Origin of the sequence: Burkholderia sp. BCC1638, from assembly GCF_902833195.1 — a bacterium.
Taxonomy (GTDB): domain Bacteria; phylum Pseudomonadota; class Gammaproteobacteria; order Burkholderiales; family Burkholderiaceae; genus Burkholderia; species Burkholderia diffusa.
The window spans coordinates 56379-112312 of record NZ_CADFEC010000008.1 but is presented as its reverse complement, the minus strand read 5'-3'; the positions used below and the strand labels follow the sequence as shown (position 1 = coordinate 112312).

54 protein-coding genes (2 of these 54 cut by a window edge) are annotated in these 55934 nt (G+C 68.0%); 17 read left to right on the top strand and 37 right to left on the bottom strand.

From position 1 onward, the window contains the following. The 9 genes from HWX22_RS12150 to HWX22_RS12110 form a co-directional block, all read right to left on the bottom strand. Window positions 1–356, bottom strand: partial view of a CopD family protein gene (locus HWX22_RS12150; protein ID WP_107938103.1) — the 5' portion only. Its footprint begins 67 nt before the window's first position; the window shows 356 of its 423 coding nt (coding positions 1–356); it begins with the start codon at window positions 354–356; its stop codon lies beyond the left edge, outside the window. A 17-nt stretch (window positions 357–373) separates the two neighbouring features. Beyond that, window positions 374–1645: a glutamate-5-semialdehyde dehydrogenase gene (locus HWX22_RS12145; protein WP_175909072.1), complete on the bottom strand. Its 1272-nt coding sequence runs from the start codon at window positions 1643–1645 to the stop codon at window positions 374–376. Window positions 1646–1782: 137 nt separating this feature from the next. Then, complete coding sequence (gene holA, locus HWX22_RS12140; protein ID WP_175909070.1) at window positions 1783–2877, bottom strand: DNA polymerase III subunit delta; 1095 nt, start codon at window positions 2875–2877, stop codon at window positions 1783–1785. An 18-nt stretch (window positions 2878–2895) separates the two neighbouring features. Beyond that, window positions 2896–3450 carry an LPS assembly lipoprotein LptE gene (lptE, locus tag HWX22_RS12135; protein WP_059820434.1) on the bottom strand — a complete coding sequence of 185 codons (555 nt, stop codon included), beginning with the start codon at window positions 3448–3450 and terminating at the stop codon, window positions 2896–2898. A 38-nt stretch (window positions 3451–3488) separates the two neighbouring features. Further along, entirely contained in the window at window positions 3489–6083 is a 2595-nt protein-coding gene (gene leuS, locus HWX22_RS12130) for a leucine--tRNA ligase (protein ID WP_059820433.1), read from the bottom strand. 279 nt (window positions 6084–6362) lie between these two features. Then, window positions 6363–6818 (bottom strand): biopolymer transporter ExbD, encoded by a 456-nt coding sequence (locus HWX22_RS12125; RefSeq protein ID WP_175915708.1) that lies wholly within the window; start codon window positions 6816–6818, stop codon window positions 6363–6365. A gap of 22 nt (window positions 6819–6840) precedes the next feature. Continuing rightward, window positions 6841–7509 (bottom strand): MotA/TolQ/ExbB proton channel family protein, encoded by a 669-nt coding sequence (locus HWX22_RS12120; protein WP_059535286.1) that lies wholly within the window; start codon window positions 7507–7509, stop codon window positions 6841–6843. A gap of 19 nt (window positions 7510–7528) precedes the next feature. Then, window positions 7529–8326 carry a 4-hydroxy-tetrahydrodipicolinate reductase gene (gene dapB, locus HWX22_RS12115; protein WP_175915707.1) on the bottom strand — a complete coding sequence of 266 codons (798 nt, stop codon included), beginning with the start codon at window positions 8324–8326 and terminating at the stop codon, window positions 7529–7531. A 65-nt stretch (window positions 8327–8391) separates the two neighbouring features. Next, the gene (locus tag HWX22_RS12110; RefSeq protein WP_059535282.1) at window positions 8392–9195 is read right to left on the bottom strand and encodes an outer membrane protein assembly factor BamE; all 804 of its coding nucleotides are present in this window, start codon (window positions 9193–9195) and stop codon (window positions 8392–8394) included. A 142-nt stretch (window positions 9196–9337) separates the two neighbouring features. Between HWX22_RS12110 and fur the strand changes: the two genes are divergently transcribed. Beyond that, complete coding sequence (gene fur / locus HWX22_RS12105) at window positions 9338–9766, top strand: ferric iron uptake transcriptional regulator (RefSeq protein ID WP_006753314.1); 429 nt, start codon at window positions 9338–9340, stop codon at window positions 9764–9766. Between the two features lie 193 nt (window positions 9767–9959). Here fur and HWX22_RS12100 read toward each other — a convergent pair whose 3' ends face one another. From HWX22_RS12100 to HWX22_RS12090, 3 genes are all read right to left on the bottom strand, one after another. Next, complete coding sequence (locus tag HWX22_RS12100; protein WP_175915706.1) at window positions 9960–10484, bottom strand: ureidoglycolate lyase; 525 nt, start codon at window positions 10482–10484, stop codon at window positions 9960–9962. Window positions 10485–10497: 13 nt separating this feature from the next. After that, window positions 10498–11505 (bottom strand): allantoicase, encoded by a 1008-nt coding sequence (gene alc, locus HWX22_RS12095; protein ID WP_059689080.1) that lies wholly within the window; start codon window positions 11503–11505, stop codon window positions 10498–10500. Window positions 11506–11606: 101 nt separating this feature from the next. Beyond that, a complete protein-coding gene (locus HWX22_RS12090) occupies window positions 11607–12926 on the bottom strand; it encodes a C4-dicarboxylate transporter DctA (RefSeq protein WP_175915705.1) in 1320 nt (439 codons plus the stop codon). Window positions 12927–13114: 188 nt separating this feature from the next. Between HWX22_RS12090 and HWX22_RS12085 the strand changes: the two genes are divergently transcribed. Next, window positions 13115–13837, top strand: a complete 723-nt coding sequence (locus HWX22_RS12085) for an FCD domain-containing protein (protein WP_175911119.1) — start codon at window positions 13115–13117, stop codon at window positions 13835–13837. Between the two features lie 57 nt (window positions 13838–13894). Here HWX22_RS12085 and cynR read toward each other — a convergent pair whose 3' ends face one another. Then, window positions 13895–14785 (bottom strand): transcriptional regulator CynR, encoded by an 891-nt coding sequence (cynR, locus tag HWX22_RS12080; protein ID WP_059689081.1) that lies wholly within the window; start codon window positions 14783–14785, stop codon window positions 13895–13897. Window positions 14786–15065: 280 nt separating this feature from the next. On the opposite strand from cynR, the gene HWX22_RS12075 reads away from it, so the two are divergent. Next, window positions 15066–16265: an MFS transporter gene (locus HWX22_RS12075; RefSeq protein ID WP_175915704.1), complete on the top strand. Its 1200-nt coding sequence runs from the start codon at window positions 15066–15068 to the stop codon at window positions 16263–16265. A 92-nt stretch (window positions 16266–16357) separates the two neighbouring features. On the opposite strand, the gene HWX22_RS12070 is transcribed toward HWX22_RS12075, so the two are convergent. Both HWX22_RS12070 and HWX22_RS12065 read right to left on the bottom strand, forming a co-directional pair. Beyond that, window positions 16358–17416, bottom strand: coding sequence for an L-idonate 5-dehydrogenase (locus tag HWX22_RS12070; protein WP_175915703.1), 1059 nt, complete (start codon window positions 17414–17416; stop codon window positions 16358–16360). Between the two features lie 9 nt (window positions 17417–17425). Then, the gene (locus tag HWX22_RS12065; protein ID WP_059820429.1) at window positions 17426–18199 is read right to left on the bottom strand and encodes an SDR family NAD(P)-dependent oxidoreductase; all 774 of its coding nucleotides are present in this window, start codon (window positions 18197–18199) and stop codon (window positions 17426–17428) included. Window positions 18200–18345: 146 nt separating this feature from the next. Here HWX22_RS12065 and HWX22_RS12060 point away from each other — a divergent pair, with 146 nt between their 5' ends. Next, complete coding sequence (locus tag HWX22_RS12060) at window positions 18346–19236, top strand: LysR family transcriptional regulator (RefSeq protein ID WP_059820428.1); 891 nt, start codon at window positions 18346–18348, stop codon at window positions 19234–19236. A 77-nt stretch (window positions 19237–19313) separates the two neighbouring features. On the opposite strand, the gene gap is transcribed toward HWX22_RS12060, so the two are convergent. Together gap and tkt are read right to left on the bottom strand one after the other, a co-directional pair. Continuing rightward, entirely contained in the window at window positions 19314–20324 is a 1011-nt protein-coding gene (gap, locus tag HWX22_RS12055) for a type I glyceraldehyde-3-phosphate dehydrogenase (protein WP_006485712.1), read from the bottom strand. A gap of 86 nt (window positions 20325–20410) precedes the next feature. Further along, window positions 20411–22483: a transketolase gene (gene tkt / locus HWX22_RS12050; protein ID WP_175915702.1), complete on the bottom strand. Its 2073-nt coding sequence runs from the start codon at window positions 22481–22483 to the stop codon at window positions 20411–20413. Window positions 22484–22699: 216 nt separating this feature from the next. Here tkt and speE point away from each other — a divergent pair, with 216 nt between their 5' ends. From speE to HWX22_RS12035, 3 genes are all read left to right on the top strand, one after another. Beyond that, window positions 22700–23557, top strand: coding sequence for a polyamine aminopropyltransferase (speE, locus tag HWX22_RS12045; RefSeq protein WP_059535267.1), 858 nt, complete (start codon window positions 22700–22702; stop codon window positions 23555–23557). Window positions 23558–23764: 207 nt separating this feature from the next. Next, window positions 23765–24181 carry a VOC family protein gene (locus tag HWX22_RS12040; protein WP_124903776.1) on the top strand — a complete coding sequence of 139 codons (417 nt, stop codon included), beginning with the start codon at window positions 23765–23767 and terminating at the stop codon, window positions 24179–24181. A 17-nt stretch (window positions 24182–24198) separates the two neighbouring features. After that, on the top strand, window positions 24199–24966 hold the full coding sequence (locus HWX22_RS12035; protein WP_175915701.1) for a 16S rRNA (uracil(1498)-N(3))-methyltransferase: 768 nt from the start codon (window positions 24199–24201) through the stop codon (window positions 24964–24966). 139 nt (window positions 24967–25105) lie between these two features. On the opposite strand, the gene HWX22_RS12030 is transcribed toward HWX22_RS12035, so the two are convergent. The 3 genes from HWX22_RS12030 to HWX22_RS12020 all read right to left on the bottom strand — a co-directional run bounded on the left by HWX22_RS12030 (window position 25106) and on the right by HWX22_RS12020 (window position 28839). Continuing rightward, the gene (locus tag HWX22_RS12030; RefSeq protein ID WP_059820729.1) at window positions 25106–25669 is read right to left on the bottom strand and encodes a barstar family protein; all 564 of its coding nucleotides are present in this window, start codon (window positions 25667–25669) and stop codon (window positions 25106–25108) included. Between the two features lie 16 nt (window positions 25670–25685). Next, a complete protein-coding gene (locus tag HWX22_RS12025; RefSeq protein ID WP_014898117.1) occupies window positions 25686–26117 on the bottom strand; it encodes a ribonuclease in 432 nt (143 codons plus the stop codon). 379 nt (window positions 26118–26496) lie between these two features. Next, window positions 26497–28839: an NADP-dependent malic enzyme gene (locus HWX22_RS12020; protein WP_269467394.1), complete on the bottom strand. Its 2343-nt coding sequence runs from the start codon at window positions 28837–28839 to the stop codon at window positions 26497–26499. 100 nt (window positions 28840–28939) lie between these two features. On the opposite strand from HWX22_RS12020, the gene thiL reads away from it, so the two are divergent. From thiL to HWX22_RS12005, 3 genes are read left to right on the top strand one after another with little or no spacing between them, the layout of a single operon-like run. Further along, a complete protein-coding gene (thiL, locus tag HWX22_RS12015; RefSeq protein ID WP_156441465.1) occupies window positions 28940–29974 on the top strand; it encodes a thiamine-phosphate kinase in 1035 nt (344 codons plus the stop codon). Continuing rightward, window positions 29964–30506 carry a phosphatidylglycerophosphatase A gene (locus HWX22_RS12010; RefSeq protein WP_059535259.1) on the top strand — a complete coding sequence of 181 codons (543 nt, stop codon included), beginning with the start codon at window positions 29964–29966 and terminating at the stop codon, window positions 30504–30506. Before thiL ends, HWX22_RS12010 begins: the two co-directional genes overlap by 11 nt. Before the next feature lie 31 nt (window positions 30507–30537). Then, on the top strand, window positions 30538–31038 hold the full coding sequence (locus tag HWX22_RS12005; protein ID WP_175915700.1) for a CinA family protein: 501 nt from the start codon (window positions 30538–30540) through the stop codon (window positions 31036–31038). A 186-nt stretch (window positions 31039–31224) separates the two neighbouring features. Here the strand turns inward: HWX22_RS12005 and pyrF are convergent, their stop codons facing one another. The 17 genes from pyrF to mpl form a co-directional block, all read right to left on the bottom strand. Beyond that, window positions 31225–32052 (bottom strand): orotidine-5'-phosphate decarboxylase, encoded by an 828-nt coding sequence (pyrF, locus tag HWX22_RS12000; protein WP_059535255.1) that lies wholly within the window; start codon window positions 32050–32052, stop codon window positions 31225–31227. Window positions 32053–32091: 39 nt separating this feature from the next. Beyond that, the gene (locus HWX22_RS11995) at window positions 32092–33156 is read right to left on the bottom strand and encodes an aldose 1-epimerase (RefSeq protein ID WP_175911100.1); all 1065 of its coding nucleotides are present in this window, start codon (window positions 33154–33156) and stop codon (window positions 32092–32094) included. Between the two features lie 74 nt (window positions 33157–33230). Further along, window positions 33231–34046: an SDR family oxidoreductase gene (locus HWX22_RS11990; RefSeq protein WP_175911098.1), complete on the bottom strand. Its 816-nt coding sequence runs from the start codon at window positions 34044–34046 to the stop codon at window positions 33231–33233. A 23-nt stretch (window positions 34047–34069) separates the two neighbouring features. Further along, a complete protein-coding gene (gene araH, locus HWX22_RS11985) occupies window positions 34070–35086 on the bottom strand; it encodes an L-arabinose ABC transporter permease AraH (protein ID WP_059465359.1) in 1017 nt (338 codons plus the stop codon). 80 nt (window positions 35087–35166) lie between these two features. After that, window positions 35167–36687 (bottom strand): L-arabinose ABC transporter ATP-binding protein AraG, encoded by a 1521-nt coding sequence (gene araG, locus HWX22_RS11980; RefSeq protein ID WP_175911096.1) that lies wholly within the window; start codon window positions 36685–36687, stop codon window positions 35167–35169. Between the two features lie 67 nt (window positions 36688–36754). Next, entirely contained in the window at window positions 36755–37750 is a 996-nt protein-coding gene (locus HWX22_RS11975) for an arabinose ABC transporter substrate-binding protein (protein ID WP_059535248.1), read from the bottom strand. A gap of 102 nt (window positions 37751–37852) precedes the next feature. After that, window positions 37853–38632 carry an SDR family oxidoreductase gene (locus HWX22_RS11970; protein WP_175911121.1) on the bottom strand — a complete coding sequence of 260 codons (780 nt, stop codon included), beginning with the start codon at window positions 38630–38632 and terminating at the stop codon, window positions 37853–37855. Next, on the bottom strand, window positions 38632–39309 hold the full coding sequence (locus tag HWX22_RS11965) for a 2-dehydro-3-deoxy-6-phosphogalactonate aldolase (RefSeq protein WP_175911094.1): 678 nt from the start codon (window positions 39307–39309) through the stop codon (window positions 38632–38634). The genes HWX22_RS11970 and HWX22_RS11965 overlap by 1 nt, the downstream gene beginning before the upstream one ends. A gap of 22 nt (window positions 39310–39331) precedes the next feature. After that, entirely contained in the window at window positions 39332–40357 is a 1026-nt protein-coding gene (locus tag HWX22_RS11960; RefSeq protein WP_175911092.1) for a 2-dehydro-3-deoxygalactonokinase, read from the bottom strand. Beyond that, window positions 40354–41253 (bottom strand): IclR family transcriptional regulator, encoded by a 900-nt coding sequence (locus HWX22_RS11955; protein ID WP_175911090.1) that lies wholly within the window; start codon window positions 41251–41253, stop codon window positions 40354–40356. The genes HWX22_RS11960 and HWX22_RS11955 overlap by 4 nt, the downstream gene beginning before the upstream one ends. Window positions 41254–41604: 351 nt before the next feature. Next, entirely contained in the window at window positions 41605–42009 is a 405-nt protein-coding gene (locus HWX22_RS11950) for an EF-hand domain-containing protein (RefSeq protein ID WP_175911088.1), read from the bottom strand. 84 nt (window positions 42010–42093) lie between these two features. Beyond that, a complete protein-coding gene (locus HWX22_RS11945; protein ID WP_175911086.1) occupies window positions 42094–43704 on the bottom strand; it encodes a peptidase S10 in 1611 nt (536 codons plus the stop codon). Window positions 43705–44130: 426 nt separating this feature from the next. Continuing rightward, window positions 44131–44868 (bottom strand): monofunctional biosynthetic peptidoglycan transglycosylase, encoded by a 738-nt coding sequence (gene mtgA, locus HWX22_RS11940; RefSeq protein ID WP_059681846.1) that lies wholly within the window; start codon window positions 44866–44868, stop codon window positions 44131–44133. Window positions 44869–44882: 14 nt separating this feature from the next. Then, entirely contained in the window at window positions 44883–45749 is an 867-nt protein-coding gene (gene aroE / locus HWX22_RS11935; protein ID WP_175911084.1) for a shikimate dehydrogenase, read from the bottom strand. Continuing rightward, the gene (locus tag HWX22_RS11930; RefSeq protein WP_059820712.1) at window positions 45746–47845 is read right to left on the bottom strand and encodes an RNB domain-containing ribonuclease; all 2100 of its coding nucleotides are present in this window, start codon (window positions 47843–47845) and stop codon (window positions 45746–45748) included. The genes aroE and HWX22_RS11930 overlap by 4 nt, the downstream gene beginning before the upstream one ends. 81 nt (window positions 47846–47926) lie before the next feature. Next, complete coding sequence (locus HWX22_RS11925) at window positions 47927–48496, bottom strand: YqiA/YcfP family alpha/beta fold hydrolase (RefSeq protein ID WP_175915699.1); 570 nt, start codon at window positions 48494–48496, stop codon at window positions 47927–47929. Further along, entirely contained in the window at window positions 48493–49878 is a 1386-nt protein-coding gene (gene mpl / locus HWX22_RS11920) for a UDP-N-acetylmuramate:L-alanyl-gamma-D-glutamyl-meso-diaminopimelate ligase (protein WP_175915698.1), read from the bottom strand. Before mpl ends, HWX22_RS11925 begins: the two co-directional genes overlap by 4 nt. A 234-nt stretch (window positions 49879–50112) precedes the next feature. On the opposite strand from mpl, the gene HWX22_RS11915 reads away from it, so the two are divergent. The 7 genes from HWX22_RS11915 to HWX22_RS11885 form a co-directional block, all read left to right on the top strand. After that, window positions 50113–50757, top strand: coding sequence for a hypothetical protein (locus tag HWX22_RS11915; RefSeq protein WP_059535498.1), 645 nt, complete (start codon window positions 50113–50115; stop codon window positions 50755–50757). Window positions 50758–50764: 7 nt separating this feature from the next. Then, a complete protein-coding gene (locus HWX22_RS11910; protein WP_175915697.1) occupies window positions 50765–51319 on the top strand; it encodes a TlpA disulfide reductase family protein in 555 nt (184 codons plus the stop codon). 194 nt (window positions 51320–51513) lie between these two features. Continuing rightward, window positions 51514–51966 carry a type II 3-dehydroquinate dehydratase gene (gene aroQ, locus HWX22_RS11905; protein ID WP_175915696.1) on the top strand — a complete coding sequence of 151 codons (453 nt, stop codon included), beginning with the start codon at window positions 51514–51516 and terminating at the stop codon, window positions 51964–51966. A gap of 64 nt (window positions 51967–52030) precedes the next feature. Then, window positions 52031–52507: an acetyl-CoA carboxylase biotin carboxyl carrier protein gene (accB, locus tag HWX22_RS11900; protein ID WP_059535226.1), complete on the top strand. Its 477-nt coding sequence runs from the start codon at window positions 52031–52033 to the stop codon at window positions 52505–52507. Window positions 52508–52592: 85 nt separating this feature from the next. Further along, on the top strand, window positions 52593–53960 hold the full coding sequence (gene accC, locus HWX22_RS11895; RefSeq protein ID WP_059535225.1) for an acetyl-CoA carboxylase biotin carboxylase subunit: 1368 nt from the start codon (window positions 52593–52595) through the stop codon (window positions 53958–53960). 2 nt (window positions 53961–53962) lie between these two features. Next, a complete protein-coding gene (gene prmA, locus HWX22_RS11890) occupies window positions 53963–54865 on the top strand; it encodes a 50S ribosomal protein L11 methyltransferase (RefSeq protein ID WP_059535223.1) in 903 nt (300 codons plus the stop codon). A gap of 45 nt (window positions 54866–54910) precedes the next feature. Further along, a protein-coding gene (locus HWX22_RS11885) for a DUF3426 domain-containing protein (protein WP_175911078.1) crosses the window boundary here: on the top strand, window positions 54911–55934 show its 5' portion. Its footprint extends 287 nt past the window's final position; 1024 of the gene's 1311 nt are visible here — the first part of the coding sequence; the start codon lies at window positions 54911–54913; its stop codon lies beyond the right edge, outside the window.

The following is a 55934-nucleotide window of genomic DNA, read 5'->3' as shown; positions in this document are numbered from 1 at the left end:
ACGCGATACCACTTGTCGGTGCGCTTGTTCTCTCCGCGCTCGAACACCTTCAGCAGGTGCCCGCAGTACGCGTGATAGATCACGAGCAGCAGCACGACCGTCACCTTCGCGTGGATCCAGCCCTGCCCCTGGCCGATTCCGATCACGAGCCAGAGCCACAGCCCGCATGCGAGCGCCGGCACGGCGATCATCGTCATGAAGCGAAACAGCTTGCGCGCCATCAGCAACAGGCGCCGCACCGCGGCCGGATCGGTTTCCATGGCCAGGTTCACGTAGATGCGCGGCAGGTAGAACAGGCCCGCGAACCACGCGGCGATCAGAACGATATGGAACGTCTTGACCCAGAGCATTGCCATCGGTTGTGCGCCTCGCTTTACTGACGGCCTTCGCCGTGCCCGAGCACGACGTACTTCAGCGACGTGAGCCCTTCCAGGCCGACGGGGCCGCGTGCGTGCAGCTTGTCGTTCGAGATGCCGATTTCCGCGCCGAGGCCGAATTCGAAGCCATCCGCGAAGCGCGTCGACGCATTGACCATCACGCTCGCCGAGTCGACTTCGCGCAGGAAGCGCATCGCACGGTCGTGATCCTCGGTGACGATCGCATCGGTGTGGTGCGATCCGTAGTGGTTGATGTGCTCGATCGCGGCGTCGAGGCCGTCGACGACCTTGATCGCGAGCACCGGTGCGAGATATTCGGTGTGCCAGTCTTCGTCGGTGGCGTCGACGAGCGGCCCGATACCGGCCTCGGCGAGCACCGCGCGCGCGGCAGCATCAACGCGCAGCTCGACCTGCTTGTCGCGATACAGCTTGCCGAGCGGCGGCAACAGCGTCGCCGCGATGCCGCTCGCAACGAGCAGCGTTTCCATCGTGTTGCAGGTGCCGTAGCGGTGCGTCTTCGCGTTGTCGCACACCGTCAGCGCCTTGGCGAGATCGGCACGATCGTCGACGTACACGTGGCAGATGCCGTCGAGGTGCTTGATCATCGGCACGCGCGCCTCGTTGATCAGGCGCTCGATCAGGCTCTTGCCGCCGCGCGGCACGATCACGTCGACGTATTCGGTCATCGTGATCAGCTTGCCGACCGCCGCGCGATCGGCTGTCGCGACGACCTGCACGGCATCCTGCGGCAGGCCGGCCGCCTCGAGCCCTTCGCCGATCAGCTTCGCGAGCGCCGCGTTCGATTCGAGCGCCTCGGAGCCGCCGCGCAGGATCGTCGCGTTGCCCGACTTCAGGCACAGCGCGGCCGCGTCGATCGTCACGTTCGGGCGCGACTCGTAAATGATGCCGATCACGCCGAGCGGCACGCGCATCTGGCCGACCTGGATCCCGCTCGGGCGGTACTTGAGATTGCTGATCTCGCCGATCGGATCGGCCAGCGACGCAACCTGACGCAGGCCTTCGACCATCGTCTTCAGCGCCTTGTCCGACAGCGTCAGGCGGTCGATGAACGCCGCATCGAGCCCCTTTTCACGGGCGCGGGCGACGTCGCGTGCATTCGCATCCTTCAGCGCCTGCGCGTCGCGCTCGATCGCGCGGGCCACGGCGTCGAGCGCGGCGTTCTTCGCGGCCGTGCTGGCGCGCGCCATCGCGCGGGAAGCGTGCCGGGCACGGCGGCCCAGGTCCGTCATGTACTGGTCGATATCCATCGTGTGACTCGAAAAGCGAGCCGCTTGGCGCGGCGTGAATTCGTGGGAAGCGTGGAGCGCGGCGGCAAGCGGGCCGCGCCAGCTATCGAAACATTGTAAGCGGGTTGCGATGCGTGCGCTGAAGGCCCGGACAGGGCTTAACGACGCACGCGACCCGCGGTCGGCGGTCGCTCGCCGCGGGCGCCTGCCACCGTCATCGCGAGCTGGAACAGGCCATCCCACGGATCGGGCGGCGGATCGTCCTGCGTGCGGCGGCCCGGCGTGACGGCCGACAGCCCCTTCACCTGCCGGTCGAGCTTCGCGGCGAACGCGAGCGCCTTCTCGAGAACCGCTTCCGACACGCGGTTCAGCGCGGGGCCGATCAGCCGTTCGCGCGGGCCCCACACGCGGTTCTCGCGCAGCAGCGTGGCGAGCGGCTTGCCGGCCGTCGCGCCGCGCTTGATCCGCAGCAGCGTGCGCAATTCCTCGACGACGGCCCACATCACGAGCACGATCGCCTCGCCCTCGCCCTTCAACCCGTCGATCATCCGCGCGAGCCGCGCTGCGTCGCCCGCGAGCATCGCCTCGTTCAGCTTGAAGACGTCGTAGCGCGCGACGTTCAACACCGCGTCGTGCACCTGCTCGAACGACAGCACGCCCTGCGGATAGAGCAGCCCGAGCTTCTGGATTTCCTGGTGCGCGGCGAGCAGGTTGCCCTCGACGCGCTCCGCGATGAACTGCAGCGCGCGCCGGCCATCGTCGCCCGGCGCGGCGCGCTGGCCCTGCATCGACAGACGCTGGCCGATCCAGTTCGGCAGCTGCGCACGGTCGACCGGGTCGATCTTCAGCGCGACGCCGCCGTTCTGCAGCGCGGTAAACCACGCGGATTTCTGCGTTGCCGCGTCGAGGCGCGGCAACGTGACGAGCAGCAGCGCGTCGGGATTGGGCGTCGCCGCGAGCGTCTTGAGCGCGTCGGCGCCTTCCTTGCCGGGCTTGCCCGACGGAATGCGCAGCTCGATCAGCTGACGCTCGCCGAACAGCGACATCGCCTGGGTCGCGCCGAGCAGCACGCTCCAGTCGAAGCCGCGCTCGACCGTATGCACCGAACGTTCGGTGAAGCCGGCCGCGCGCGCGGCCGCACGAATGCGGTCGCACGCTTCCTGCGCGAGCAGCGGCTCGTCGCCGTAGACGGTGTAGAGCCCGGCCATCCCCTTCGCGAGGTGCGGCTCCAGCGCATCAAGTCGCAATTGCATCGGTGCGTGCGCGGGCGATCAGAGCGGCGGCGGCGGCAGCGGCGCGCGCGGCGCAACGCCCGGCACCACGTCCTCCGGCGCCGGCGTCAGCGAGTGGACGATCGCAAGACGCCGCATCAGCTGGTCGACCGCATCGTTCTGCATGTCGCCGTACAGGATGTCGGCTTCCTGCGCCTTCGCGTTCGTGTACTGATCGCTGTACGTCATCGCGCGGTTCAGCGCGATCGCGCTCGGCGGGATCAGCACGGTGCCGTCCTTGCTCGTCAGCGTGTAATTCAGCGTATAGAACAACGCGTATTCCTGCGCCGAGCCGAACTTGTTGAGCGTCAACGTGTTCTGGCCACGCGACTCCCACATGCTCAGCACGGCGTCGGCGTCGTCCGCCGACTTGACGATCTTCGTGTCGCTGCCGGCCTCGACGAGGCGCGTGAGACGCGCCTCGACGGGCGCCGGCGCACCGGCCACCAGCAGGTGCTTGAACGCGTAGTCCTGCTGGCCGCGCAGCTGGAAGCCGCATGCCGACAGCGCGACCGCACTGCCGACGGCGAGCATCAAAAACGATCTGCGGATCACCTTCGCTCCTTCTGTGTACGCCCGACGGCCTGCGGCCGTCAGACGACGATGTTCACGAGGCGGCCCGGCACGACGACGATCTTCTTCGCCGGCTTGCCGTCGCTGAACTTCGCGAATGCTTCGTCGGCCACCGCCGCGGCTTCGATCGCCTCACGGCTCGCGTCCTTCGCCACCTTCAGCGCGCCGCGCACCTTGCCGTTCACCTGCAGCACGAGTTCGATCTCGGCCTGCTCAAGCGCGGCCTCGTCGACCTTCGGCCACGGGGCGTCCAGCAGCGGGCCGAATTCGTCCGCGTAGCCGAGCGCCTTCCACAGCTCGAACGTCACGTGCGGCACGACAGGGTACAGCACGCGCAGCAGCACACCGTACGTCTCGCGCAGCACGCCGGGCGTCGCGCCCTTCGCGCCGTCGATCGCGTTCAGCATCTTCATCGCGGCCGACACGACCGTGTTGTACTGCAAACGCTGGTAGTCGAAATCAGCCTGCTTCAGCACGCTGTAGATCTCGCGGCGCAGTGCCTTGTCGGCGTCGCCGAGCGCGGCCGCGTCGAAGCCCGCGCGCGCGGCGAGCGCTTCGCGGTTCGTCGCGCCGAAGCTCCACACGCGACGCAGGAAGCGGCTCGCGCCTTCGACGCCCGCGCCCGACCACTCGAGCTGCTGCTCGGGCGGTGCGGCGAACATCGTGAACAGGCGCGCGGTATCGGCGCCGTACTGGTCGATCAGCACCTGCGGATCGACGCCGTTGTTCTTCGACTTCGACATCTTCTCGATGCCGCCGAGCACCACCGGCTGGCCGTCGGTGTTCAGCGTCGCGCCGACCGGGCGACCCTTGTCGTCGTGCGTGACCGTCACGTCGGCCGGGTTGTACCAGGTCTTCTTGCCCGATGCATCCTCGCGGTAGAACGTCTCGTTCAGCACCATGCCCTGCGTCAGCAGGTTCTTCGCCGGCTCGCCGAACTTCACGAGGCCGAGGTCACGCATCACCTTGGTCCAGAAGCGCGAATACAGCAGGTGCAGGATCGCGTGCTCGATGCCGCCGATGTACTGATCCATCGGCATCCAGTAATCGGTGCGCGCGTCGACCATCGTCTCGGCGTCCGGTGCCGTGTAGCGCGAGAAGTACCACGACGAATCGACGAACGTGTCCATCGTGTCGGTTTCGCGCTTCGCGGCCGCGCCGCACTTCGGGCACGTGCAGTTCAGGAACGCTTCCGACTTCGCGAGCGGGTTGCCCGAGCCGTCCGGCACGAGGTCTTCCGGCAGCACGACCGGCAGGTCCTGCTCCGGCACCGGCACGTCGCCGCACGACGGGCAGTGGATGATCGGGATCGGCGTGCCCCAGTAGCGCTGGCGCGACACGCCCCAGTCACGCAGGCGCCACGTGACCTGCTTGTCGCCGAAGCCGCCGGCCTTCAGGTCGGCCGCGATCGCATCGACCGCCGCGCCGTATGCCATGCCGTCGTACTTGCCGCTGTTGACGCAGACCGCGACTTCCTTGTCGCCGTACCACTCCTGCCATGCGTCCAGCGAGTACGTCTGGCCTTCGGCCGCGATCACCTGCTTGATCGGCAGGTCGTATTTCTTCGCGAACGCGAAGTCGCGCTCGTCGTGCGCCGGCACGCCCATCACCGCGCCTTCGCCATAGCTCATCAGCACGTAGTTGCCGATCCACACCTCGACCGGCTCGCCCGTCAGCGGATGCGATACCGTGAAGCCCGTCGCGACGCCCTTCTTCTCCATCGTCGCGACATCGGCCTCGGCGACGCCGCCGCGCTTGCATTCGTCGATGAACGCCTGCAGTTCCGGCTTGCCCTGCGCAAGGCGCGTGGCGAGCGGGTGCTCGGCCGCGATCGCGCAGAACGTGACGCCCATGATCGTGTCGGCACGCGTCGTGAACACGCGCAGGAGCGCCTTCTCGCCGTCGAGTTCGTACGGGAAGCCGAAGTTCACGCCGAAGCTCTTGCCGATCCAGTTCTGCTGCATGATCTTCACGCGCTCGGGCCAGCCGAGGCCGTCGAGGTCGTTCAGCAGCTCGTCCGCGTACTGCGTGATGCGCAGGTAGTACATCGGGATCTCGCGCTTCTCGACGAGCGCGCCCGAGCGCCAGCCGCGGCCGTCGATCACCTGCTCGTTCGCGAGCACGGTCTGGTCGACCGGGTCCCAGTTCACGGTGCCCGTCTTCTTGTACGCGATGCCCTTCTCGAGCATCTTCAGGAACAGCCACTGGTTCCACTTGTAGTAGTCGGGCTTGCACGTCGCGATCTCGCGCGACCAGTCGATCGCGAGGCCCATCGACTGCATCTGGCCCTTCATGTAGTCGATGTTGTCGTAGGTCCACTTCGCGGGCGGCACGCCGTTGGCCATCGCGGCGTTCTCGGCCGGCATCCCGAACGCGTCCCAGCCCATCGGCATCAGCGTGTTGTAGCCGTTCATCCGCAGATAGCGGTACATCACGTCGTTGATCGTGTAGTTGCGCACGTGACCCATGTGCAGCTTGCCGGACGGGTACGGCAGCATCGACACGCAGTAGAACTTCGGCTTCTGCGAATCTTCCTTCGTCTTGTAGGCATCGGCTGCGCGCCAGTCGCCCTGAGCGGCGGCTTCGACGTCGGCGGGTACGTATCTCTCGTGCATGGTGTGGTTCGGACTAGGCTTTAAGCGGCGCGCCACGAGGCGGGCACGCGGAAGTGGACGAAATCGGGCAGCCCGGCGGCGGGAGCAGGCTCACGGTTCTCGGGCCTGCCTCATGGTTCCGGATATTCGCCGGGTAACCCGGAGGGTCTCCAGGTTACCCGGCGAAACCCTGCCAACCGGGCGGAAACGACGATTATACCGTCCGTGGCGGGCGGGACGGCCGGTCTCGCGGGCCGGCCATGCATTCTTGCCCGCCCGGGCGCGCGGGCGGCCGGCGCGTCAGCGTGCCGCGCCCGCGGCAGCCGGCGCGGCGGCGCCCGCCGGCGGCATGTCGGTGACGAAGCCGATCCGCGTGAGGCCCGCGGCCTGCGCGGCGCCCATCACCTGCGCGATCACGTCGTAGCGGGTCGCGCGCGATGCGCGCAGCCGCAGCTCGGGCGGCGCAGCGCCCGCAGCGGCGGCCCGGAAGCGCGCCGGCAGCGCATCGAGTGCGACGGGAACGTCGTCCCAGTAAAGTTTGCCGGCGTCGTCGATCGACAGCGTGACCGACTGCGGCGTGTCGCGCGCAACGCTGGCCGCGACCTTCGGCAGGTCGAGCCGGATCGCGTGCGTCATCAGCGGCGCGGTGATGATGAAGATGACGAGCAACACGAGCATCACGTCGATCAGCGGCGTCATGTTGATCTCCGCCATCGGCGCGGACGTCTTGTGGTGCTCCAGTCCGCCGAATGCCATGATCGTTCCTCCCGGCCGCGCGTCAGGCGCCCTGCGCGCACACGAATACGTGCAGGTCGCGCGCGAAGCCGTCGAGTTCCTCTGCGAGCTGGCGCACGAGCCGCCCGAGGATGTTGTAGGCGAGCACTGCGGGGATCGCGACGACGAGCCCGAACGCGGTCATGATCAGCGCCTCGCCGACCGGCCCCGCGACGTTCTCGATCTGCGCCTGCCCGCTCGCGGCGATGCTGCCGAGCGCGTGGTAGATGCCCCAGACGGTGCCGAGCAGCCCGACGAACGGCGCGGTGCTGCCGATCGATGCGAGCAGCACCTGACCGAACTCGAGACGCCGCTGCGAGCGCAGCATCGCGTGACGCAGCGCGCGCAGCACGCGTTCGCTGCGCTCGACACGCGCGGCGAGCGCGGCCGGATCGTGTTCGTCGGCCGCATCGCGCGCGGCTTCGGCGAGCGGCACGAACACGCGCTCGCGATCGGCATCGGCGAGCGCGGCGATGCCGGCGTCGAGCGACGCCGCCCGCCAGAACGAGGCGAGCGCCCGTGGCCCCTGCCGCTTCGCGCGGACCAGCAGCCAGGCTTTCATGAGGAGGAAGCACCAGCTGGCGACGGACATCGCCAGCAGCACATAGGCGACGGCGTGCGTGATCGCATCGCCGCTTTCGAGGTAGTGGACAACGCCGGTGGGAATCGCCATCGGAGTTTCCCCGTGAGGGTCAGCGCAGGCCGAGCACGTCCTGCATGTCGAACAGGCCGGCGCCGCGCGCCGACAGGAAGCGGACCGCACGCAGCGCGCCCTGCGCGTACGACACGCGGCTCGACGACTTGTGCGTGATCTCGATCCGTTCGCCGATCCCGGCGAACAGCACGGTGTGATCGCCGACGATGTCGCCGCCGCGCACGGCCGCAAAGCCGATCGTCGACGGATCGCGTTCGCCCGTCACGCCGTGGCGGCCGTACACCGCGCATTCGTCAAGCGAGCGCCCGAGCGCGCCGGCAACGGCCTCGCCCATCATCAGCGCGGTGCCCGACGGCGCGTCGACCTTGTGACGATGATGCGCCTCGATGATCTCGATGTCGTAGCCGTGCGAGAAATGCTTCGCCGCGAATTCGAGCAGCTTCAGCGTGACGTTCACGCCGACGCTCATGTTCGCCGCGAACACGATGCCGATCTTGCCTGCCGCGGCCTGCAGCTCCGCCTTCTGCTCGGCGGTGAAGCCGGTCGTGCCGATCACGAGCTTCACGTCGTGGCGCAGCGCGGCCGCGATGTGCGCGATCGTGCCTTCCGGCCGCGTGAAGTCGATCAGGTAGTCGGCCTGTGCGAACACGGCGTCGAGGTCGTCGGTCAGCTTGATCCCGGTTTCCTTGCCGAGGAACGCGCCTGCGTCCTGGCCGAGGAACGGCGAATCGGCGCGGTCGAGCGCGCCGACGAGCTGCGCGTCGGAATCGTTGAGAACGGCTTCGATCAGCATCCGGCCCATACGGCCCGATGCACCGGCAATCGCAATCTTCATGGCTTTCTACACGACAGGTCTAAAGGCGGGCGGCGCATGCCGCCCTGTTTCCGCTCGCCGGCCGCTTACTGCGACTGGGCCGGCGCGGTGAGCGGCTGATTCTGCAGGTTGTCCGAACCCCGCGGGCCGACCGGCGGCGACGCCTCGTTCGACACATTCGGCTGCGGCGGGCGATGGAACTGGAATTGCGGCTGGATCGCCGGCGCGGCGCCCGGCGGCTGGCCGCCCGGCACCGGCGCGCCACCCGAGGCCTGCGCGGACGGCGTGAAGCGGCGAGCGGTCGTGCCCTGCCCCGACACCTGGTTGGTCGCGCGGTTCGCCGCGCGCGCCGCCTGGGCGTTGGCATCCTGATCGACGACCGCGCCGGAAACCGGCTCGGCGGACGGGCTCGCGGCAGCGGCCGCCTGCGCGGCGCTCGCGGCAGCAGCGGCTTCGGACGCCTTCTTCGCCGCGGCTGCGGCCTTCGCCTTCTTGCCACCGCGATCGCCGTCGATATCGGCCAGCAGGTCGAGTTCGGAAGGCAGGTTCTCGGCGCCCGTCCAGCTCGCGAGGCGATCACCCGCGAACGTCAGCACGAGGTCGCGCTGCTGGACGACGGACGTCGAGCCGCGCTTGAAGTAAAAGAGGTAATCCCAGCGGTCGGCATGGAACATGTCCGACAGCAGCGGCGTGCCGAGCAGCGCGCGGACCTGCTCGCGCGTCATTCCGGCCTGCAACTGCGCGGCCTTCTCCTGCGACACGAAGTTGCCCTGCACGACAGTGATCCGATAGGGCGTGATGCTCTGCGCGATGCGCTGCGTCACGCTGTCGTACGACGAACAACCAGCCAGCGCGGCAACGGCGGCGGCAGCGATGATGGCACTCCGCATGCGACTCCTCTGAAGGTGCGAAAGAGATTCCGGGAACATTTCCGTCACCGTGCAGGCCCGCGTCGCAGGCCGCGCGTGTTTCTGGAACGGCGAAAAGCCGGTAACATTGAAGCCCTGCATTGTACTCTAGGGATGCCTAGCCATGACCAATCCGACGGATCTCAAGAATATCGGGCTAAAGGCCACCCTACCGCGCCTCAAGATTCTCGAGATCTTCCAGCAAAGCCCGGTGCGTCACCTGACGGCCGAAGACGTCTACCGCAACCTGCTCAACGAGCAGCTCGACATCGGGCTCGCCACCGTTTACCGCGTGCTGACGCAGTTCGAGCAGGCCGGTCTGCTTACGCGCAGCAACTTCGAATCCGGCAAGGCCGTGTTCGAACTGAACGAAGGCTCGCACCACGATCACCTCGTCTGCCTCGATTGCGGCCGCGTCGAGGAATTCTTCGATGCCGAGATCGAAAGCCGCCAGCAGGCGATCGCGAAGGAACGCGGCTTCCGGCTCCAGGAACACTCGCTCGCGATGTACGGCTCCTGCACGACCGAGAACTGCCCGCACCGCAAGCACTGATCCGCACGCTTCAGGCCTGCGTCACGGCCCGGCCGGCATCTCGCCGTCCGGGCCGTGTTGTTTTCGGGATCGGAATGGAAAAGGCCCGCACATTGCGTGCGGGCCGGTTCGGGAATGTTTCCGATCGTGAGCGGCGAGCCGTGCCGCCGCCGTGTGGCGCGCGATGCTCGACGCCCGACGCCTTCGTCGTGCGTCAGGCCGCGCTCGCGCACGCCGGCGCGAACTCGAGCGCCCACGCGTCGTCGAGCGGAATCTCGTCGCAGTTCGGCTGCGGGCCGCCACGATCGACGATCACGAAGTCGCTGACCGCGTCGAGCGCGAGCAGCGGATGGTGCCAGACGCCCTTCGCGTAGTTCACGCCCTGCCAGCCTTCGGCGAGAAACGCGCGCATCGCGTCGGGCCGGAACTCGCCGGCCGGCGCGACGACGATCGCGTAGCGCGACACGGCCGCGAGCGGAATGAACGCCTGGCTGCCGTGCGGATGGCGCTCCATCAGCGTGATCGCGACCGGCAGCGCGCGCGGCTGCGCGCGAAACACGCTGACGAGCGGCCGGCCGCCGTCCGCGCAGACGTCGATCGTCGCGAGATCGTGGAAGCGCTCGGTCGTGCCGCCGTTGATCGGGAAGTGCCGCGCGCCTTCGAGCGCGATCACGTCGCCGAACGGCGCGAACGCCTCGCGGGTCAGGCGCTCGACGCGCAGGATGTGTGTTCCGCTCATGCCGATTCCTCCCTCAAGCCGGCTCGCCCCACAGACGCAGGCGCGACACGCCGCCGTCCGGGAAGATGTTGAAGCGCACGTGCGTGACGGGGCCGAGCGCCGCGAGCTGGTCGAACGTATGCACGTGGTCCATCTGCAGCTTCTGCTCGCCGAGCAGTTCGGCCCAGAACATCGCCTGCGTGACGAGCGAATCGTCGGTGCCGCCCGCGACCCGCGCGGCCTGCAGCGAACAGCGATCGGGGAAGTTGCCCTTGAAGAACGCCGTGTCGACCTCGACGCGCCGGATGATGCCCGGCCGCGCCAGCGCGACGATCGCCCAGTCGTTGCCGGGCTCGCGGCGGCGCCGCGTTTCCCAGCCGTCGCCCATGTTCGCGCCGCGCCCCGGCATCAGCATCTGCGAGGCCGGACCGAAGTGCTGGTTGTTCGCGGCCACCAGGTAGCCGCCGTTCTCGATCGCCGCGAGATCGACGAGCTCGCCGGCCGGCACGTGGCGCCAGTCGCGCTGCGGCTGGCCGTATACGCGCAGCCGCGCGAGCCCGCCGTCCGGATACAGGTTGACGCGCAGGTGCGTGACCGGCTGCGCATCGTCGACGCTCACGTAGTGGTGCGAATTGCCCTGCAGCGTCGTCGCGGGCACGATCGTGCGCCATTCGGCGTCGTCCGGCGGCGTGTCGCCGTCCACCGCGCATGCCTCGATCGACGCGGCCGGCGGGAAGTTGCCGGTGAAGTGGCTCGTATCGAGATCGACGCCGTGAATCACGCCCGGCCGCGCGAGCCGGACCACGCAGAAGTCGTGGCCGGTGGTGCGCTTGCGGCGCGTTTCCCAGCCGTCCATCCACTTGCCGTGGTCGTCGTACTTGCCGGGAATGAAGACGGCCGGCTCGGGATTCAGCATGCGCTCCTTCGGCGCGAAGAATTCGTCGCTGGCGAAGAGCGCCTGCGCGCCCAGGCGCGGGTCGGCGAGGTTCATGTAGCGCCGCGTGAAGGCCGGCGCGTTCGGATCGAGGATGGGGGCTGCCATGTCGTCTCCATTATCTTGATGAGGGCCGGGGCATCGTGGCGCCGGCCGCAGGAAATTCGTTCGCGCGATGCGGTCGGGGAAGCCGCTTCGCGCGAGGAGGCTCAGAGCGCGTGGGCCTGGTCGCCGGCGACCGGTGCGGGGCCGCCCTGCTCGTCGGCCACGTAGCGCAGTTCGCGGTTCAGCACGCGCGTCGCGCGGGCCCGGTCGATGTCGTTCTCCCACACGGCGACGACCACCGTCGCGACGCAGTTGCCGATCAGGTTGGTCAGCGCGCGGGCGATGCCGACGAACCAGTCGACCGGCAGGATCAGCACGAGGCCGAGCACCGGAATCGCGGGAATCGCCGACAGCGTCGCCGCGAGGATCACGATCGCCGACCCCGGAATCCCGTGCGCGCCCTTCGACGTGACGAGCGATACCAGCAGCACGACGATCAGGTCATGCGTGGACAGCGGCGTGTTGGTGGCCTGCGCGATGAACAGCACGGCGAGCGTCAGGTAGATCGAAAAGCCGTCGAGGTTGAACGAATAGCCGGTCGGGATCACCAGGCCGACCGTCGAATCCTTGATGCCCATGTATTCGAGCTTGCTCATCACCTGCGGCAGCACCGCGTCCGACGACGCCGTGCCGAGCACGATCGACAGCTCCTCGCGCAGGTAGCGGATCAGCTTGAACACCGAGAAGCCCGCGATGCGCATCACGATGCCGAGCACGACCGTGACGAACACGATGCAGCTCAGGTAGAACACGGCGACGAGGTAGCCGAGCTGCTTGAGCGACGCGACGCCGTACTTGCCGGTCGTGAACGCGATCGCGCCGAGCACGCCGAGCGGCGCGAGCTTGATGATGAAGCCGATGATGCGGAAGAACACGTGCGACAGTTCCTCGATCAGGCTGTTCACGCGTTGCGCCTTGTCGCCGAGCAGCGACAGCGCGGAACCGAACAGCACCGCGAACACGAGGATCTGCAGGATGTCGCCCTTCGCGAACGCGTCGATCGCGGTCTCGGGGATGATCTTCATCAGGTAGCCGGCCGTGTCCTTCAGGCTTTCGGCATTCTTCGCATACGACGAGAGCGAGGCCGCGTCGAGCGAGCGCAGGTCGATGTTCATCCCGACGCCCGGGCGCGTCAGCCACGCGAGGACGAGCCCGATGCCGAGCGCGATCGTCGTCATCACCTCGAAGTAGACGACCGCCTTCAGGCCGACCCGGCCGACCTTCTTCAGGTCGCCCGCATTGGCCATCCCGCTGACCACGACGCAGAACACGATCGGGCCGATGACCATCTTGATGAGCTTCAGGAAGCCGTCGCCGAGCGGTCGCAGCGACTCGGCGAAATGCGGGAAGAACGCGCCGAGCGCGACCCCCAGGATTAATGCGACGACTACCCGGCCAAACAGCGAATTGAGGAATTTCGACACGGCGCTCTCCCGATCCAACGGTTGCAGTTTCGTCTGTTCATACTGGTAAGACCAGTGATGTTATGGTGGATAGTAGGAAGCCGATATAGTCGCGTCAAGGGCGAACAAAATAGGGATTTCCCGCGCATGCGGGGGCGGATCGTGGCTTTCCCGTAGGCCGGTCATGCATCGTGCGCGGGCGGATTACAATGCCGGTCAGACCGGCCATCGTTCACATCATGAAAAACGTTCCGCACACCGTGACCGACGCCGCCATCGCGACGATCCGCGACCGGATCGAGGCAGGCGTGTATCCGGTCGGCAGCCTGCTGCCGGCCCAGCGCCAGCTCTCCGAGGAGCTGGAAATCAGCCGCGCGTCGCTGCGCGAGGCGCTCTCCACGCTCGAGGCGCTCGGGATGCTGCGCATCCGCGCCGGCAAGGGCGTGTATGTCGAAAGCGCCCAGGCGACGGCCGCCCATCCGTGGCAGTTCGCCGAGCAATCGTCGCCGCCCGACACGTACCAGATGCGCTACGCGCTCGAAGGGTTCGCCGCGCGGATGGCCGCGCACGTCGTCACCGACGACGACATCGCATGGTTCGAGGACAACCTCGCCGACCTGCACGTCGCGCTGACCGAAAGCGCACTCGACGAAGCGTCGCGGCTCGACTTCGACTTCCACATGCGGATCATCCATCTCGCGGGCAACGCGGCGATCGAGTCGGTGCTGCGCAGCAGTGCGGACATCATGAAGGAAAGCCAGCGCATGCCGTTCTATCGGCGCGAGCTGCTGCTGTCGACGTGGCACGAGCACCGTGCGATCGTCGACGCGTTGATCGCCCGCGATGCGGCCGCGGCCGGCACGGCGATCGAGACGCACATCGCGAATGCCGCGCAACGCGCGGGCATCTTCTTCCCGACGCCGGGCGCCTGACGCCGCCGTCGGCCGGCGGTCCCGGCCGCCGCGGCCGCCCTTCTCCGGTCGTACCGGTCATCCCCCCGAAGGATCGCGATACGCAAGCGCACGCGCGATGAACGCGCGCGCCGCGACGCTGCGGTACGCGCCCTTGCGCGTGAGCAGCGCCGCCGTGCGCGACGGCAGCGGCGGATCGAGCGCCAGCGCGCACAGGTCGCCGCTCTCGCGCGCGACCGCGTCCGGCAGCACCGTCGCGAGCCGCCCGCGGCGTACGAGCTCCAGCACCGCGCTGACCGTGTTCGTCTCGATCGCGATCGTCGGCCGCGCGCCCTGTTCGATGAAGTACCGGTCGATGCTTTCCCGCGTCGCGAACGCGCGGCTCAGCAGCACCAGCGGCTCGCCGACGAGCTCGGCCGGGCTCAGCGCGCGCCGGCGGCGGGCAAGGCGGTGCGTGCGGCCCGTCACGAGCGCGAGCGGTTCGTCCCACAGCGGCAGCGCGTCGATGTCCGGCGCGCGCGGCGGCACGAACGCGAAACCCGCATCGAGCCGGTCGTCGGCGAGCAGCGCCTCGATGCGCTCCTGCGGCATCGCGTCGATCGTCAGCGCGACGTTCGGGAAATCCGCATGGAACGCGTCGATCAGCGAGCCGCTCAGGTAGGCCGCGAAGGTCGGCATCATCGCGAGCCGCAGCGAACCGCTGCCGAGATCGGCGACGTCGTGCAGCGCACGCTGCCCGGCATCGAGCTCGTGCAGCGCCGCGCGCGCGTGACGCGCGTAGACCTCGCCGAATTCGGTGAGCTGCACCGCGCGGCCCGAGCGGTCGAACAGCTGCACGCCGAGCATGTCTTCGAGCTGGCGGACCTGCTGCGACAGCGTCGGCTGCGACACGTGCAGCACATCGGCCGCGCGCGTGAAGCTGCGCTGCTCGGCGACGGCCAGGAAATAGCGAATGTGGCGGAGTAGCATCGTGGGCGATGTATTGGTAATGCCAATGGATACCATAAGAATCCAGTCTTGGACGCTATGGTTCGATTTCCGCATCATACGCACATCCGCTCCCGCCCACGGCGCCTGGCCACCGCACCGGAGCGGCCCACCCGGGCCCGCCCTCCCTTCGCCCGCCGCACGACGCGCCGCCCGGCGCGCATCGGCACATCGTCGATCCGTTGACGCCGGCCCCGATTTCCGCAACCCGCTTCGCCGACGACCCATGCCGCCGGCCGGCGCCGCTGTTTTTTTCGCGACCATGGAACCGCATCACGACAACCATCCTCCCCTGACCCGCGCGATGACGCTGCTGTTCGCCTGCGCGTGCGGCATCGTCATCGGCAACATCTATTACGCGCAGCCGCTGCTCGCAGCGATCGCGCACAGCTTCGGCCGCCCGCCCGCCGAACTCGGCTATCTCGTCACGCTGACCCAGCTCGGCTACGCGGCGAGCCTGCTGCTGATCGTGCCGCTCGGCGACGCGGTCAATCGCCATACGCTGATCGTGCGGCTGCTCGTGCTCAACGTGATCGCGCTGGTCGCCGTCGAGTTCAGCACGAACTTCACGATGTTCGTCGTCGCGAACGTCGCGCTCGGCTTCGTCACGTGCTCGACGCAGCTGCTCGTGCCGTTCGCCGCCTCGCTCGCCGATGCACGCACGCGCGGCCGCGCGGTCGGCACCGTGATGAGCGGGCTGCTGCTCGGCATCCTGCTCGCGCGCGTCGCGGCCGGCGCGATCGCCGACGGGTTCGGCTGGCGCGCGGTGTACGGAATCGCCGCGGCGATGATCCTCGCGCTGACCGGCGTGCTCGCGGCGAAGCTGCCGAAGGACCGCCGCCACGCGCGGCTCGATTACGCGGCGCTGATGAAGTCGCTCGTCGCACTGGTGCGCGCGCAGCCGCTGATCGCGCTGCGCTCGACCTACGGCGCGCTCGTGTTCGCATGCTTCAGCCTGCTGTGGACCGGCCTCACGTTCCTGTTGAGCCAGCCGCCGTACAGCTATTCCGAAGGGCAGATCGGCCTGTTCGGGATCGTCGGCGCGGTAGGCGCGCTCGCGGCGACGTCGGCCGGCCGCCTCGTTGATCGCGGCCACGGCAACGCGGCGACCGGCCTGTTCGCGGCGGCCGTGCTCGCCTCGTTCGCGCTGATCGCGGCCGGCGCGCATTCGCTCGTCGCGCTGATCGCGGGCATCCTGCTGCTCGACGTGGGCGTGCAGGGCATGCACATCTCGAACCAGAGCGTGATCTACGCGCTCGCCGGCCACGCGCGCAGCCGCGTGACGACGATCTACCTGACGAGCTACTTCGTCGGCGGCGCATTCGGGTCGTTCGCGACGAGCGTCGCGTACGGCATCGACGGCTGGCGTGGCGTGTGCATCGCGGGCGCGGCGCTCTCGGGCGTGCTGATCGCCCTGTGGCTCGTGTCGCAGCGCGTCGGCGCGCGGCAAGTCACGCAATAGCCCGCTTTCGCCCTCGCCAATGAAAAAGGCACGCTCCGCAAATCGCGGGCGTGCCTTTTCTGCATGCGCGCCGTCGCGCCATCAGCAGACGATCATGCCCCCTCGTGCGCGAAATCGATCAGCACCTTCATTGCGCGCTGCCGGTCACCGGCCAGTTCGAACGCGCGATTCGCGTCGCGCATCGGGAATACGCCCGTCACGGCCGGGCTCAGGTCGACGCGCCGCGCATTGATCAACTGCACCGCGAGCGCGAATTCCGCATGGAAGCGGAACGACCCGCAGATCGACAGCTCCTTGGCGACCACGACGTTCTGCGGCAGGCTGACGTCGCCGCCGAGCCCGAGCTGCACGACGACGCCGCGCGGCCGCATCACGTCGAGGCCGTCGCGCAATGCGCGCGCATTGCCCGAACACTCGATCATCACGTCGAACGTCCCCTTGTCGGCGCCGTAGCGCGCGACCCAGCCGGTGTCCGTCGACGCGTTGATCACGTGATCCGCGCCGAGCGCGCGGGCAACCTCGAGCGGCGCATCGACCACGTCGGTCGCGACGATCTCCGCCGCGCCGTGCACGCGCGCCGCCGCGACCGCCAGCACGCCGATGGGCCCGCACCCCGACACGAGCACGCGGCGGCCGATCAGCGGGCCGGCGCGCGAGACCGCATGCAGCCCGACCGCGAACGGCTCGGCGAGCGCCGCGAGCGACAGCGGCACATCGTCCGCCACCTTCACGCACTGCACGGCATCGCACACGAGCGCGTTGCGAAATGCGCCCTGCACGTGCGGCATGCGCATCGCGCTACCGTAGAAGCGCATGTCGAGACACTGGTTCGGGAGCCCTTCCAGGCAGTAGCGGCACGCGCCGCACGGGCGGCTCGGATTCACCGCGACGCGATCGCCGACCTTCACCGACGTCACGTCCGGCGCGACCGCCGCCACCGTGCCGGCCACTTCATGGCCCAGCACCATCGGCTGCTGCAGCCGGATCGCGCCGAAGCCGCCGTGGCGGAAATAATGGAGATCGGAGCCGCAGATGCCGCCCATCGCGACATCGACGCGCACCTGGCCCGTGCCGATCTCGCCCGCGTCCTGCTCTTCGAGCCGCAGGTCGTTCGGCCCGTGGATCACGAGACACATGCAACGCATACGCATGACGTTCTCCTATACCGCGCTGGTCAGGCCGCCGTCGACGAACAGCGTCTGGCCGTTCACGAAATCGGATGCGGCTGATGCGAGAAAGATCGCCGCGCCGCACAGCTCGTCGACGCGCCCCCAGCGGCCGGCCGGCGTGCGCTTGCACAGCCAGTCTGAGAACGCCGCGTCGTCGACCAGCGCGCGGTTCAGCTCCGTCTCGAAATAGCCTGGCGCGAGGGCGTTCGCCTGGATGCCGTGACGCGCCCAGTCGGCGCACATCCCTTTCGTCAGCATCCGCACCGCGCCCTTGGTCGCCGCATACGGCGCGATCGTCGGCCGCGCAAGCTCGCTCTGCACCGAGCAGATGTTGATGATCTTGCCGCGGCCGCGCGCGATCATGTGGCGCGCCACCGCCTGCGCGACGTTGAACACGCCATCGAGGTTCACGCGCATCAACGCGTGCCAGTCGTCCGGGTCGAATGCGTCGAGCGGCGCGCGGCGCTGGATGCCCGCGTTGTTCACGAGGATGTCGATCGCGCCGACGCGCGCCTCGAAATCGTCGATCGCCGCACGCACCTGCGCGTGCTCGGCGACGTCGAACACCGCGTGATCGGCCGCGAAACCTTCATCGCGGAAATGGTGCGCGAGCGTCGCGGCCTTCTCCTCATTGCGATCGTTGATCACGATCGCAGCACCGGCCTCCGCGAGCCCGCGGGCGAGCGTCAACCCGATCCCACGTCCGGAACCGGTGATCAGTGCGCGGCGGCCGTCCAGGCGGAACCGGTCAAGCGCGTTGCTCATGCGTGTCTCCTCGTGCCATCGAGCCGACCGCCGGTCGCGGCCGGTCTCGCGATGAGCGTATCTTCGGCGCTCCGCCGGAGTCGCGCCAATGGTCTTTTTTGATCCGGTTATCATGAAATCCGATCACCGTCCGCCGCCCGCCCACCATGGAACTCAAGCAATTGCGCGCCTTCGTCACGCTCGCGGAAGAGCTGCATTTCGGGCGCGCCGCGCAGCGCCTGTTCATCGTGCAATCCGCGCTGAGCATGCAGATCAAGGCGCTCGAGGAAGATCTGGGCGCACGCCTGTTCGAGCGCGACCGCCACAAGGTCGAGCTCAGCGATACCGGACGCGTGTTCCTGCCCGAGGCGCGGGCGACGCTGCAGCAGGCCACGCGTGCGGAGCAGATGGCGCGGCTGTCGAGCCGCGGCGAGATCGGCACCCTGCGCATCGCGTTCGTGTCGTCGGTGCTGCCGGCGTTGCTGCCGGCCGTGCTGCGCACGATGCGCGAGCGCTATCCGCTGATCGCGCTCGAACTGAAGGATCTGCCGACACCCGACCAGATTGCCGCGCTGCGCGACCGGCGCATCGATTTCGGAATGATCCGGCTGCCGGCCGCGTATGCGGGCATCGACACGCGCGTGGTGCTCGAGGAGGGCTTCGTCGTCGCGCTGCCGATCGACCATCCGCTCGCCGCGCACGAGACGATCGCACCGGCCGCGTTGCGCGGCCAGCCCGCGTTCGTGCTCGCACGCCGCTACGCGCCCGGCTTTCACGACGACATGCTGCTCGCGCTGAGCCGCGCGGGCACGACGCTCGAGATCGCGCAGGAATTCGGCGAATTCACGACGATGCTCGCGCTCGTCGCGGCCGGGATGGGGATCGGGCTGATCCCGGCGGAAGCCGCGAGCGCGCTGCCGCCGAACGTGCTCGCGCGGCCGCTCGACCTGGCCGGGCACCGGACCGGCATCGGCCTCGCGTGGACCGACCTCGACAGCCCGCTCAAGCGCGCGTTCGTCGACGCGCTCGAACACGTGACGGCGAACGCCGGGCAATAAAAAAGCCCGGCCGGAAAAACCGGGCCGGGCTCGTTCGCGACGCAGACCGCCTTGCGGCGGCCGCGCGACGTGCGGGATTACTTCGCGTTCGCGAATGCGACTGCCGTATCCAGCATGCGGTTCGAGAAACCCCACTCGTTGTCGTACCAGCTCGACACCTTGACGAGGCGGCCCGACACCTTGGTCAGCGTCGCGTCGAACGTCGACGAAGCCGGGTTGTGGTTGAAGTCGATCGACACCAGCGGTGCGTCGTTGTAGCCGAGGATGCCCTTCAGCGCGCCTTCCGATGCTTCCTTCATGATCGCGTTGACTTCCTCGACCGTCGTGTCGCGCTTCGCGATGAACGACAGGTCGACGATCGACACGTTGATCGTCGGGACGCGGATCGCGTAACCGTCGAGCTTGCCGTTCAGTTCCGGCAGCACGAGGCCGACGGCCGATGCAGCACCCGTCTTCGTCGGAATCTGGCTGTGGGTGGCCGAACGCGCGCGGCGCAGGTCTTCGTGGTAGACGTCCGTCAGCACCTGGTCGTTCGTGTACGCGTGGATCGTCGTCATCAGGCCGGTTTCGAGGCCGATCTTGTCGTTCAGCGGCTTGACGAGCGGCGCGAGGCAGTTCGTCGTGCACGATGCGTTCGAAATGACGGTGTGCTCGGCCTTCAGCACGTCGTGGTTCACGCCGTAGACGATCGTCGCGTCGACGTCCTTGCCGCCCGGCGCCGAGATGATCACCTTCTTCGCGCCGCCCTTCAGGTGCGCGCTCGCCTTTTCCTTCGTCGTGAAGAAGCCCGTGCATTCCATCACGACGTCGACGCCCAGCTCGCCCCACGGCAGTTCCGCCGGGTTGCGGTTGGCCAGCACGCGGATCTTGTCGCCGTTCACGACGAGGTAGTCGCCGTCGACCGACACTTCGCCCGGGAACTTGCCGTGCGCGGTGTCGTACTGGGTCAGGTGCGCGTTGGTCTTCGCATCGCCCAGGTCGTTGATCGCGACGATCTCGAGATCGTGCTTCTTGCCGTTTTCATAAAACGCGCGCAGCGTATTGCGGCCGATACGGCCGTAGCCGTTGATTGCGACGCGAATCGTCATGGTCTATCTCCTGATGGCTGAAAAAATTCGTTTCGTGCAGCTTCACGGTGCGACGCGCGCGGGGGTGACGCGCGTCGCGAATGCTTTTAGGCCAGCACGGCCTTCGCGGTCTCGACGACGTGCTCGACGGTGAAGCCGAAGTACTTGAACAGCACGCCGGCCGGGGCCGATTCGCCGAACGTGTCGATCCCGACGACGCCGCCTTCGAGGCCGACATACTTGTGCCAGAACGCGGTCACGCCCGCTTCGATCGCGACGCGGCGCACGCCGTGCGGCAGCACGCGTTCACGGTATTCGGCGTCCTGGCGGTCGAACACGTTGGTCGACGGCATCGACACGACGCGGGCCGCGATGCCCTGCTGCGCGAGCGGCTCGACGGCCTTCATCGCGAGTTCGACTTCCGAGCCCGTCGCGATCAGGATGATCTTGCGCGCGACGATCTCTTCGTCCCAGTCCTTCAGCACGTAGCCGCCCTTCTCGATGTTCGCGATCTGCGCGTCGGTGCGCGGGTTGAACGCGAGGTTCTGGCGGCTGAAGATCAGGCTCGACGGACGGTCTGCGGCAACCGCGTGGGTCCATGCGACGGCCGTCTCGACCGTGTCGGCCGGACGCCATACGTCGTGGTTCGGGATCAGGCGCAGGCTCGACACGTGCTCGATCGACTGGTGCGTCGGGCCGTCTTCGCCGAGGCCGATCGAATCGTGCGTGAACACGAAGATCGACGGGACCTTCATCAGCGACGCGACGCGCAGAGCGTTGCGGCTGTAGTCGGAGAACGTCAGGAACGTGCCGCCGAACGGCTTGTGGCCGCCGTGCAGCGCGAGGCCGTTGATCGCGGCGCTCATGCCGAATTCGCGCACGCCGTAGTTGATGTGGTTGCCGAGCAGCACGCCCGCGCCTTCCGGATTCGCGCGGACCGCCTTCGATGCCTTCCAGTTGGTCAGGTTCGAGCCGGTCAGGTCGGCCGAGCCGCCGAGCAGTTCCGGCAGTGCGGCAGCCAGCCCTTCGATCGCCTGCTGCGATGCCTTGCGGGTCGCGACCGTCTCGGCGCGCTCGTTCGCGCCGGCGATGATCGCCGCGGCCTTCTCGGCCCAGTCGGCCGGCAGCTTGTTGGCCATCCGGCGCTCGAATTCAGCGGCTTCTGCCGGGAACTTCGCGCGATATTGCGCGAACGATGCGTCCCATTCGGATTCGGCACGCTTGCCGGCTTCCTTCGCGTCCCACGCCGCATAGACTTCCTGCGGGATCACGAACGGTTCCCACTTCCAGCCGAGCGCTGCGCGCGTCTTCGCGATTTCTTCCGCGCCGAGCGCCGCGCCGTGCACGTCGTGGCCGCCGGCCTTGGTCGCCGCGCCCTTGCCGATCACCGTCTTGCAGCAGATCAGCGTCGGCTTGTCCGACAGCTTCGCCTTCGCGATCGCCGCGTCGACCGCGTCGACGTCATGGCCGTTCACGTTCGGAATCACGTTCCAGCCGTAGGCTTCGAAGCGCTTCGGGGTGTCGTCGTGGAACCAGTTGACGACGTCGCCGTCGATCGAGATGCCGTTGTCGTCGTACAGCGCGATCAGCTTGTTCAGCTTCAGCGTGCCCGCGAGCGAGCAGGCTTCGTGCGAGATGCCTTCCATCAGGCAGCCGTCGCCGAGGAACACGTACGTGTGGTGATCGACGATCTTCGCGCCGTCACGGTTGAACTCGTCGGCCATCAACGCTTCGCCGAGCGCCATGCCGACCGCGTTCGCCAGACCCTGGCCGAGCGGGCCGGTGGTCGTCTCGACGCCCGGCGTGATGCCGAATTCCGGGTGGCCCGGCGTCTTCGAGTGCAGTTGGCGGAAGTTCTTCAGCTCTTCCATCGGCAGGTCGTAGCCGGTCAGGTGCAGCAGCGAGTACAGCAGCATCGAGCCATGGCCGTTCGACAGCACGAAGCGGTCGCGGTCTGCCCAGTGCGGGTTCGTCGGGTTGTGCTTCAGGTGGCGCGACCAGAGCGCAACGCCGATTTCGGCCATGCCCATCGGCATGCCGGGGTGGCCGGAGTTCGCTTGCTGGACGGCGTCCATCGCGAGCGCACGGATCGCGTTGGCCATCAGGGTGGTGGAGGCGGGAGACGAAGTCGTCATGTCGAGTCCGGAGAACGAGTCGAGGAAACGGGGGCACGGCGGCATCCGGAAGCTCGAGCGTCAATCGTTCCCGGCGCGCGGTGCGGCGCCTGACGGACGCGAAGCGGACGGAGCCTACGGACGGGGCTGCAAAGCTCGACATTTTAACAGATGGGCTGACATTTCCCTTGTCGGCGCGCGGTGTTCCGGCACGCTTTTCCGCGGAACCGCATGCCTCCTATAATTCAGGCGTCGGAACTGCCCGCCCCGAGCGGCCCGCCCGTGAACACGACCCTTCTCTTCCATCCCACGCCCGACGCCGCGTACGGCTTCCCGAACGCACGCCGGCTCGCGCACGTCGCGTCGCCGCACCAGCACATCGAAGTCTGGGAAACCCCGCAGCTCGGCCGCCTGTTCACGCTGGACGGACGGCCGATGACGTCGGTCGGCGACGAATACGTGTACCACGAGTGCATGACGCACCCGGCCGCGCTCACGCATCCGTGCCCGCGCAAGGCGCTCGTGCTCGGCGGCGGCGACGGCGGCGCGGCGCGCCAGCTGCTCAAGCACGCGTGCATCGAGCGGATCGTCGTCGCCGAACTCGACGATGAAGTGGTCGGCATGGCGCGCCGCTATCTCGACGACGTGCACCAGGGCGCGCTCGACGACCCGCGCGTCGAGGTCGTGATCGGCGACGCCGCGCATTTCGTCACGTCGACCGTCGAGCATTTCGATCTCGTCGTGTTCGACCTCACGCCGCCGGATTCGCCGGCGGCCGGCCTCTATACGCGCGAGTTCTACGCGCGACTCAAGCGGATCCTCACGCCGTGCGGCGCGATCTCGCTGCATCTCGGCTCGCCGGTGTTCCACGCGGCGCGCATCGCCGCGCTGCTCGCCGACCTGCGCGCGAGCTTCGCGTTCGTCGATCCGTTGTCCGCGCACGTGCCGCTGTACGGATCCCAATGGCTGATGGCGATCGCGAGCGACACGCTCGATGCCGCCGCGCTGTTCGCGCACGACATCGACGAGCGTCTCTCCGCGCGCCGCGTGCAGGGCTTGCGCTACTACGATGCGCGGCTCCATGCGGCCCTCTTTGCCCTGCCGCGCGCGCTGCGCGATACACTGGGCGTTCGTCGCTGAGCGTCCCGGGCGGACGCATCGTTCTGCGGGTTGGTCGCGCGTTCTCCCGCGCTCGACCCGCGACGCCCACGCCCGGAACGATGCACGCGGCCCGCCGGCATGTCCGCGGAACCGCACCAGGCGCCCGCGCGCCAATATCCGTTGGACTGCCAAGCATGGGACCGGAGTAACAGCTCAAGCGCCAACACCGTTCGACAGGAGATTTTCATGACCGATCCACGTCCGGCCGACGTGCCTTGGTTGACGCCTTACCTGGCCGTGCGCAATGCGCATGCGGCCATCGAGTTCTTCCAGGCCGCGTTCGGCTTCGAGTTGCGCGACGTCCTCGACGAGGACGGCGCGATCATGCACGTCGAGATGACCTACCGCGGGCAACTGATCGTGATGTTCGCGCCAGAAGGCGCGTTCGGCTCCACCGCGCTCACGCCGAAGAGTGCGGGCGCAACCGCCCCGCAATCGTTCTATTTGTATGTCGACGACGTCGACGCGACCTGGCAGCGCGCGCTCGACGCGGGCGCAAAATCGCTGACCGCGCCGCAAGACCAGTTCTGGGGCGACCGCTTCGCGCAGATCGAGGATCTCGACGGCTACCGCTGGGCGCTCGCGCGCCGTCTGAGCGCATGAACGGAGCTGCGATACGCATGAGTGAAGCCACCACCACCGCGGCCGTGCCGCGCTTTTTCATCGAGGCGGCGCTGCGCGCCGACGCGACGCTCGCATTGCCGGCCGACGTCGCGCGTCACGCGCAAGTGCTGCGGCTGCAGCCCGGCGACGCGCTGGCGCTGTTCGACGGCAGCGGCGGCCAGTACCGCGCGCGGCTCGTCGAGATCGACAAGCGCAGCGCGCTCGCGCAGATCGAGGCGTTCGACCCGGCCGAGGCCGAGCCGCCTTATCGCGTGACGCTCGCGCAAGGCATCGCCGGCGGCGACAAGATGGATTGGGTGATCGAGAAGGCCGTCGAGCTCGGCGTCGCGGCGGTCGTGCCGCTGTCGACCGCGCGCGGCGTCGTGAAACTGTCCGGCGAGCGCGCGGACAAGCGCGTCGCGCACTGGCGCGGCGTCGTGCGCGCGTCGTGCGAACAATGCGGGCGCAACCGCGTGCCCGACGTCGCGCCGGTACGCGGCTTCGGCGCCTGGCTCGATGGGCTGCCGGCCGCGCCGGCTGACGGCGAGCTGCGGCTGCTGCTGTCGCCGCGCGCGAGCATCCCGTTCGCGTCGCTGCCCGACGCGCCGCCCGCGGCGGCCGTCACGCTGCTGATCGGCCCCGAAGGCGGGCTGTCGCCGGACGAGGAAAACGCGGCACGCGCACGCGGGTTCACCGCGTTGTCGCTCGGCCCGCGCGTGCTGCGCACGGAGACGGCCGGCGCGGCTGTGCTCGCGGCGCTGGCCGCGCGCTGGGGCGGCTGGTGACGAACCCGACGTGTCGCGACACGCGGCGCGCCGGCTCGCGGGGTCGCCGCGCGAATGCGACGCGCGGACGCAAAAAAGCCCGCGCGAGGCGGGCCTTTTGCCGGATCGGCCGCGTTCGGGCGGCCGACGGGTTCGCGCTTTACGCGAACGAATAGAACACGCGGAACGCGACCTTGCGCTCGGCCCAGAATTCGGCGGCTTCGCGGAACACGTCGAGCAGCGTTTCGCGCCCTTCCTTGTCGAATTTCTGCGCGATCGGCAGCCCTTCGAGGACGATCACGAAACCGGGCTGCGCGCCGGCCTTCGCGACCAGGTCGGTCAGGCAGTCGTACAGCGCATCGTAGTTCTTCCCGAAATGTTTCGGAAACAGGAACGACGTCGCGATCGTCTCCATCACTTCCTGCTTCGACTGCGCGGCGCCGCAATACGCGTACAGGAAATGCTGGCCGAGCCGGTTGGCTTCGTCGGCGAGATCCTGCACGCGGAACGCGCGGATCGACTGCACGAGATTGGGTCGCACGGTCGTGAAAAGGCTCATAGGCTCCTCGTTCGATGAAAGCCCGGGCTCGGCTTCCTGTTGCTCCGGCGCGCCGCCGGCCTGTGCCGCCGCGTGGAGTTGCATCACGCGCTGAAACAGATTGCCGTCGCCGGCCGCGAACAGTTCCGCCGCCGCCGTATCGTGCGCGTAGATGGAGTCGCTCATTCCGTTCATCCCGAAGTCATTCAACAATACGTTTAAAACTGTTGTAGTGGTCGTCTGTGTAATAACAGTTGTCGATCCGGCGCAATGGCCCGCCGCAGACGATCCGGCGCGCGCCGCGATTGCGTGCGCGCGGCGTCGGCACCGTGTACTCGTGGTAGTAGCCGCGCTTCGCCTTCGGCAGGATCCGCTCGCGGTTGCCGAAGACGACGCCGTCTTTCTCGTACGGATAGGGGCCACCGGCGCCGATCAGGCCAAGCGTGGTCACGGCCTCGCGCGGCAGACGGGCGGTCGGGATCGTATCGACCCCGCCGACGGCCAAGTCGGCCGACGCGGCCTGCCGTGCGTAAGCGGCGGAAACCAGACTGCCCGTCGGTGTACCGACGATACCCATCGCGAACATCGCGAAGACGGACGCGAGCGCGCCGTTGCGGAGCCACTTGCGTGCCATGAACCAGGGTTCCCGCTGTTAAATCAAGTAGTTGACGACCAACCAAAGGCGTTAGCGTAGCGCTATTGTCCGCGCGAATCAATGTTCGTTTGGGAATCGAAAGGCTGGCCCCGCCCGGAATCGCGCATTTTTTACCGAAACAAGACTACATTTATCTTACATGAGATAGAATATTGGCGGCATCTCTCGTATGGCAAGACTTTGCCTCCTTGCCACGCTCGCTGCCTGGAGTGGAGAGATGTTGCTGCTGCTTATGGGAAGCGCGTTTGCGCCCTGCCCGACGGCGTGCCCATTGCGGGCGCGCCTCTTTTTGCTTTTGTTTACAATTTCGCCCGACGCGCGGCACCGGTTCGACCGTTGCCGCGCGGTTCTTTCCGACTCAGCGTGCGGCGTTCACGTCGGCGACCAGCAGCGCCGCCATGTTGACGATGCGGCGAACGGTCGCCGATTCGGTCAGCACGTGCACCGGCTGAGCCGCGCCGAGCAGGATCGGCCCGATCGCGATGTTGTTGCCGGCCGCCGTCTTCAGCAGGTTGTACGCGATGTTCGCGGCATCGATGTTCGGCAGGATCAGCAGGTTCGCGTCGCCTTCCAGCGTCGATTCCGGCAGGATTTCCTTGCGCAGCGCGGCGTCGAGCGCGACGTCGCCGTGCATTTCGCCGTCGACCTTCAACTCCGGCGCACGTTCCTGCAGGATCGCGAGCGTATCGCGCATCTTCTGCGCCGAAGGCGCGTTGCTCGTGCCGAAATTCGAGTGCGACAGCAGCGCGACCTTCGGCTCGATACCGAACCGGCGCACTTCTTCCGCGGCCATGATCGTGATCTCGGCAAGTTGCTCCGGGGTCGGATCGACGTTCACATGCGTATCGACCAGGAAGATCTGGCGGCCCGGCAGCACGAGGCCGTTCATCGCCGCGTACACGCTGCAGCCCGGGCGCTTGCCGATCACCTGGTCGATGAAGTGCAGGTGGCGGTGCGTGGTGCTGATCGTGCCGCAGATCATCCCGTCCGCTTCGCCCTTCTTCACCAGCATCGAGCCGATCAGCGTCGTGCGGCGGCGCATCTCCACACGGGCCAGCTGCTCGCTGATGCCCTTGCGCGCCATCATCTTGTAGTACGTCTGCCAGAAATCGCGGTAGCGCTCGTCGTGCTCGGTGTTGACGACCGTGAAGTCGGTACCCGGCGTGAGACGCAGGCCGTAGCGCTGGATACGGTGTTCGATCACCGACGGACGGCCGATCAGGATCGGCTTGGCGAGCTTCTCGTCGACGATGATCTGCACGGCGCGCAGCACGCGCTCTTCCTCGCCTTCCGCGAACACGACGCGCTTCTTCTCCGCCGGCGCGCTGCGCGCGAGCTGGAAGATCGGCTTCATCGTCGTGCCGCTGTGGTACACGAACTGCTGGAGGTGAACGCGGTACGCCTCCATGTCCTCGATCGGACGCGTCGCGACGCCGCCGTCCATCGCGGCCTGCGCGACGGCCGGCGCGATCTTGACGATCAGGCGCGGATCGAACGGCTTCGGAATCAGGTATTCGGGCCCGAACGACAGGTCCTGGATCCCGTATGCGGTCGCGACGATGTCGCTCTGCTCGTGCTGCGCCAGTTCGGCGATCGCGTTGACGGCCGCGATCTCCATTTCACGCGTGATCGTCGTCGCGCCGACATCGAGCGCGCCGCGGAAGATGAACGGGAAGCACAGGACGTTGTTGACCTGGTTCGGATAGTCGGTACGGCCGGTCGCGAGAATCGCGTCGGGGCGCACTTCGAGCGCCGCTTCCGGCAGGATTTCCGGCGTCGGGTTCGCGAGCGCGAGGATCAGCGGGCGCTCGGCCATGCCCTTCACCATCTCGGGCTTCAGCACGCCGGCGGCCGACAGGCCGAGGAAGATGTCCGCGCCGTCGATCACCTCGGCCAGCGTGCGGGCTTCGGTTTCGCGGGCGAAACGCTCCTTGTCCGGATCCATCAGCTCGGTGCGGCCCTTGTAGACCACGCCGGCCAGGTCGGTCACCGTGATGTTCTCGAGCGGCAGGCCGATGTCGACCAGCAGGTCCAGGCACGCGAGCGCGGCCGCACCCGCGCCGGACGCGACGAGCTTCACCTTCTTGATGTCCTTGCCGACGACCTTCAGGCCGTTCGTGACGGCCGCGGCCACGACGATCGCGGTGCCGTGCTGGTCGTCGTGGAACACCGGGATCTTCATCCGCTTGCGCGCTTCGCGCTCGACGATGAAGCAGTCCGGCGCCTTGATGTCTTCCAGGTTGATCCCGCCGAAGGTCGGCTCCAGCGCGGCGATCACGTCGACCAGCTTGTGCGGGTCCGACTCGTTCAGCTCGATGTCGAACACGTCGATGCCGGCAAACTTCTTGAACAGTACGGCCTTGCCTTCCATCACCGGCTTCGACGCGAGCGGGCCGATGTTGCCGAGCCCGAGCACCGCCGTGCCGTTCGTGACGACGCCGACCAGGTTGCTGCGCGCCGTGAAGCGCGCGGCGTTCAGCGGGTTCTCGACGATCTCCTCGCACGCATACGCGACGCCCGGCGAATACGCGAGCGCGAGGTCGCGCTGGTTGATCATCTGCTTGGTCGGGGCGATCGCGATTTTCCCCGGGGTCGGGAATTCGTGATAGTCGAGAGCGGCTTCGCGGAGCTTGGCTTTGGAGGAGGCTTGGGTCGACATGTGTCTCTTGACGTGCGGATTAGAATAACTGTTCGACGGCATTGTAGCGCCAATCGAAGGCCGCCAGACCGGCGATTCGGGTGCAACAGCCGCGACAAAAATGTACTGAACGGTGCAGGAACGGCGCCGTTCGCTGCGTACAATGCCGTTCCCTTCACCGCTTCCGGGTTCGTCCGCCGTGCCAGCCGCCTTGTCCGAGTTTTCGCTGATCGATCGCTTCTTCGCGCGCCGCGCGGCCCGGGGGGCGCGTGCGTCGACGCTCGGCATCGGCGACGATTGCGCGCTGATCGCGCCTCGATCCGGAAAATTGCTGGCCATTTCGACGGACATGCTGGTCGAAGGCCGCCATTTCTTCCCCGATGTCGCGCCCGACGCGCTCGGCCACAAGACGCTCGCGGTCAACTTGTCGGATCTCGCGGCGATGGGCGCCGAGCCGCGCGCGTTCACGCTCGCGTGCGCGCTGCCGCGCGCCGACGCCGCATGGCTCGAGGCGTTCAGCAACGGGCTGTTCGCGCTCGCCGAGCGGTTCGGCTGCGAACTGATCGGCGGCGACACGACGAGCGGGCCGCTGAACCTGTGCGTGACCGTGTTCGGCGAAGTCTCGCCGGACGCGGCATTGCGGCGCGACGCCGCGCGTGACGGGGACGACGTCTGGGTGTCCGGCACGCTCGGCGACGCCCGCGCGGGGCTCGGGCTCGCGCGCGGCGAATGGACCGCCGGCGCGGATGAAGCCGCCGCGTTCCGGCAGGCGCTCGAGCGTCCCGAGCCGCGCATCGCGCTCGGGCTTGCGCTCGCCGGCGTCGCGCACGCGGCGCTGGACATCTCGGACGGCCTCGCCGGCGACTTGCAGCACATCCTGACCCGCTCGAACGTGCGCGCCGAGATCGACGCGGACGCGGTGCCGCGCTCGGCCGCGCTCGCGACGCTGCCGCCCGACGTACAGCGACGCTGCACGCTCGCCGGTGGCGACGACTACGAACTGTGCTTCACCGCACCGGCTGCGGCCCGCGCGGCGATCGAGGCAGCGGGCGCGAGCGCCGGCGTTCGGGTCACGCGAGTCGGTACAATACACGCGCTGTCCTCGCCGTCGGAGCAGCCCGCGATCGCGTGGCGCGACGCCGCCGGCGCCCCCCTGACTCTCACGTTGCACGGTTTCGACCACTTCCATGCAGACTGACCCGACCGCGCAATCCGCGGCCGCGCCCGGCGCCGCCCGACACGTGCCGCAGCGCGCCACCGCGCGCTTCATGCTGTCGCACCCGGCGCACATCGTGTCGCTCGGCTTCGGCAGCGGGCTCGCGCCGTTCATGCCCGGCACGTTCGGCTCGCTGTTCGGCTGGCTCACGTTCGTGGTGTTCAACCGCTACCTGACGGTGCCCGAATGGTGGGCGCTGATCGCGGTCGGTTTCGCGGCGGGCACGTGGATCACCGGTTTCACCGCGCGGAAGATGGGCACGTCCGATCCGGGCGCCGTCGTCTGGGACGAAATCGTCGCGATCTGGCTCGTGATGCTGTTCGTCACGCCCGCGACCTTCATCGGCCAGTTGTGGGCGTTCGTCGTGTTCCGCTTCTTCGACATGCTCAAGCCGCCGCCGATCCGCTATTTCGACCGTCGCGTGAAAGGCGGGCTCGGCATCATGGTCGACGACCTGATCGCCGCGTTCATGACGCTGCTCGTGATCGCGTTCTGGCGCTCCGTCGTCGGCTGACCGATTTCCCGACTCCCGTTTCCCGACGCGCATGCCAACCGATTCCGTCGTCCATCAGCTTGCGATCCGCGCAGGCAACAAGCTGCGTGACGAGCACCTGTCGCTCGCCACCGCCGAATCCTGCACGGGCGGCATGATCGCCGCCGCGATCACCGACATCTCCGGCAGCAGCCAGTGGTTCGAGCGCGGCTTCGTCACCTACTCGAACCAGGCGAAGATCGACATGATCGGCGTGCCGCCCGACCTGATCGAGAAACACGGCGCCGTCAGCGAGCCGGTCGCGCGCGCGATGGCCGAAGGCGCGCTGCGCAACAGCCGCGCGCAGGTCGCGCTGTCCGTCACCGGCATCGCCGGCCCGGCGGGCGGCAGCGAGAAGAAGCCGGTCGGCACCGTGTCGTTCGGATGGAGCAACCGGCTGCATACCGACGTCGAGACCCTCGTGTTCAAGGGCGACCGCGAGCAGATCCGCACGCAGGCGGCCGCGCATGCGCTGCGCGGGCTGCTGAAGCTGCTCGACGAACGCGAACGCTGATTCGCCGGCGCAGCGGCAGGGGCGGCCTCCGCCCGTGCCCGCCTGCTGGATCGCGTCGGGCTTCACGACGCTCCCGCTCTTGTCCGCCGTGACCGGCAGGCCGGGCGCGTTCTGCCGCGCGGCCCGCGGACGCGGGCTCGGCGGTGAAAGGCCGCCCGTGCAGGCGGCCCGTGTTTCGGCGATATTTCAGCGATACGCGTTGATCGTATCGCGCGTCTTCTGCGCGGCGAGCGCGGCGGCTTCGGCGAAATCCTCGCCCTTGCTCGCGTACAGGATCGCGCGCGACGAGTTGATCATCATCCCGGTGCCGTCGGCGGTGCGGCCCGCGTTGACGGTCGCCTGCACGTCGCCGCCCTGCGCGCCGATGCCGGGGATCAGGAGCGGCATGTCGCCGACGATCCCGCGCACGATCTCGATTTCCTTCGGGAATGTCGCGCCGACCACCAGGCCGAGCTGGCCGTTCTTCGCATTCCACTTGTTCGCCGCGAGGTCGGCCACGACCTGGTACAGCGGCCGGCCGTTGGTGTCGAGAAACTGCAGGTCCGACCCGCCCGGGTTCGACGTGCGGCACAGCACGATCACGCCCTTGCCTTCATGCTCGAAGTACGGCTCCACCGAGTCGTAGCCCATGTACGGGTTCACGGTGACCGCGTCCGCGCGATAGCGCTCGAACGCCTCGCGCGCGTACTGCTCGGCCGTGCTGCCTATGTCGCCGCGCTTCGCGTCGAGGATCACGGGCAGGCCCGGATGCTGGAGGTGAATGTGCGCGATCAGGCGCTCGAGCTGATCTTCCGCGCGATGCGCGGCGAAGTACGCGATCTGCGGCTTGAACGCGCTCGCATACTGCGCGGTCGCGTCGACGATCTGCCGGCAGAATTCGAAGATCGCGTCGGGCTGGCCGTCGAACTGCACGGGAAAGCGCGACGGCTCGGGATCGAGGCCGACGCACAGCAGCGAATTCGTGCGCTGCCACGCGGCGCGCAGCGATTCGATGAAAGTAAGCGGGGAAGACATGGCGGATACTCGCGGCAAACCGTTGGTAGACCGCGTATTTTACCCGCGTCGCCGGCGTCCTTCGCGCGCGGCGGCGTCGATGCGCGCATCGGACCGCTCGACGGTGAACGCGAAACGCCGCGTGAGCCGCTCGCCCGGCGCGAGCAGCGTCATCCCGTGCGCGGCCGCGCCGCCCGGCAGGTTCACCGCATTGATCGGATGATCGACCGGCTCGAAGCAGAAGAAATGCTCGCCGGGCGGCGTATAGAGCACGTACGAATCGGCGTCGGCCGCGATCGTCAGCAACAGCCCGCGGCGCGGCCAGCTTACCGTCGCGTGGCCGCCCCAGCCGGTGAACGCATGATTGACGAGCGTCGTCGGCAACGGATACGCGACGCCGAACTGCCAGGCCGGCGGCACGCTCACGTGCCGCACCGGCAGAAAATTCGTGCCCGACAGCCACAGGCCGCCCGCGGCCGCGGCCAGCTCGGTCGCGTCGTCGCGCACGAGGAACGGATGCAGGCCGAGCCCGAACGGCAGCCGTGCACGCCCTGCGTTCTCGATCGTCAGCGCGATCGACAGCGTCGTGTCGTCGAGCGCGAACGACTGGATCGCGCGAAACGCGTACGGCGCGCCGCTCGCGCGATCGAGCGACAGCTGCAGCGTCGTGTCGGTCGCATCGTCCACCTGCCACGACGCAAGCCAGCCGTCGCCGTGAATCGGCAGCGGCTCGTCGCGGCGGTTGCGCGGCACCGCGACGCTGCGTCCGTCGCATTCGAAGCGGCCGTTGCCGATCCGGTTCGAGTACGGCAGCAGCGGATAGCACGCGAGCGCATTCGGATCCGTCGCCGTTTCCGGGTGCTCGCACCGCCGGAACACCGGCACCAGCGCGCCGTGGTCGCCACGCCAGTCGAAGCGCGCGATGCCGCCGCCGAGGTGCGGCAGCACGTCGAGCCGCAGCGCCGCGTTCGACAGCGTGACGGCCGCCGCATGCGCGGCGCCGACGCCCTGCGCGAACGCGGCGGTCTGCGGGCCGGCGCTGACCGGCTGCGCGGCGGCAGCCAGGCGCGCGCGGCGCGACTGGCTCGTGGACGACGACGATGCGCGCGAGGACGTGGCGGTCATGGTGAACTCCTTTCCTTCGTCGATGAAGCGATACGGGTCGTCGCGCGGTGCCGCGCGAACACGAACGTCGGCAATCAGGCCCAGCCACCGTCGACCACCACGTCCTGCGCGGTGATCATCCGGCTGTCGTCGGCCGCGAGAAACAGCGCCATGCGCGCGAGATCGTCCGGCAGCAGCTCGGCGTCGATGCACTGGCCGGCCTTGATCGCTGCGCGGCCCGCGTCGTCGAGCCACAGCCTGCGCTGCTTGTCGGTCATCACCCAGCCGGGCACCAGCGAATTCACGCGGATCCCGAACGGGCCGAGATCGCGCGCGAGCCCGCGCGTGAGGCCCTGCACGGCCGCCTTCGCCATCACGTAGACGGGGTAGCCGCCGTTCTTCAGCATCCAGCTGATCGAGCCGAGATTGATGATCGCGCCGCCGCCGCGCTGCTTCATGTCGTCGATCACCGCCTGCGCCGCGAAGAACTGGTGGCGCAGGTTCACCGCGATGCCCGCGTCGAACGATTCGGGCGTCACGTCGCCGATCGCGTGGCGCGCGTCGTTCGCCGCGTTGTTCACGAGCACCGCGATCGCGCCGATGCGCGCGCGGATCGCGTCGATCGCATGGCGCAGCGCGTCGATGTCGGTCAGATCGCACGGGATGAACAGCGGCGCGTGGCGCACGTCCGGCGCCTGCGCGAGGTTTTCCGCAAGCGCCTGGCCCGCGTGCGCGTCGAGATCGACGAACGCCACGCGCGCGCCCTGCCGCGCGAAGTGCTCGACGAACGCCGCGCCGATTCCGGTCGCGCCGCCCGTGATCAGCACCGCGCGATCCTCCAGGCTCGGGTAGCGCGCATAGCGCGCGTCGCTCGTGGCGCGCGGGTTCTGCGCGGAAGTTTCGTTGGTCATGCGAATCGTCTCCGTGGAATCGGTCAGTCGCGTACGCCGCGGTTCTTCAGCTGGTCGAGCAGCACGGCCGCGAGCAGGATCGCGCCGCGCACCAGGTACTGGTAGAACGCGTCGATGTTCAGCAGGTTCATCACGTTCTCGACGGTGCCCATGATCAGCACGCCGATCACGACGCCCGAGATCGTCGCGCGGCCGCCCATCAGCGACACGCCGCCGAGCACGCATGCGGAGATCACGTTCAGCTCGAAGCCCTGCGCCGCGTTCGGCTGGCCCGACGTGATGCGCGATGCGAGGATCACGCCGGCGAGCGCCGTCACCGCGCCCTGGATCAGGAAGATGTACACGCGCGTGCGTTCGACGTTGATCCCCGCGAGGCGCGACGCCTCGGGATTGCCGCCGATCGCGAGCGTGTTGCGGCCGTACACGGTCTGGTTCAGCAGCACGCCGAACACGATGAAGCACATGAGCGTGACCCAGATCGGCAGCGAGACGCCGAAGAGCGACAGCCCGCCGAGCGCGATGAACGTATCCGACGACACGCCGACCGCCTGCCCTTTCGACACGATGAAGCCGAGCCCGCGCACGATTTCCATCGTCGCGAGCGTCGTGATCAGCGCGTTGATGCGCAGGTACGCGATCACCGCGCCGTTCACGAAGCCGATCGCCGCGCCGGCCGCGACCGCCGCGACGATCGCGACGAACGTGTTGTCGGTCGCATTCAGCACCATCGCGCACAGCACACCCGAGAACGCGACGGTCGAGCCGATCGACAGGTCGAAGTCGCGCGAGGCCAGACAGAACATCATCGTGCACGCGACCATCCCGATCTGCGAGATCGACAGCGCGAGGCCGAGCATGTTGTCGATCGAGAAGAAGTGATCGACCGTCAGCGACATCGTCACGAACATCACCGCGAAGATCGCGATCAGGCTGTATTCGGTGAGGTGCTGCCACCACTTCTGGCGGTCGCTCTGCTGGGGGACCAGCGCGTCGGCCGACGGCTTCACGGCTGCGCTGGCGAGGTTTTCCCTGACTTGCATGGTTGTATCTCCTGCTCCTGCATCGCGCGGCCCGCGCCGCGCTTGATCGATTCGAATGTCGTGCGTCGCCCGCGGCGACCTCACACTGCGTCAGCCGCCTCGACGACGCTCGTCTGCGGCAGCGCGAGGCTCAGCACCGCATGCTCGTTCGCCTGCTCGCGCGGCAGCTCGCCCGCGATGCGGCCTTCGCGCATCACGACGATGCGGTCGGACACGCCGAGCACTTCCGGCAGTTCCGACGACACCATCACGATCGCGCAGCCGCGCTCCGCGAGCCGGTAGATCACGTCGTAGATCTCGTGCTTCGCGCCGACGTCGATGCCGCGCGTCGGTTCGTCGAGGATCACGACCTTCAGGTCGGGCTCCGCGAGCCAGCGCGACAGGATCGCTTTCTGCTGGTTGCCGCCCGACAGGAAGCGGATCTTCTGCCGCCGGTTCGGCGTCTTGATCTTCAGCCGCTGGATGAAGCGGTCGGCCGTTTCGCTTTCGGTCTTGCGGTCGATGAACAGGCCCGCGCGCAGCGAATGACGGCGGCAACTGATGTTGATGTTCTCCGCGACCGACGCCATCGCGATGATCCCTTCCTCCTTGCGGTCTTCCGGGCACAGCACGATGCCGTGACGGATCGCGTCGCCGGTGCGCTTCACGTCGATGCGCTTGCCGTCGAGCGTCAGCGCGCCGGCGCGCCGGCGGTCCGCGCCGTACACGAGCCGCATCAGTTCGCTGCGCCCCGCGCCGACCAGCCCGAAGAAGCCGACGATCTCGCCCGCGCGCACCGAGAAGCTCGCGGGTTCGCGCAACGCGGGGCCGTCGACGCCTTCGGCCGCAAACCGCACGTCGCCGAGCGCACGCGGCGCGTAGTGATAAATGTCCGCGATCTCGCGCCCGACCATCTCGGCGACCAGCCGCTCGCGCGGCACGTCGGCGAGCGATTCGTGCGACGCGATCTTGCGCCCGTCGCGAAAGATCGTGCACGCATCGCACAGCCGGTAGATCTCGTCCATCCGGTGCGAGATGTAGATCAGCGCGCGGCCCTGCGCGCGCAGATCGTCGACGAGCTTGAACAGCACCTCGGTCTCGCGATGCGACAGCGAGCTCGTCGGTTCGTCGAGCGCGATCACGCGCGCGTTGCGCATCAGCGCCTTGCAGATCTCGACCATCTGCCGCTGCGCGATCGACAGCCGCCCGAGTTTCGCGTCGGGATCGAGATCGACGCCCATCGCGGCGAGCCGCTCGCGCACATGGCGCTTCGCCTCGCCCTTCCTCACCCAGCCGAGCGCATTCGGCAGGCGGCCGAGCAGCAGGTTCTCCGCGACCGTCAGGTCGGGCACGTACTGCAGCTCCTGGTGAATCACCGCAATGCCGGCCGCGATCGACGCGGCCGCACTCGAAAAATGCACGGGCTGGCCGTCGACCAGCACGCTGCCCGCATCGGGCTGGTATTCGCCGCCGAGAATCTTCAGCAGCGTCGACTTGCCCGCGCCGTTCTCGCCCATCAGGCCATGCACCTCGCCCGCGTGCACGTCGAACGAGATGCCGTCGAGTGCGCGCACGCCGGGAAATACCTTGCCGATATTGTCAAAACGCAGTGCCGCTGACACGTCGTCTCCCTGCTTCCAGTTCCATCGATCGCCGGCCGCCGCATCGCCGCGGCAGCCGGCGGGCCGCTTACTTCGATGCGAGCCCCATCTCCTCGCGCACCTTCGACACGTTGTCGCGCGTCGCGAGCATGCCCGTCGTCAGCGTCAGCGCCGGCGGTGCCTTGCCCTGCGTGATCCACGCGTACATCAGGTCCGACGTTTCCTCGCCGTGGCGCTTCGGGCTGATGATCACGGTGCCGTAGAAGCCCGTCGGCTGCGGCTTCTTGAACTCGTTCAGCGCCGAATCGGAACCGCCGATGCCGATGCCGATCATGTTGTCCGCCTTGAAGCCGCGTCCTTCCGCCGCGCGCACCGCGCCGAGCACAGCCTCGTCGTTCAGGCCGTACGCGACCCAGTGCTTGAACTGCGGATTCTTGGTGAGCGCGATGTTCGCCGCGTTGAACGCGTTCTCGGTGTCGGTCTTCGCCTGCGGCGCCGCGATCACGTTCGCCTTCGGGAAGCCGGCCGCCACCAGCGCGTCGGTCGCGCCGCTCGTGCGGTCGTGCGCGGTCGGCAGCTGCTCGTAGGTGATGTCGATCGCGCCGACGTCCTTCATGTCCCAGCCGCGCTTCTTGATCTCGGCCGCGATGCCGTCGCCGACCTGCTTGCCGATGTTGTACGCGGAGATCCCCATGTGCGGCACCGCATCGATCGGCTTGCCCGCGCCGTCGACGAGGCGGTCGTCGACCGTCATCATCTTCAGGTTGTGCGACTTCGCCTTCGCGACGATGCCCGGCCCGAGCTTCACGTCGGGCGTGCAGATGATGAAGCCCTGCGCCTTCTGCGCGGACAGGTTGTCGATCGCGCTCATCACCTTCTCGCCCGACGGCGCGCCGATCTTCACGAGCGTGAAGCCCTTGTTCTTCGCTGCGATCTCGGCGAACTTCCACTCGTCCTGGAACCACGGCTCTTCCGGCTGCTTCACCAGGAAGCCGATCTTGACCGGGTCGGCCGCATGCGCGACCGGGCTGCCGATCACCACTGCCGCCGCGGCGGCCAGCGTTACGAAGGTTCTGCGTTTCATCTCCAGTGTCTCCTTGTCTTCATCGAACGGAATGCAGCCGCTTGTTGGTTTCGACGCAGCGTGCGCGCGGCCGTCGCACGTGCGGTCTGTCGAATCGTTGTGTCAGTCGTGGTACAGCGCCGCGCGCCCGCCGTCGACGGTGATGCACGCGGCATTGATGAACGGTGCCTCGTCGGACGCGAGGAACACGGCCGTCATCGCAACTTCCTCCGGCTTGCCGATCCGCTTCATCGGCTGCAGCGCGAGCGTCTCGGCGCGCGCCGCGGCCGGGTCGGCCTGCGCGTCCCACCAGTCGCGCGTGAGCTGCGTCTCGATGTAGCCGGGCGCGATCGCGTTCACGCGCACGTTGCGCGCCGCGTATTCGATGCCGAGCGCACGCGTGAGGCCCAGCACGCCGTGTTTCGCGACCGGGTACGGAAAGCAGCCCGGGATGATCCGGAACGCATGCGTCGACGCGATGTTCACGATGCTGCCGCGACCGCGTTCGACCATTCCCGGCAGCGCCGCGCGGCAGCCGTGCCACACGCCGTCGAGGTCGACCGCGAAGCAGCGGCGCCAGTCTTCGTCCGTCATCGTCAGCGGATCGGCGAACACGTTGATGCCCGCGTTGTTCACCAGTACGTCGAGCGGGCCGAATGCGGCCTCGGTCTGCGCGAGCGCGTCGCGCACCGAATCCTGCCGCGCGACGTCCGCATGCAGCGGCAGCACGCGCGCGCCGTCGATGTCGTCGGCGATCGCCGCGGCCGTGCGCTGCGCTTGCGGGAAGTCGAGGTCGACGAGCGCGACGGCCGCGCCCTCGCGCGCGAACGCCCGCGCGATCGCAGCGCCGATTCCGCGGCCCGCGCCCGTCACCATCGCGACCTTGCCCGCGAGACGTCCCATCATGCGGCTCCGCCGCGCGCCGCGCGCAGGCCGGCCTGGAACGCGCGCGCGTTCGCCGCGGTCTCGTCCGCAGACTGGCCGGGCCGGTACAGCGCCGAACCGAGCCCGAAGCCGTTGGCGCCGGCCGCGAGGAACGGCTGCATGTTGTCCGGGGAAATTCCGCCGACCGGAATCAGCGGCACCGCGCGGGCGATCACCGCGCGCCACGCCTTCACGACGGGCACGCCGAGCTGCTCGGCCGGGAACATCTTCAGCACGTCGGCGCCGTTCGCGAGCGCGGCGAACGCCTCGGTCGGCGTCGCGACGCCCGGTGCGCTCGCGAGCCCGCGCTCGCGTGCACGGTGGATCACGGCCGCGTCGCTGTGCGGCATCACGATCAGCGTGCCGCCCGCGTCCTGCACGCGGTCGACATGCTCGGCGCGCAGCACGGTGCCGGCGCCGACGATCATGTCGTCGGGCAGCGCGCGGCGCAGCGCGGCGATGCTGCCGAACGGATCCGGCGAGTTGAGCGGCACCTCGACGATCCGGAAGCCCGCTTCGTGCAGCGCCAGGCCGTGGTCGGCCGCTTCGGCGGGCGTGATGCCGCGCATGATCGCGATCAGCGGGCACGCGTCGAACGCGCGCATCAGCGCGGCGTGCGGCGTGTACGGTGCGGGCAGCGTAAGGTCGGACGACATCGATGGTTCCTCTTCAATCGGTTCACTGGTCGGCGCAGACGGGCTCGCCATCCGCGCGCACGAGCCCGGCGCGCGACGCGATCCACCACAAGCCGCGCTCTGTCGCCTGCGCGACGACGCGCGCATGCGTGCAGCCGAACACGCTCAACGCGTCGACGTAGCGCGCGCACAATCCGTCGTCGCCGATCAGCAGCAGCGGCTGGTTCGCGAGCGCGACACCGCGTTCCGCGAGCATCGCGTCGAGCGCGTTCAGCTCATGGCCGATCAGCAGGCCGGACAGGTAATCGCCCTGCGCATCGGGCGCGAGCCGGTCGGTCAGGCCGAGCGTGCGCGTGCTGAAGATCGTCGCGAGCAGCCCCGCGCGCTGCGCGCCGCGTGCCACCGCGACACCGCGCGCGAATGCCGCGCGGTCGGGCGATTCGCTCGCGCGCATCGTGCGGCCGAGGATCGTGTGATCGCGCAGCGCCGCGAACAACTCGCCGGTCATGAAAGTCTGGAAGCGCTCGATGAGCCCGTCCTTCACCCATGCCCATTTCGCATGCGTGCCCGGCAATCCGATCAGTACGCCTGAACGATCTGCATCAAGCATGGGATCGTTCGCGAGTGCGCCGAATATCTGCGTTTCTTCGCCGCGCATCACGTCGGGCAAGTCGCCCGTCGCGATCACGCCCGGCACGATCGACACCGTCGTGCCGCGCGACGTCGTCACCGTGACGAGCCCCGCGACGAGCGCGTCGGCGCCGGCCGGCACCTGGACGTACGGCGCCTCGCGCCAGCCCTGCGCGCTGCCGACCATCCCCGCTGCCAGCACCGGCACGCCCGGCGCGCGGTCGAGCCAGTCGCCGCACGCTTCCTCGAACACGACGTCGAACGCACGCACGCCGCCGGCCGGCACGTGCATCACGCCCGCGGCACGGCTGCGCGTGTCGAGCAGCGCACCGTGCGCGTCGAACAGATACGCGCGCAGCGACGTCGTGCCCCAGTCGAGCGCGATCAACGACGGTGCGGCGCAGGAGGCGTCCGGAGCGGTCCGGGTCGAATTGGTCATCGTTTGATCCTGCGGGTACCCTGCGGCGGGCTCCAGCCCAGTTCCGCGGAAATGGCTCGCGCTTCGCGCTGCACGAGCGGAATCAGTTCGTCCATCCGGTCGTGCGGCATGTACGGAATCGTGCTCGCGACCGATACGGCCGCGACGATCGCGCCCGACGCGTCACGGATCGGCGCGGCCACGCAGCGAATCGACGCCTCGTTTTCCTCGAGGTCGAACGTGTAGCCGCCGGCCGCGTAATGCGCCATGCGCTGCAGGAACGCGCTCGTCTCGGGCCGGTTGTCCGGCTTGAAGTTGACGCCGGCCAGCGCGCGCCGCGCGGCTTCGAACAGCGAGCGCCACAGGTCCGGATCGAGGTCGAGCATCATCGCCTTGCCGATGCCGGTCGACGCGAGCGGCATCCGGTGGCCGACTCGCGAGCGCATCTCGAGGCCGCGCGTGCCGGGGATCTTGTCGATATACAGCACGTCGTCGCCGTCGCGCACGCCGAGGTGGATCGTGTCGAGCGTCGCTTCGGCGAGCGCCTCGAGGTGCGGCCGCGCGACCGCCGTGAGCGGCATCTGCTCGAGCGCGATCGTGCCGAGCTCGATCAGCTTGGGGCCGAGCAGGTAGCCGCCCTGCACCTGGCGCAGGTAGCGCGCCTGCACGAGGCTGCTGACGAGACGGTGCGTCGTGCTGCGCGTCGTGCCGAGCGCGGCGCCGATCGCGCGCATGTCGCGCGCGCCGTTCGCGATCGCTTCGAGGATCGCGAGACCGCGCAACAGCGTCTGCGTGCCGGCCTGCTGCGCTGCGAGGTCGAGCGGCGTGCTGGTCGCGCCGATGGTGTCGGTGAGCGGCGCAGCGTCCGGCGTCGCGCGCCGGGTGTCGAGAGCAAGGGATTCTGGCATCTTGATCATGGGACAGGCTTCTTCAACGGAATCGGTGAAGCCGCCGTCGCGACGCCGGAACGAGGTCGGGCGTCGCGGCAACGCGGCGGTCGATGCACCGAGGAAAGCGCCCGGCGAACTTCATGGAATGTGTCTCCGTGTGCGTCGGGCGCCGCGCGATGCGTGGGTCCGAAGCTGTCGATGTGCTTCGGATTGTAGGAGCGCACGCACTCGTCTCCAATATTTGAATGCGTTGTCCAGATAATGAGATAAACCGGCAAAGTGCTGCGGTGGCCGTCGCGAAACGGCCGCGCCATGCGCACGGGGGCGGAACCCGACACGTCGCGGGTTCCGCCCCCGTATTGGTCATGCGCGCCGCGCTTACTGCTGGCTCGTGCTGCGCGCCTGCATGTAGCGCTGCACGTCGGAGAACGACACGCGACCGCTACCGCTCGCGTCGATCTGCCGGAAGTGATTCGCGACATAGCCGAGGCCGGCCGCGCGCGCCTGCGCTTCGGTGATCGAGCCGGTGTTCTGCGTATCGGCCGCGCCGAACTGCCGCGCGAGCTTGCGCACCACCTGCGCGTGCAGCGCGGCGCCCGTCGTCTGCGTGCCGGCGGTCGGCTTGCGCGCGGCCGGCGGCACGTATGGATCGCCGAGCTGCGCCTGGCGCGCGCGCGCCGGGGTGGCGGCGTCGCTCGCCTGCGCGAACGCGGACACCGATGCGGATGCTGCAACGCCGGCGCACGCGAGCGCGGCGGCAACGACGATGAAACGTTTCTTCATGTCAGGCTCCAGTCTGGAATGAGGTCGTCGACGGCCGGCGAACGGCGCCGCCACGGGCGCGCGTCGCCAGGCCCGCACATCGCATCAGTGCGCGGCCGCGTTGTAGAAAGTCACGAGGTCGGCTTTCTCCTGCGGACGCGACGTATCGTCGAGATAGACCATGTGTCCACCCTGATAGTCCTTGATCGTCAGGTTCGGTTGCGCGCCGAGCCGCGCGAGGTCAAGCTCGGTCTGGTAGAACGGCGTCGCGATGTCGTGATACCCGTTCAGCGACAGCACCTTCAGCGACGGATTCAGCGTCAGCGCAGCCGCAAGATCGGGAATCGTGTCGGGCATCGCGAGGCCGTCGTGCGTCCAGTCCCAGGTCTGGATCGCATTGCTGCTGAGCGAATACGCCGACTGCGCGCTGTACTTCAGCACGTTCGGCAGGTAGCTGCCGATCGTGTCGGTGAACGGCTTCGTGATGAACGTGCTCGACGGGTCACCGTCCGCCGCGAGCGGGCTCGACGACGGCACGTTTACGCGCGCGTCGTAGCGGCCGATCAGCGTGCCCGGGATCAGCGACACCTGGAAGCTGTTGTCGAAGAAGGTCGGGACGACGTTGAAGTCCGCGTTCCACAGCGACTGCTTCACGCCGGTCGAATTCACCATCGTCGTGACGAGCGTCGGCGGGGGCGGCGTGTGGCTCGCGAGGTACGCGTTCACGGCGGGCACGTAACCGCCGGCCGTCAGCTGGCGCATCTGGTCCGCGTATTGCGGCAGGCTCGACGGGTTCGGGTTGTCGAGCTGGTAGTACGCGCCGACGGTGCCGTAGGACGGCACGAAGCCCGCGCAACTCACGGGGCTCGCCCCGTTGTTCGAGTTGCCGACATAGTCGCTCGCCATGTCGCAGTTCGCGTTGTAGTTCAGGATCGACGACTGCAGCACGATACCGTCGAGCTTCACGCCGGCCGTCTCGAGCAGGTTCGCGAGCACGTCGGTGCGCGGCGTGCCGTACGACTCGCCGAACAGGTATTTCGGCGAAGTGTCGCGCTGGTTCACGGCGATGTAGCGCGTCACGAAGTCGCGGAACGCGCCGCCGTCCTGGTCGACGCCCCAGAACGTCTGGTTCGTGTTCGGCGCGATCGCCTCCGAGAAGCCGGTGCCGATCGCATCGACGAACACGAGGTCGGTCGTATCAAGCAGGCTTTCCGCGTTGTCGACGAACGGGAACGTCGACGCGTTTGCGTTCGGGTCGCCCGTCTGGATCCGCTTCGGACCGAACGAGCCGAGATGGAGCCACACCGATGCGGAGCCGGGGCCGCCGTTGTACAGGAACGTGACGGGCCGTTTCGCCGCGGGCTGGTTGTCGGCGGTGTACGCGACGTAGAAGAACGATGCTTCGGGCGCGCCCGTCTGCGGATTGCGCGCGACGAGGTGGCCGGCGGTGGCCGTGTAGCGAATCGTCTTGCCGTTCAGCGTGATCTGGTGATGGGTGACGGCGGCCTTTTCGACCGCGGCGGACGCGTCGAGCGACGCGGTCGCGCTCGACGAATAACTGTTGGGATCGTTGTACGGCTTGTCCACCTGAGCGGCGGGATCGGCTGAATTGTCGGTACCTGCTGCGGAGGACGACGACACGTCGTCGTTGCAGGCCGTCAGAATCAGCGAAGAGAACACAACTCCCAACAACAGCTTCGCTTTGCTCGCTGGCATCGTTGCTTTCCTTCTCTCGAATGTTTTTTGTGTCGAGCAGCCGGGTAAGCCGCCCCCCGCCTCGATTGCGGCCGATAAGCCGAGGCGCTGGCCAATATACGTGAGCGGGTCGGCTTTGAAAAATTTGGAAATATTCGAGCACCGCTCGGTGCGGTGCACACCTTTCAGGAATGCTTCGATTAACGAACCATTGTTTTTCGGCAGCCTTTCAACTGCTTTCGCGTTTACCCGGAAACACTAAAACCGCGTGGATTTCGTGCCATATCGGCAAACAAAATCCCGCGCGGGCTGGCATTGCTCAGTAAAGCGAAATAGACGAATTCGTCTAATGGATATGTCCCGAAATGCGGGCGACATGAATGCGCTGCAGCGCACCAATGGCGCGCCGGCGACGGAACGGACAATGTGACGGCGCGGGCGCGCCGCTCACTGCGATTGCGGAAGTTCGGCCGCGCCCATCCGGCGGGCGATTACGGCCGCGCGCTGCGCCTGATAGGCCGAGCCGCGGTGCGCGTCGAACCAGCGCGGCTTCGGCAGCATCACCGCGAGGCGCGCCGACTGCCACGCGCCGAGCCGGCTCGCGGGAATCCTGTAGTAATAGCGGGCGGCGGCCTCGGCACCGTACACGCCGCGGCCCCATTCGACGGAATTCAGGTAGATCTCGAAGATTCGCTCCTTGTCGAGCACCGTCTCGAGCATCCACGTGATGATCAGCTCCTGCCCCTTGCGGATGTAGCTCTTCTCGCGCGACAGGAACAGATTGCGCGCGAGTTGCTGCGTGATCGTCGAACCGCCCGCGACGATCCGGCCGCGCGCCTTGTTCTTCTCCCACGCCTGCAGGATCGCGTCGACGTCATAGCCGTTGTTGGTCGCGAAGGTCGAATCCTCCGACGCGATCAGCGCGCGCTTCAGGTTGCGCGAGATCTGGTCGTACGGCACCCACTGGTGCTGGATCCGCGCGGGCGGATTGTCGCGCGACAGCCACCACGCGTCGGTCCGCATGAACGCGGTGGAACCCGGATTGATGAACGACCAAAGCGCGATCTGCACGAGATAGAACAGCTGCGTCGCGAGCCACGCGCCCGCGAACACCGAACCCGCATAGACGATCCAGCGGGTCGGGCTGATCGTCCGCGTGCGCTGCGTGCCGCTTACCGCCACCACCTGCCGCGCTCCGGTCAGGCCGCCGCGAGCGCCTGGCGCAGCGCGGCCAGCACCGGTGCGCCGTCCGGCCGCACGCCGCGCCAGATGAAGAACGATTCGGCCGCCTGCTCGACCAGCATCCCGAGCCCGTCGGCCGTGCGTGCGCCGAGCGACGCCGCATGCTGCATGAACACGGTCGGCTGCGCGCCGTACATCATGTCGTACGCGAGCGTGCCCGCGCCGAACGCCGCCGCGTCGCACTCCGGCAGCGCCGCGTCGAGGCTGCCGGCCGTCGCGTTGACGATCACGTCGTACGGTTCCGCACGCACGGTGTCCGGGCCGCCGCCCGACAGCACGCAGCCCGCATCGTGCGCGGCCTGCGTGAACTGACCGACGAGCGCCTCGGCCTTGCTCGCGGTGCGGTTCACGATCGTGATCGACAGCGGCGCGCGCTCGAGCATCGGCAACACGACGCCACGCGCCGCACCGCCCGCGCCGAGCAGCAGGATGCGCGCGCCCGCGAGCGACACGCCGAGATTCGATTCGATGTCGCGCACGAGGCCGACGCCGTCCGTGTTGTCGCCGTAGATGCGGCCGTCGGCTTCGATGCGCAGCGTGTTCACCGCGCCCGCCGCCGCCGCGCGCGGCGACAGCGTATCGGCGAGCGCATGCGCGTCGAGCTTGAACGGCACCGTCACGTTCGCGCCGCGGCCACCTTCGGCGATGAACGCGCGCACGGCGGCCTCGAAGCCGTCGACCGGCGCGAGCCGGTGCTCGTAGACGATCGCCTCGCCCGTCTGCGCGGCGAACTGCGAGTGAATGAACGGCGACTTGCTGTGCGCCACCGGATTGCCGAACACCACGTAGCGGTCGGCGCCGCTCGTCGAGGCGGCTGCGTTCATGATGCGCGTCCCTCTTCGCTCTCTTCACTTTCCTGGCCGTTGCCGCTCGCGGCCTCGCCGCCTTCGACCGCCGCGCCGTCCGCTTCGGCCAGTGCCTCGGCCTCGGCTTCCGCCGACGCGTCTTCCGCATCGACCAGCGTGTCGTCGCCGCCTTCGGTCTCGTCTTCGTCGTCGGCCGCGTCACCACTCGTCACGGTCGGCGCGTCGAGCACGTTCAGAAGCCGCACCGACGCCTCGATCGTCAGCTCGTCGAGCGACATCACGTCGAGCAGCACGCGCGTGCCGCGCGCATGCACGCCGAGCCCCGGCACGTGCAGCAGCAGCGGGATTTCCTCGAGGCGCACCAGGTCGCCCTTCACGACGCTCGCGACGACCTGCTTCTTCTGCTCCTGCGCGAGCCAGCGCAGGCACCAGAAGTACTCCATCCGGCGCTGGTAGTCGGCGTAGGCGGTATAGGTGTCGTCGAAGCCCTGCACGACCGCGTACAGGTCGGCGTCCTTCGGCTTGAACGGTGCGGCGAGCTTCGCGGTGACGCCGTGCTGCACGCACGCGAGCAGTTGCCACTGGTTCACGAGGTCGACGTAGCGGCGCAGCGGCGACGTGCTCCACGCGTACTGCGCGACGCCGAGGCCTTCGTGCGGCGCGGCCGTCGTCTGCATCCGCGTGCGCTTCGGGCCCGGCGCGCCGAAACCGCGCTGCGAGCGATAGATGCCGGGCACCGTGTGATCGTGCAGGAACGCGCCCCACGTCGAGTTCGCGAGGATCGCAAGCTCCGACACGATCAGGTCGAGCGGCGACCCGCGGCGACGCGGCGTGATCGTCACGTGCTCGCCTTCGACGTAGAAGTTGTAGTCGGTGTTGCGCTGCACTTCGCGCTTCAGGCCGTAGCCCGCGCGCGCGACCTGGCGCTTCTCGAACAGCGCCTGCGCGAGCGGCCACAGCACGGCGATGTCGTCCTTGTGCGGGTAGTCGCCGGTGCCGGCCGCGAGCGTCTCTTCATTGACGAGCTCGTCGAGCGTGTTGTGGCGCAGGTTGTTCTTCACGAACACGAGTTCGGCACGCGTCTCGTTCGCGACGATCTCCTGCGTCTCGCGGTTGACGATGATGTACAGCGACAGCGCCGGGCGGTAATCGCCTTCCTTCAGCGTGAACACGTCGACGACGTCGTCCGGCAGCATCGTGATCTTGTCGCCCGGCATGTAGACGGTCGACAGGCGCGCGCGCGCGATCGCGTCGACCGCGTCGCCGCGCACGATGCCGAGCGCCGGCGCCGCGATGTGCACGCCGATCCGCACGCGACCGTCGGACAGGTGTTCGACCGAGAACGCGTCGTCGATTTCGGTCGTCGTGATGTCGTCGATCGAGAACGCCTCGACGTCCGCGCGCGGCAGGTCGTCCGGCAGCGGGCCGACCGTGACGGCGGGAAAGCCCGTGCCGTGCGGGAAGAATTCCGCGAGGAAGCGCGCCTCGTGCAGCGCGCGCGGCGACGCGATGCCGCCGCAGTCGAGCATCAGCCGCGCCGGCGACACGCCGCGCGCCCCGGCCGCCGCTTCCATCGCCTTGTATTCGATCGCGTTCTTGTCCGGCCGCGTCAGCAGCCCGAGCACCTTGCCCGCGAACGCTTCCGGCAGCTTGCCGGCCTTCAGTTCCTCTTCATACTGCGCCTGGACGAGCGCCTGCTGGCGCTTGCGCTCGAGCGACGCGAGCGCCATCTTGAGCTGCTCCTCCGGCGCCCGCTGATACTGGCCGCGCCCCTTGCGGCGGAAGTAGACGGGCGAGCCGTGCAGCCGCAGCACAAGCGCCGCGCGCTCGACCGGGCCGTAGGTCGCGCCGAAATATTCCGAGGCCAGCGCCGTATATGCGAATTCCTCGGCCGGCGCGCATTCCCACAGGAAATCCAGGTCGATCTGTTGCGCGGCCGTATCGGCTTCCTGCATCAGCTCGCTCGCGGCCGGCTTCTCGAATTCGATCAGCACGTCCTTTGCACGGACCTTCGCACGCCGCCCGCCGGGCAACTCGACCTGAAATGCGTCGCCCTGGCGCGACAGCACGCTGCCCGCCTTGAAACTGCCCGATTCCTCGAAGAAAACGTTCACTCAGTACTCTCGTTCAGACTGCCGGGCGCCGCATCGGCGGCGCCGCATGATGATGGGAATTCGATCGGCATGACGCCGGGTTCATGACGTTCTTTCGTCGCAAAAGGCGAGAACGTCGTCGACATAGTCGGCAAATTCGCTGATTCCATGATCGCTGCCTTCGATCACGCGCGTTTTCGCGCCCGGGTAATGGGCGAGCATCTCGCGGTAGTCCAGCACTTCGTCGCCCGTCGCCGCGAACAGATAGTAGCGTTCGGGCCGCGAAATCGCCGGCACGCGCAACGCATCGAGCTCGTGCAGGTGATGGCGTTCGACGACGATCGACCCGCCGCCGTGCCACAGCGGCTGTTCGCCCAGATACTGCTCGAGATCGCGTTGCGGCACGATCGCCGGATTCAGCACCACCGCCTTCCAGCCGTGCTTTTCGGCGAGCCAGGTTGCGTAGTAGCCGCCGAGCGAGCTGCCGATCACCGTCACGTCGCGCGCACCGGCCACCTCGGCTTCCGCGACGGCGATCGCCTCGAGCGGCGACACCGACAGCGACGGGCAGCGCCACTCGTGCGTGCGGCCGAGTTCGGCCATGCGCGCGGCAAGGAGCCGCGACTTCTGCGACTCCGGCGTCGACCGGAATCCGTGCAGGTACAGGATCACGCGCGGCTCCCGAGCGCGTCGAGCAGCTTCTGGTGCACGCCGCCGAAGCCGCCATTGCTCATCACGAGCACGTGGTCGCCCGGGCGCGCGGCCTCGACGACCGACTTCACCAGCAGGTGGAGATCGTCGAACGCGCGGGCCTTGTCGCCGAGCGGCGCGAGCGCGTCGCCGAGGTTCCAGCCGAGCGCATCGCGCCCGGCCGGGGCACCGTAGCCGAACACCAGGTCGGCGTCGGCGAGGCTTGCCGGCAGTTGCGCCTTCATCACGCCGAGCTTCATCGTGTTCGAACGCGGCTCGAGCACGGCGAGAATGCGGGAATTTTGACGGCCGATGCGCGCACGAAGACCGGCGATCGTCGTTTCGATCGCGGTCGGATGGTGCGCGAAGTCGTCGTAGACAGTCACGCCGTCCACGCTGCCACGCACTTCCATGCGCCGCTTCACGTTGCGGAACGATGCGAGCGATTCGGCAGCCTGCGCGGGCGGCACGCCGACGTGGCGCGCGGCGGCGATCGCCGCGAGCGCGTTCATCCGGTTGTGGTCGCCCTGCACCTGCCACGCGACTTCACCGACGCGCTCGGCCTGCGAATACACCGCGAAACGCTCGTCGACCGGCACGCCGTCCTCGGCAGGCAGCGCCTGCCAGCCGCCGTCGACGCCGAAGCGCTCGACCTCGCTCCAGCAGCCGCGCGCGAGCACGCGCTCCAGCGCGTCCGAGCGGCCGTTGGTCACGATCCGGCCGACGCCCGGTACGGTGCGCACAAGGTGATGGAATTGCGTTTCGATCGCGGCGAGATCCGGGAAGATGTCGGCGTGATCGAACTCGAGATTGTTGAGCACCGCGGTGCGCGGCCGGTAGTGGACGAACTTCGAGCGCTTGTCGAAGAACGCCGTGTCGTATTCGTCGGCCTCGATCACGAAGAAACTCGAATCGGTCAGCCGCGCCGACACACCGAAGTTCAGCGGCACGCCGCCGATCAGGAAGCCCGGGTTCAGGCCGGCATCTTCCAGCAGCCACGCGAGCATCGACGACGTGGTCGTCTTGCCGTGCGTTCCCGCGACCGCCAGCACCCATTTGCCGGCCAGCACGTGCTCGCCGAGCCATTGCGGGCCCGATACATACGGCAGGCCGCGATCGAGGATCGCCTCCATCAGCGGGTTGCCGCGCGTGACGACGTTGCCGATCACGAACAGGTCGGGCTTCACGTCGATCTGCTCGGCGCCGTAGCCCTCGATCAGCGTGATGCCCTGCGCTTCGAGCTGCGTGCTCATCGGCGGATAGACGCCCGCGTCGCAACCCGTCACCGTGTGGCCCGCCTCGCGCGCGAGCACGGCGAGACCGCCCATGAAGGTGCCGCAGATGCCAAGAATATGGATGTGCATAGATGAATGCTTTCGCGCCGCCGGGCGCCGTCGATTCGGAAAGGAAGGTCTGCGGCACGCCGGACAGGCCGCCCGGCCAACGACTTTCGCCGCGACACAAAGACCGTCATTGTAACTGACGGCCCGCCCTGCCCGGCGGCCCGAACGATGGTTCCGAACGCCGCGCGGCGCGGCGGGCGGCACCCGGCCGCACCGCGTTCGGCCGTGGCGGCGATCGAGTATGATTGCCGGATCATGTCTCGCAAACCTCTTGTCGACCCGCGGCGCGCCCGCGAGGAAATTGCCCAGTCCGCCGCCCGCCTGATCGCGGAAGACGGCCTCGATTACGCCGGCGCGAAACGCAAGGCCGCGCGCCAGCTGTTCGGCGATACGCGCGTTGCCGGCGAATGGCTGCCGGATAACGACCTGATCGAGGAAGAACTGCGCGAGTACCTCGCCCTGTTCCAGAGCGACACGCAGCCGGACGAACTGCGCCGCCTGCGCGAGATCGCGCTCGACTGGATGCGCCGGCTCGCCGAGTTCAATCCGTACGTGACGGGCGCGGTGCTGAATGGAACCGCGAACGCGCATTCGGACATCCATTTGCAGATATTCACCGACAACCCGAAGGACGTCGCGATCTACCTGCTGAACCAGAACGTTCAGTACGACGTGTCCGAAACGCGGCATTTCGCCGGTCGCGCCGACGTCGAGACGCTCAGCTTCCTGTGGCGCCCGCGGCGCGACGTGGACGCGATCGGCATTCACGTCGCGCTCTACGCGAGCGACGACCTGCGCGGCGCGGTCAAGGCCGACGCCCGCGGCCGGGTCGCCCGCGCCGACGCCACCGTGTTGCGCGCGCTGCTCGAGGCCAGCAACGCCCCTTCCGAACCGGAATGATTCAACGATGATGATGAAACGCATGTTGGCGCTCGCGGTGGTCGCGGCCGCCGCCGTCGCCGGCGGGCTCGCCGCCGGCCATTGGTTCCGCGGCGGCAGCGCCGATGACGGCGTGGCCGTCGCCGCATCCGCCGCGAAAGGCAGCCCGGTCGACCAGCTGTGGGCCGCGTCGCTGACCGGCGTCGACGGAAAGCCGGCGACGCTCGCTTCCTTCAAGGGCCAGAAGGTCGTGGTCAATTTCTGGGCGTCGTGGTGCGGCCCGTGCGTCGAAGAGATGCCGGAACTCGTCGCGCTGTCGCACCAATACAAGCAGAAGGGGATCCGTTTCATCGGGATCGGCGTCGATTCCGACCAGAACGTGAAGAACTTTCTGCAGAAGGTGAAGGTCGACTATCCGGTTTTCGTCAGCGGTTATGCGGGCGCCGATCTGGCCCGTAATTTTGGAAATACCGCCGGCGCGCTGCCGTTTACGATCGTCATCGACGAAACCGGCAAGATTCGCGAGACAAAATTGGGACAAATCCAACCGGCCGAGCTGAAAAAGACCCTCGACGCGTTGTGATCGCCCTGAACGGCTGCCTGCGCGTTGGCGGTGATTTGTGCGTCGATCGGCGCAATTTCACGGGAATTCGCTGATACTTTGCGGCCGCACCGGTAATTCTTGCAGGTCCGGCGCGCGCGGCCGTTCGGCAAAACTAGACAAATTTCTCTAAATAGCGCTAAAGTTCGCGCAATTCCGCAGAAATAGAAGCGACCATGACACGATTGCTGGTGCTGCACGGCCCCAACCTGAACCTTCTCGGCACCCGGGAACCGGAGGTGTACGGCCGCGTCACGCTCGCGCAGATCGATCAGGCGCTTGCCGCGCGGGCGCAGGAAGCCGGCGCCGAACTGTCGTCGTTCCAGAGTAACCATGAAGGCGCGCTCGTCGACCGCATCCAGGCCGCGCGGGAGGAACAGACCGATTTCATCCTGATCAATCCCGCCGCGTATACGCACACGAGCGTCGCGATCCGGGACGCAATCGCCGGCGTTGGCATCCCGTTCGTCGAGGTTCATCTGTCGAACGTGCACCGCCGCGAAACGTTCAGGCACCACTCCTACTTTTCCGACCAGGCCGAAGGCGTGATCTGCGGGCTCGGCTGGAAAGGTTATCTGTACGCGCTCGAGTACGCGCTCGACAAGCTGCAAGGCGCGTCGCGCGGCTGATTTCGCGATCTAGATTCAGCGCCGGTCCCACCGGCGCTTTCACGTATTGAAAGGGGAATTCCCGATGGATCTTCGTAAGCTGAAAACTCTGATCGACCTCGTCTCCGAATCCGGCATCTCCGAGCTGGAAGTGACGGAAGGCGAAGGCAAGGTGCGTATCGTCAAGAACGCGCCGCCGGTCTATGTCCAGCCGACGGGCGGATTTGCCCCGCAGGTCAGCGCACCGGCCCCGGCGGTCGCGCTGCCGACCGAAGGCGCGGCTGCCGCGCCGGCCGCAGGCGCCGCTGCCGCGCCCGCCGTGCCGCAAGGCCACGTCGTGACGTCGCCGATGGTCGGCACGTTCTATCGCGCGCCGTCGCCGGGCGCGGACCCGTTCACCCAGGTCGGCGACACGGTCAAGGAAGGCCAGACCATCTGCATCATCGAAGCGATGAAGCTGCTCAACGAGATCGAGTCGGACAAGGCCGGCGTGATCAAGGAAATCCTCGTCGAGAACGGCCAGGCCGTCGAATACGGCCAGCCGCTTTTCGTGATCGGCTAAGCCCGCCGCGCGGCCTGTCCGGCCGCGCACCGCCGATGCTCGCCAGGCGCCGTTCGCGCGCCCCTCGAAGAGACGAATACTCGCTATGTTTGAAAAAATCCTCATTGCCAACCGCGGTGAAATCGCGCTGCGCATCCAGCGCGCGTGCCGCGAGCTCGGCGTCAAGACGGTGGTTGTCTACTCGGAAGCCGACAAGGAAGCCAAGTATGTCCGCCTCGCGGACGAAGCCGTCTGTATCGGCCCGGCCCCGTCGAACCTGAGCTACCTGAACATGCCGGCGCTGATCAGCGCCGCGGAAGTCACCGATGCCGAGGCGATCCACCCCGGCTACGGCTTCCTGTCGGAGAACGCCGACTTCGCGGAACGCGTCGAGCAGTCGGGCTTCACGTTCATCGGCCCGCGTCCGGAAACGATCCGCCTGATGGGCGACAAGGTCACCGCGAAGCAGACCATGATCAAGACCGGCGTGCCGTGCGTGCCGGGTTCGGAAGGCGCGTTGCCGGACGATCCGAAGGAGATCGTGAAGATTGCCCGCGCGATCGGCTATCCGGTCATCATCAAGGCAGCGGGCGGCGGCGGCGGGCGCGGGATGCGCGTCGTGCACACCGAGGCCGCGCTGGTCAATGCGGTCAACATGACCCGCGAGGAAGCCGGCCGTGCGTTCGGCAACCCGCAGGTGTACATGGAGAAGTTCCTCGAGAACCCGCGCCACATCGAAATCCAGGTGCTGTCGGACGCGCACAAGAATGCGATCTGGCTCGGCGAGCGCGACTGCTCGATGCAGCGCCGTCACCAGAAGGTGATCGAGGAAGCGCCGGCGCCCGGCATTCCGCGCCGCCTGATCGAGCGCATCGGCGACCGCTGCGCGGACGCGTGCAAGAAGATGGGCTATCTCGGCGCGGGCACGTTCGAATTCCTGTACGAGAACAACGAGTTCTACTTCATCGAGATGAACACGCGCGTGCAGGTCGAGCACCCGGTGTCGGAGATGATCACGGGCGTCGACATCGTCCAGGAACAGATCCGCATCGCAGCCGGCGAGAAGATCGCGCTGCGCCAGCGCGACATCCAGTTCCGCGGACATGCGATCGAATGCCGGATCAACGCGGAAGATCCGTTCAAGTTCACGCCGTCTCCGGGTCGGATCACGTCGTGGCATACGCCGGGCGGCCCCGGCGTGCGCGTCGACTCGCATGCATACAATGGCTATTTCGTGCCGCCGAACTATGATTCGATGATCGGCAAGCTGATCACCTACGGCGCGACGCGCGACCAGGCGATCCGCCGGATGCGCATCGCGCTGTCGGAGATGGTCGTCGAAGGCATCCAGACCAACATCCCGCTGCACCGCGAGCTGATGATCGACTCGAAGTTCGTCGAAGGCGGCACCAGCATCCACTATCTCGAACACCGGCTCGCCCAGAAGCAGCAGGTCGCACCGGAAGAAGCGTAAGCATGAGCTATCGCGAACTCGTCGTCGAACTGGCCCGTGAGCATGCGGAGGCGCTGTCCGACGCGCTGCTCGACCTGGGCGCGCTGTCGGTGTCCGTCGAGGACGCCGACGCCGACACGCCCGACGAACAGCCGCTCTTCGGCGAGCCGGGCCTCGTTCCCGAACGCACCGCATGGCAGCACTCGCGCGTGATCGCGCTGCTGTCGCCCGATCACGATCCGGCCGTGCTGCTCGCGGCGGCCGCGAACGAGATCGGCGTCGCCGAGACGCCGAAGTTCGACGTACGCGAAGTCGAGGAACAGGACTGGGTGCGGCTCACGCAGTCGCAATTCGAGCCGATTCCGATCGGCGAGCGGATCTGGGTCGTGCCGTCGTGGCACGACGCACCCGACCCCGACGCGCTGATCCTCGAACTCGACCCCGGCCTCGCATTCGGCACGGGCAGCCACCCGACCACGCGCCTGTGCATGGAATGGCTCGAACAGTCGGTGAAGCCCGGCCAGTCCGTGCTCGACTACGGTTGCGGCTCGGGCATTCTCGCGATCCTCGCGAAGAAATGCGGGGCGAACCCCGTGGTCGGCATCGACATCGATCCTCAAGCGGTCGAATCGGCGCGGCAGAACAGCGAACGCAACCACGCGGAAGTCACGTACGGGCTGCCCGACGCATGCCCGGCCGGCGAATTCGACATCGTCGTCGCCAACATCCTGTCGAACCCGCTGAAGCTGATGGCGTCGATGCTCGCATCGAAGGTGAAACCGGGCGGGCGCATCGCGCTGTCGGGTGTGCTCGCGCGCCAGGCGGACGAAGTCGCGGCCGTCTATGCGCGCTACGTCGACATCTCGGTCTGGCGCGAACACGAAGGTTGGGTATGCCTCGCCGGAACGCGGCGGGAAAGCCATTAGAATAGCGCTGTCCTTCACTCTGGCCAGCAGGCCGCCCGGCTCGACATGCTTCTTGCGACGCGCTGCCCTCATTGCGAAACCGTCTTCCGGCTGCAGCAGGAACAGCTCTCGCTGCATGACGGGCTCGTGCGCTGCGGACACTGCCATCAGGTCTTCAACGCGGCGCAGTCGCTCGTTCCCGAGCCGGCGCTGACCGAAGCGGAACCGGCCGGGCCGGCCGCCGCCGTACCGCAACACGAAGCCGCGCCCGCACGGCTCTTCGCCACCGACGCACCGGTCGAGCCGACGTCCGGCTCCGACTACCAGCCCGAAGGCTGGGACATGTGGGCGCCGTGGCTCGATGCCGGCGTCGATCCGTCCCTGCAGCACAACGTACAGACCGTGCGCACCGAGCCGCTGGTGCCGCTCGCGCCGCCGGCCATGGACGCTGGCGTCGTCCACCTGTCCGGCACGCCTGCCCCGATCGCATCGGCTCCGGCCGAACTGCACGCTGTCGCGTCGGCGGAGCCGGATTGGGCGCGCCACGAAACCGACTCATCCGGCGCATCGCGGGCCACGCCACCCGCCGAACCCGACCTGCGCGAACCGCGCTTCGTCGCGCACACGCCGTCGGCGGCCGACGCGGACGAACCTGTTGGCAACGCGCACTTCTCCGTACCCGACGACGAACGCGCACCGCGCGAACCGCGCTTCGCATTCACGCCGGCGCAAGCCGTCCCTGAACCCAGCGCCGACGCCGACGAGCGCGCCCCCGCACCGGCCGCGGCGGCCAGCGAAGCGGCCGTCCAACCGGCCGCGCCCTTCCCCGCCGCACTGGCCGACGACGATCGCCCGCACTTCGCCGTGACCCGCGAGACGCGCGCGCCGCAGCGACGCGGGATGCTCGGCGGCTTTTTCGGCGGACTCGTCGCCGCCGCGCTCGCGGTGCTGCTCGTCGCGCAACTCGCGTGGTGGCAGCGCGAAACCGTGATGATCTACTGGCCGGTCACGCAAGGCTGGTTCCGGCAGGCGTGCGCGCCGCTCGGCTGCACGGTGACGCCGCCGCGCGCAATCGATGGCCTGCGGCTCG

What these genes read in the sequence shown, in the direction of transcription:
- HWX22_RS12145 (WP_175909072.1), bottom strand. Translation starts at nt 1,645, where the DNA reads ATGGATATCGACCAGTACATGACGGACCTGGGCCGCCGTGCCCGGCAC.
- holA (WP_175909070.1), bottom strand. Translation starts at nt 2,877, where the DNA reads ATGCAATTGCGACTTGATGCGCTGGAGCCGCACCTCGCGAAGGGGATG.
- leuS (WP_059820433.1), bottom strand. Translation starts at nt 6,083, where the DNA reads ATGCACGAGAGATACGTACCCGCCGACGTCGAAGCCGCCGCTCAGGGC.
- HWX22_RS12125 (WP_175915708.1), bottom strand. Translation starts at nt 6,818, where the DNA reads ATGGCATTCGGCGGACTGGAGCACCACAAGACGTCCGCGCCGATGGCG.
- HWX22_RS12120 (WP_059535286.1), bottom strand. Translation starts at nt 7,509, where the DNA reads ATGGCGATTCCCACCGGCGTTGTCCACTACCTCGAAAGCGGCGATGCG.
- dapB (WP_175915707.1), bottom strand. Translation starts at nt 8,326, where the DNA reads ATGAAGATTGCGATTGCCGGTGCATCGGGCCGTATGGGCCGGATGCTG.
- HWX22_RS12110 (WP_059535282.1), bottom strand. Translation starts at nt 9,195, where the DNA reads ATGCGGAGTGCCATCATCGCTGCCGCCGCCGTTGCCGCGCTGGCTGGT.
- fur (WP_006753314.1), top strand. Translation starts at nt 9,338, where the DNA reads ATGACCAATCCGACGGATCTCAAGAATATCGGGCTAAAGGCCACCCTA.
- HWX22_RS12100 (WP_175915706.1), bottom strand. Translation starts at nt 10,484, where the DNA reads ATGAGCGGAACACACATCCTGCGCGTCGAGCGCCTGACCCGCGAGGCG.
- alc (WP_059689080.1), bottom strand. Translation starts at nt 11,505, where the DNA reads ATGGCAGCCCCCATCCTCGATCCGAACGCGCCGGCCTTCACGCGGCGC.
- HWX22_RS12085 (WP_175911119.1), top strand. Translation starts at nt 13,115, where the DNA reads ATGCCGGTCAGACCGGCCATCGTTCACATCATGAAAAACGTTCCGCAC.
- cynR (WP_059689081.1), bottom strand. Translation starts at nt 14,785, where the DNA reads ATGCTACTCCGCCACATTCGCTATTTCCTGGCCGTCGCCGAGCAGCGC.
- HWX22_RS12075 (WP_175915704.1), top strand. Translation starts at nt 15,066, where the DNA reads ATGGAACCGCATCACGACAACCATCCTCCCCTGACCCGCGCGATGACG.
- HWX22_RS12070 (WP_175915703.1), bottom strand. Translation starts at nt 17,416, where the DNA reads ATGCGTATGCGTTGCATGTGTCTCGTGATCCACGGGCCGAACGACCTG.
- HWX22_RS12065 (WP_059820429.1), bottom strand. Translation starts at nt 18,199, where the DNA reads ATGAGCAACGCGCTTGACCGGTTCCGCCTGGACGGCCGCCGCGCACTG.
- HWX22_RS12060 (WP_059820428.1), top strand. Translation starts at nt 18,346, where the DNA reads ATGGAACTCAAGCAATTGCGCGCCTTCGTCACGCTCGCGGAAGAGCTG.
- gap (WP_006485712.1), bottom strand. Translation starts at nt 20,324, where the DNA reads ATGACGATTCGCGTCGCAATCAACGGCTACGGCCGTATCGGCCGCAAT.
- tkt (WP_175915702.1), bottom strand. Translation starts at nt 22,483, where the DNA reads ATGCCGCCGTGCCCCCGTTTCCTCGACTCGTTCTCCGGACTCGACATG.
- HWX22_RS12040 (WP_124903776.1), top strand. Translation starts at nt 23,765, where the DNA reads ATGACCGATCCACGTCCGGCCGACGTGCCTTGGTTGACGCCTTACCTG.
- HWX22_RS12035 (WP_175915701.1), top strand. Translation starts at nt 24,199, where the DNA reads ATGAGTGAAGCCACCACCACCGCGGCCGTGCCGCGCTTTTTCATCGAG.
- HWX22_RS12030 (WP_059820729.1), bottom strand. Translation starts at nt 25,669, where the DNA reads ATGAGCGACTCCATCTACGCGCACGATACGGCGGCGGCGGAACTGTTC.
- HWX22_RS12025 (WP_014898117.1), bottom strand. Translation starts at nt 26,117, where the DNA reads ATGGCACGCAAGTGGCTCCGCAACGGCGCGCTCGCGTCCGTCTTCGCG.
- HWX22_RS12020 (WP_269467394.1), bottom strand. Translation starts at nt 28,839, where the DNA reads ATGCCGTCGAACAGTTATTCTAATCCGCACGTCAAGAGACACATGTCG.
- thiL (WP_156441465.1), top strand. Translation starts at nt 28,940, where the DNA reads ATGCCGTTCCCTTCACCGCTTCCGGGTTCGTCCGCCGTGCCAGCCGCC.
- HWX22_RS12010 (WP_059535259.1), top strand. Translation starts at nt 29,964, where the DNA reads ATGCAGACTGACCCGACCGCGCAATCCGCGGCCGCGCCCGGCGCCGCC.
- HWX22_RS12005 (WP_175915700.1), top strand. Translation starts at nt 30,538, where the DNA reads ATGCCAACCGATTCCGTCGTCCATCAGCTTGCGATCCGCGCAGGCAAC.
- pyrF (WP_059535255.1), bottom strand. Translation starts at nt 32,052, where the DNA reads ATGTCTTCCCCGCTTACTTTCATCGAATCGCTGCGCGCCGCGTGGCAG.
- HWX22_RS11995 (WP_175911100.1), bottom strand. Translation starts at nt 33,156, where the DNA reads ATGACCGCCACGTCCTCGCGCGCATCGTCGTCGTCCACGAGCCAGTCG.
- HWX22_RS11990 (WP_175911098.1), bottom strand. Translation starts at nt 34,046, where the DNA reads ATGACCAACGAAACTTCCGCGCAGAACCCGCGCGCCACGAGCGACGCG.
- araH (WP_059465359.1), bottom strand. Translation starts at nt 35,086, where the DNA reads ATGCAAGTCAGGGAAAACCTCGCCAGCGCAGCCGTGAAGCCGTCGGCC.
- HWX22_RS11975 (WP_059535248.1), bottom strand. Translation starts at nt 37,750, where the DNA reads ATGAAACGCAGAACCTTCGTAACGCTGGCCGCCGCGGCGGCAGTGGTG.
- HWX22_RS11970 (WP_175911121.1), bottom strand. Translation starts at nt 38,632, where the DNA reads ATGGGACGTCTCGCGGGCAAGGTCGCGATGGTGACGGGCGCGGGCCGC.
- HWX22_RS11965 (WP_175911094.1), bottom strand. Translation starts at nt 39,309, where the DNA reads ATGTCGTCCGACCTTACGCTGCCCGCACCGTACACGCCGCACGCCGCG.
- HWX22_RS11960 (WP_175911092.1), bottom strand. Translation starts at nt 40,357, where the DNA reads ATGACCAATTCGACCCGGACCGCTCCGGACGCCTCCTGCGCCGCACCG.
- HWX22_RS11955 (WP_175911090.1), bottom strand. Translation starts at nt 41,253, where the DNA reads ATGATCAAGATGCCAGAATCCCTTGCTCTCGACACCCGGCGCGCGACG.
- HWX22_RS11950 (WP_175911088.1), bottom strand. Translation starts at nt 42,009, where the DNA reads ATGAAGAAACGTTTCATCGTCGTTGCCGCCGCGCTCGCGTGCGCCGGC.
- HWX22_RS11945 (WP_175911086.1), bottom strand. Translation starts at nt 43,704, where the DNA reads ATGCCAGCGAGCAAAGCGAAGCTGTTGTTGGGAGTTGTGTTCTCTTCG.
- aroE (WP_175911084.1), bottom strand. Translation starts at nt 45,749, where the DNA reads ATGAACGCAGCCGCCTCGACGAGCGGCGCCGACCGCTACGTGGTGTTC.
- mpl (WP_175915698.1), bottom strand. Translation starts at nt 49,878, where the DNA reads ATGCACATCCATATTCTTGGCATCTGCGGCACCTTCATGGGCGGTCTC.
- HWX22_RS11915 (WP_059535498.1), top strand. Translation starts at nt 50,113, where the DNA reads ATGTCTCGCAAACCTCTTGTCGACCCGCGGCGCGCCCGCGAGGAAATT.
- HWX22_RS11910 (WP_175915697.1), top strand. Translation starts at nt 50,765, where the DNA reads ATGATGATGAAACGCATGTTGGCGCTCGCGGTGGTCGCGGCCGCCGCC.
- aroQ (WP_175915696.1), top strand. Translation starts at nt 51,514, where the DNA reads ATGACACGATTGCTGGTGCTGCACGGCCCCAACCTGAACCTTCTCGGC.
- accB (WP_059535226.1), top strand. Translation starts at nt 52,031, where the DNA reads ATGGATCTTCGTAAGCTGAAAACTCTGATCGACCTCGTCTCCGAATCC.
- accC (WP_059535225.1), top strand. Translation starts at nt 52,593, where the DNA reads ATGTTTGAAAAAATCCTCATTGCCAACCGCGGTGAAATCGCGCTGCGC.
- prmA (WP_059535223.1), top strand. Translation starts at nt 53,963, where the DNA reads ATGAGCTATCGCGAACTCGTCGTCGAACTGGCCCGTGAGCATGCGGAG.